The sequence below is a fragment of the Streptomyces sp. NPDC020731 genome (assembly GCF_044334705.1).
In the GTDB taxonomy this organism is placed as follows: Bacteria; Actinomycetota; Actinomycetes; order Streptomycetales; family Streptomycetaceae; genus Streptomyces.
This window is the reverse complement of record NZ_JBIRTN010000002.1, coordinates 374,534-430,364: the sequence shown is the minus strand read 5'-3', so window position 1 is coordinate 430,364 and position 55,831 is coordinate 374,534. Positions and strand designations below refer to the sequence as shown.

The following is a 55,831-nucleotide window of genomic DNA, read 5'->3' as shown; positions in this document are numbered from 1 at the left end:
ACGACGATGCAGGTCTTGCCGACCGACTCGGCGAACTCCCGCGCCCTGGCGAGGGTTTCGTCGCTGGTCTTGTAGCCGCGGACCAGTTCGCACAACTGCATCATCGGGACCGGCGAGAAGAAGTGGGTGCCGACGACCCGCTCCGGGCGCTCCGTCACGGCCGCGATCTTGGTGATCGGGATGGCGGAGGTGTTGGAGGCGAGGACGGCGTCCGGTTTCACGATCTTGTCGAGCGCCCGGAAGATCTCGTGCTTGACCTCGAGCTTCTCGAACACGGCCTCGACCACGACGTCCGCGTCCGCGCAGGCCTCCAGGTCGGTGGTGGCGGTGATCCGGGCGAGGGCGGCGTCGGCGTCGTGCGCCTCCAGTTTGCCCTTGCTCACGAACTTGTCGTACGACGCCTTGATCCCGTCGGTGCCGCGCGTGAGTGCCTCGTCGGTGACGTCCCGCAGGACGACGTCCCAGCCCGCCTGGGCGGAGACCTGGGCGATGCCGGACCCCATGAGACCGGCCCCGATGACGGCGAGCTTGCGTGCCACTGTGCGACTCCCCTGATACGCGCTGTCTTGTTCTCTACGGGCGGACATTAGCGTTCGCGAGGCGCCGTGTGACCGGTAAGTAATGCGCGTCACGTCTCACATGACGGACATCACACCGGCGGCAGGCGCCGACTGATCCGACGGACCGTCAGGAGCCGCCCCGCGATGCGAGGGTAGGGGACCGGTGTCCGATCGACGGAGGAGAACCTCGGCATGGCCCTGATCCACCGCACCACCCTCGAGCCGACCAAGCTGGAACTGCTGGCCGCCTGGCTGCCCTCGCGCCCCTGGTACCACGGGGGCGCGGACGGTCCGCGACCGACCAGGGCCGGCGGTTTCCGGCTCGACGACCCGAAGGGGGAGGTCGGCATCGAGTTCATGGTCGTCACCGACACCTCCGGCTCCGGGCCGGCCTCCTACCTGGTGCCGCTCACCTACCGGGGCGCTCCGCTCGACGGGGCGGAACACGCCCTCGTCGGAACCACGGAACACGGTGTCCTCGGGCGGCGCTGGGTCTACGACGGCTGCCACGACCCGGTGGCCGTCGCCGAGTTGGCGGCGCTGATCGAGGGCCGCGCGCAGGCCCAGGCCCAGAGCGTCAGCGACACCCCGGACAAGGAGGTCACCCGCGCCTACGCGGGTGAGAGCCCGGTCCCGGCGCACTTCACCGCCGTCGACGACACCCGGGAGCACACCGCGCTGTCCACGCCGGACGGCACGGTCCTGCGCGTCCTGCGCACCCTGCGGCCCGCCCCGGACGGCTCGCCCCTCCCCGGCCCGGGATCGGCGGGTCATGTCGCCGGTGCCTGGGAGCTGCCCGACGGCACCCGCGCGCAGGGCCTCCTGGCCGTTCTGCACACGACCCCTGCGGCGTAGGACGGTTCAGCCGCGCACCGCGTAGCCGAGCACCCGGTCACTCAGCAGTTCCTCGATGTCGTCGACCAGTCCGAGCGCCTCGCGCGACACCTCGGCCGGTGCGCGGCCCTTCATCATCTCCCGGCCGATCGTGACGAACACCGTGCCATGGATCCAGCAGATCTGACCGGCCACCAGGCCCGGCAGCGGGTCGTCCGGGGCGGCGCCCGTCTCCTCTCGGAGCGCCGCCTCGAGGTTGTCCTGGATCTCCTGCTGCAGGCTCCACAGCCGGGAGCGCAGCTGCGGGGAGTCGTGGATGACGCGCATGAAGCGGTCGTAGCCCTCCATCAGGCCCACCCGGGGTGACACCGCCTCGATGTCGGCGCGCAGTTCGCGCAGTACGGCACGGGCGGCCGACTCCCCCGCGTCCCGGCCCCGGACCCAGCGGGCGAGCTGGTCCACGACGCCCTTGGAGCGGTCGAAGAAGAGGTCCTCCTTGGCGGGGAAGTAGTTGTAGACCGTGTTCACGGAGACGTCGGCGGCCTCCGCCACCTCCGCCATCGTCACGGTCACGAAGCCGTGCTCCAGGAAGAGCCCGGTGGCGATGTCCGAGATCCGCTGCCTGGTCTCGCGCTTCTTCCGCTCCCTGAGCCCCTCTGCCATGCCCTCATCGTAGGTCGGCCCGAAGATCTCTGGGCTTCCTGAAAGTTTGGCGTCATTGCAAAGTTACAGTGACTCTGTTTTTCTGGGGGCATGGCAATCATCAGTACGGCCGGACTGGCCCGTACCTTCCAGACCAAGCGCGGCCCGGTGGAGGCCGTGCGCGGTATCGACCTCACCGTCCGCGAGGGCGAGATCCTCGGCCTCCTCGGCCCCAACGGCGCCGGCAAGACCACCACCCTGCGGATGCTCACCACCCTGCTCGCCCCCACCGGCGGCGCGGCCACCGTCGCCGGCCACGACCTGACGACCGACCCGGCCGGCGTACGGCGGGCCTGCGGCTACGTGGCGCAGTCCGGCGGGGTCGATCCGCAGATCACGGTGCGGGAGGAGCTGGTCACCCAGGGCCGCCTGTACCGGCTCGACAAGGCGCGGGCCGCCGAGCGCGCCGGGGAACTGGCCCGCGACCTGGACCTCACCGAGCTGCTCGACCGCAAGTGCGCCGCGCTCTCCGGTGGCCAGCGGCGCCGTCTGGACATCGCGATGGCGCTCACCCACCGCCCGGCGGTGCTGTTCCTGGACGAGCCGACGACCGGTCTCGACCCCGGCAGCCGCGCCGGTCTCTGGGACCTGGTGCGGCGGCTGCGCGACGAGCACGGCACCACCGTGCTCCTGACCACCCACTACCTCGACGAGGCGGACGCGCTCGCGGACCGGCTGGTCGTCGTCGACCGGGGCGTGGTGGCCGCCGAGGGCACACCGGGCGCCCTGAAGCTGGAGTACGGCGGCTCGATCGACGCCTCGCTCCAGGACACGTTCCTCGCCATCACGGGCCGCGGTACAACGCCGGCCGACGCCACCCCCGTAGCCGTATAGGACTCCCACGATGCTGCTCCACGACACCGCGCTCGTCTACGGGCGCTATCTGCGCCAGTCCCTGCGCTCCCGCTTCGCACTGCTCTTCGGCGTGCTGATGCCGCTGCTGTACCTGCTGTTCTTCGGCCCGCTGCTGACCGGTCTGCCGCTCGGTGGGCCGGGCAGCTCCTGGCAGCTGCTGGTCCCGGGGCTGCTGCTGCAACTCGGCCTGTTCGGGGCTTCTTTCGCCGGCTTCACGATCATCATCGAGAAGGGCCAGGGGGTGCTCGAGCGGATGCGGGTCACGCCGGTCAGCCGGCTCGCCCTGCTGCTGGGCCGGGTGCTGCGGGACGCCACGCTGTTCGTCTTCCAGGCGGTGCTGCTGGTCCTGGCCGCGCTCGTGATGGGGCTGCGGGCTCCGCTGCCCGGGGTGCTCATCGGCTTCGCCTTCGTCGCCCTGCTGACCGTGTCCCTGGCCGCGCTGTCCTACGCGCTCGCCATGCGGATGGACACCCCGCAGACGTTCGGGCCGACGATCAACGCCCTGACCATGCCGTCGATGCTGCTGTCGGGCCTCATGCTCCCGATGACCCTGGGCCCCGCCTGGCTGGACGTCCTGTCCCACCTGATGCCGTTCCGCTACCTGGTCGACGCGGTACGGGACGCCTACGTCGGCGCCTACGCGACCGCCCACATGCTGTACGGCGTCGTCGTCGCCGTCGGGTTCGCGGTCCTCGCCGTGACAGTGGGCACACGCGTGTTCCGGACGGCCGGAGCGTAACTAGGCTGGTCCCATGGTCAACCTGACGCGTATCTACACGAGGACCGGCGACAAGGGCACCACCGCTCTCGGTGACATGAGCCGGGTCGCCAAGACCGACCTGCGGATCTCCGCCTACGCCGACGCCAACGAGGCGAACGCGGTGATCGGCACGGCGATCGCACTGGGCGGTCTGGAGGCGGAGGTCGTCGAGGTCCTCACCCGCGTCCAGAACGACCTGTTCGACGTGGGCGCCGACCTGTCGACGCCGGTGGTGGAGAACCCCGAGTACCCGCCGCTGCGGGTCGAGCAGTTCTACGTCGACCGGCTGGAGGCGGACTGCGACCGCTTCAACGAGCGACTGGAGAAGCTCCGCTCCTTCATCCTGCCCGGCGGTACGGCGGGCGCGGCCCTGCTCCACCAGGCCTGCACGGTCGTACGGCGGGCCGAGCGCTCCACCTGGGCGGCGCTGGAGGTCCACGGCGACACCATGAACCCCCTCACCGCCACCTACCTCAACCGCCTCTCCGACCTCCTGTTCATCCTGGCCCGCATCGCCAACAAGGAGACCGGGGACGTGCTGTGGGTGCCGGGCGGGGAGCGCTGAGCCCTACCGGGACCCCGCCGGGCCGCGTGCGGCCCGGTGGAGGCCCAGCAGGACCTCGGCGCCGCCGACGCACGTCATCACCACCCCCACCTTGGTGGGGGTGACCACCGGCAGGTCCACTCCCCCGGCGAACAGCCACAGTCCCAGACCGACGACCAGCGTGACGGATCCGGTGAGAAGGTTCCTGGACGCCCGCCTCACCGGCCCACACGCTCCCTGTCCGCGCCGCCGGCCCCCGGTGCGTCCGCCGGGGCCTTCTTCGGCCAGATCCAGTAGGCCAGGGCCACCAGGCCGTGGATTCCGGTGATCCGCCACGCGGTGAAGCGCCAGGCCTCCAGGGACGTGACGCGGCCCGGGTCGTCGACGTACCAGATGGCGAGCTGGAGCAGCGCGGTCGCCACGGCGGCACCGATCAGCGTGCCCAGCCACACCTTGGTCTCGTGCCGGGCGCGGGCCGTGCCGTGGCGTGGCGGGCCCAGCGGCCTGGGCGCGCCGGCCAGCCGGTGGGCGGCGTGGCCGTCGAGCCACTTCACGGTGCGGTGGCCGTGGCCGACGGTGTAGCCGATGTAGAGGGCGGCCAGGCCGTGGGTCCAGTTCGGTTCGGCACCGTTCTTCAGGTCCAGCGCGGTGGCGACCAGCAGGACGACCTCCAGCAGCGGCTCGCACAGCAGCAGCGCGAGGCCGGTGCGCGGCATCCTCAGCAGATAGCGGCAGGCCAGTCCGGCGGCCAGCAGCACCCAGAAGCCGATCTCACAGGCGGCGATCAAGGCGACGATCACGGTTCGCTCCCTTCGGTCACCCTTTCAGGCTCCCGTGCGGACCGGCCCGTTTCGTCGTCACCGCCGACGAACTCCCGGTACATCGAAGGATGCAGTCCAGAACCGTCCCCGGGGATCGGGCGCCGGGTGCGCGCACCGTGTTGGATGGTGCCATGGCCGTACGACTGTCCCGCCCCCGCCGCTTCGACGTGTGGGTCGCGCTCGCCGGACTGCTCGGCGGACTGCTGCTGTGGGGCATAGGGCTGGGCACCCGGCCGGCCGACGAGCCGATCGTGCTGTTCGACGGCCGCTGGCCGATCCTGCTGCCGCTGTTCGTGATGGCCTGCTGCGAGTTGCTGCGCAGGGCCGCCCCGCGCACCGCCGTGCTGACCGGCACGGCCGCCCTGACCGCGGACACCCTCACCCAGGGCAGCATCGCCACCCTCCTGATGTACACCGACCTGATGTACGCCGCCGTCCTGTACGGCACGCCCGCCTCTGCCCGTCGCATCCCGTGGATCACCGGGTTGATCAGCATCGTCGCATCGCTGGTGCCGTACGTCGTGTGGCGTGCGCCCGAGGCGCTGCTGATCGGGGTGGCGGTCGGCGTCGTGTCGTTCGCGCCCGCGTCGACCGGCCTCATCGTGCGCAACCACCGCGACGCCGCCGAGGCCGCGAGGCTGCGCGCCGAACAGACCGCGCTGCTGGCGGAGATGGACCGCACCCAGGCGGTGACGGCGGAACGCGCCCGGATGGCACGGGAGTTGCACGACATGGTCGCCAACCACCTCTCCGCCATCGCCATCCACTCCACGGCCGCCCTCTCCCTGGAGGACGAGAAGACCTCCCACGACGCCCTCCTCGTGATCCGGGAGAACAGCGTCCAGGGACTGTCCGAAATGCGACGGCTCATCGGCATCCTGCGCGACGGGGCCGGCGACCGGGAACCGGCGGTGACCCCCACTCTCGACAGCCTCGGCACGCTGGTCGGGGGCGCCTGCGCCAACGGACTGGACGTCACCCTCGACGCCGCCTACGACTCCGTGCCCGCACCGGTCGAGCTCGCCGCGTACAGGATCGTGCAGGAGTCGCTGACGAACGCGCTGAAGCATGCCGCGCCGGGGAAGGTCACCGTGCGGCTGCGCCACCTCGACGGCGGCCTCGACATCCGGGTGAGCAGCCCGTACGGCGGCCGGGGCACCCCGCGCGCGCCGGGGTCCGGGGCCGGGCTCGTCGGTATGCGGGAGCGGGCGGCCCTGCTGGACGGCACGTTCGAGGCAGCACCGGAGAACGGCCCCGAGGGCAGGCTGTGGGTCGTACGTGCCTCCCTTCCCGTCACCGACATCGCCCAAGGAGAGATGAAATGATCCGGGTCCTGGTCGCCGAGGACCAGTCCGCCGTCCGCGCCGGACTGGTGCTGATCCTGCGCAGCACGCCCGACATCGAGGTGGTCGGCGAGGCGGGGGACGGCGAGCAGGCGGTGGCGCTCGCCCGTGAACTCCGTCCCGACCTGGTGCTGATGGACGTGCAGATGCCACGCCTGGACGGGGTGTCGGCGACCCGGCAGGTGGTCGGGGAAGGGCTCGCCGATGTGCTGGTGCTGACCACCTTCGACCTCGACGAGTACGTGTTCGGGGCGCTCCGGGCCGGGGCCGCCGGGTTCCTGCTGAAGAACACGGACGCGAAGGACCTCATCGCGTCGGTGCGCACGGTGGCACGCGGGGAGGGCATCGTCGCCCCGGCCGTCACCCGGCGGCTGATCGCGGAGTTCGCCGCGAAGCCGGCCCGTCGGGTGACCGCCGACCCGGCGGTGCTGGACGCCCTCACCCGGCGCGAGCGCGAGGTGTTGTCCTGTCTGGGCGAGGGGTTGTCCAACGCCGACATCGCGGGACGCCTCGACATGGCGGAGGCGACGGTGAAGACGCACGTCAGCCGTCTGCTGGGCAAGCTGGAGCTGCGCAGCCGGGTGCAAGCGGCGGTTCTGGCTCAGGAGTTGGGGATCTAACGGGCGTCCGGGGCGAACAGCGAGGACAGTGGTCCAGACCTATTGACCCGTGGTCCAGACCTTTCTATTCTCGCGGACACTGCGGGCGTGATGGCTCAGTCACGCCCACAACGGCTTCTCCCCGAAGGAGGCGCAGCATGCGCTTCAGACACAGAGCCGCCGCAGGGTTCACGACCCTGCTGCTCCCCTTCGCCGGCCTCGTCGGCCTCGCGAGCCCCGCCCAGGCCGCAACCTCGGCGACCGCCACCTACGCCAAGACCCAGGACTGGGGCTCCGGCTTCGAGGGCAAGTGGACGGTGAAGAACACCGGCACCACGGCCCTCAGCTCCTGGGCCGTCGAATGGGACTTCCCCTCCGGCACCAAGGTCACTTCCGCCTGGGACGCCACCGTCACCAACTCGGGTGACCACTGGACCGCCAAGAACCTCGGCTGGAACGGCACCCTCGCCCCCGGGGCGTCGGTCTCCTTCGGCTTCAACGGCAGCGGCTCCGGCGCCCCTGCCGGCTGCAAGCTCAACGGCGGCAGCTGCGACGGCACCTCCGTCCCCGGTGACAAGGCCCCGTCCGCGCCCGGCACCCCCACCGCCTCCAACGTCACCGACACCTCGGTGAAGCTGTCCTGGTCGGCGGCGACCGACGACAAGGGCGTCAAGAACTACGACGTCCTGCGCGACGGCGCCAAGGTCGCCACCGTGACCGGCACCTCGTACACGGACACCGGTCTCAGCAAGGGCACCGACTACTCGTACACCGTGCAGGCCCGTGACACCGGCGACCAGACCGGCCCGGCCAGCGGCGCGGTGAAGGTCCGCACCACCGGCAACACCGAGGAGCCGCCGCCCACCGGCGACAAGGTCAAGCTCGGCTACTTCACCGAGTGGGGTGTCTACGGCCGCAACTACCACGTCAAGAACCTGGTGACGTCCGGCACGGCCGCCAAGATCACCCACATCAACTACGCGTTCGGCAACGTCAAGAACGGGCAGTGCACCGTCGACGACACCTACGCCGCCTACGACAAGGCCTACACCGCCGACCAGTCCGTCAGCGGCACCGCCGACACCTGGGACCAGCCGCTGCGCGGCAACTTCAATCAGCTGCGCCAGCTGAAGGCGAAGTACCCGCACATCAAGGTGCTGTACTCGTTCGGCGGCTGGACCTACTCCGGCGGCTTCGGCCAGGCCGCGGCCAACCCCGCCGCGTTCGCCAAGTCCTGCAAGCAGGTCGTGGAGGACCCGCGCTGGGCCGATGTCTTCGACGGCATCGACATCGACTGGGAGTACCCGAACGCCTGCGGTCTGACCTGTGACACCAGCGGCCCGGCGGCCTTCAAGAACCTCTCCCAGGCCCTGCGCACCGAGTTCGGCAAGGACTACCTGGTCACCGCCGCCATCACCGCCGACGGCTCGAACGGCGGCAAGATCGACGCGGCCGACTACGGCGGCGCCTCGCAGTACCTCGACTGGTACAACGTGATGACGTACGACTACTTCGGCGCCTTCAACGCACAGGGTCCGACGGCCCCGCACTCGCCGCTCACCTCGTACTCCGGCATCCCGCAGGCCGGCTTCAACTCCGCCGACGCGATCGCCAAGCTGAAGGCCAAGGGCGTCCCGTCCGCCAAGCTGCTGCTCGGCATCGGCTTCTACGGCCGCGGCTGGACCGGCGTCACCCAGTCCGCCCCCGGCGGCTCGGCGACCGGCGCGGCCCCCGGCACCTACGAGGCGGGCATCGAGGACTACAAGATCCTCAAGAACAGCTGCCCGGCCACCGGCACCATCGCCGGCACGGCGTACGCCCACTGCGGCAACAACTGGTGGTCCTACGACACCCCGGCCACCATCAACACGAAGATGGCCTGGGCCAAGAACCAGGGCCTGGGCGGTGCCTTCTTCTGGGAGTTCAGCGGCGACACCGCGAACGGTGAGCTGGCGACGGCCATCGACAGCGGCCTGAAGTAACTCTCAAGCAGTACTGGGCGACATTCACCCTTCTCCGGACATCGTCCGGGGGAGGGTGAACGCGGCTACGCGACGTTCACCCTCCCCCAGCAGCTCCGCTGCCGGGGGCACCCCCACCCAGCGGGACCCTGAACGTCGCTCTACGCGACGTTCACCCGCTGTCCGGGCGGGGCTGCCTCGAGCCACGCGAGGAAACCGGTCAGCGCGTCTTCGCTCATGGCGAGCTCCAGACGCGTGCCCCGGTGCAGACAGGCGAGGATCACCGAGTCCGACAGCAGCGCCAGCTCCTCCTCGCCCTCGGGGAGGCGGCGCCCCGCCACCTCGATCGAGGAACGCTCCAGAACGCGACGCGGGCGGGGAGCGTACGAGAACACCCGGAACCACTCGACCCGGTCACCGTTGTAACGTGCCACCCCGTACGCCCAGCCCTTGCCGCCGGAGTCGCCCGACTCGGGCGCGTCCCAGCGCAGGCTGCAGTCGAACGTTCCGCCGGAACGCTGGATGAGGCGGCGGCGCAGGCCGAAGACGAAGAGCCCCACCAGTAGGAGGGCCACCACGATTCCGCACACAGTCAGAGCGAGGACCATCGACACCGACCTCCTCGTCTCCTAGGTAACGGAACGGAAAAATCATCCAGATCTGCCTCAGCCGCGACCGGCTCCGGATCGCTCCGGTGCCGGCCGCGGCTGAGTGACGTCATCCCACCGCGCCGGTATCAGCGCCCTGCCGACGCCGCCCGCAGACGGACGTCCGCGCGGCGCTCGGCCTCCGCGTCGTCCTCCGCCTTCGCGCGGGCGAGCTCCCGCTCCGCGCTCTGGACGTCGATCTCGTCCGACAGCTCGGCGGTCTCGGCCAGCAGCGACAGCTTGTCGTCCGCGAACGAGATGAAACCGCCGTGCACGGCGGCGACGACCGTCCCGCCCTCACGCGTACGAATGGTCACCGGGCCCGACTCCAGCACACCGAGCAGCGGCTGGTGACCGGGCATGACGCCGATGTCGCCGGACGTGGTGCGCGCGACGACCAGGGTGGCCTCGCCGGACCAGACCTCTCGGTCGGCCGCGACCAGCGCGACGTGCAGCTCAGCAGCCAAGGTGGCTCCTCGGGTCACCACCCGGCGGTTGTGCCGGGTGTTGGTTACAAGTCTAAGGGGCGTGGATGAGGGGGCGGGACGTGCCCGCCCCCTCCGGTGTGAACCTCAGGGGTTCACGGTGAGCCTGATGCTCAGGAGACGCCCAGCTCCTTGGCGTTGTTCTTCAGGTCCTCGATGCCACCGCACATGAAGAACGCCTGCTCCGGGAAGTGGTCGTACTCACCGTCGCAGATCGAGTTGAACGCGGCGATCGACTCGTCCAGCGGCACGTCCGAACCGTCCACACCGGTGAACTGCTTGGCGACGTGGGTGTTCTGGGACAGGAAGCGCTCCACGCGACGGGCACGGTGGACGACGAGCTTGTCCTCCTCGCCGAGCTCGTCGATACCGAGGATCGCGATGATGTCCTGCAGGTCCTTGTACTTCTGCAGGATGTTCTTCACGCGCATCGCGGCGTTGTAGTGGTCCGCCGCGATGTACCGCGGGTCGAGGATGCGGGACGTCGAGTCCAGCGGGTCCACGGCCGGGTAGATGCCCTTCTCCGAGATCGGACGGGAGAGCACCGTCGTCGCGTCGAGGTGGGCGAAGGTGGTGGCCGGGGCCGGGTCGGTCAGGTCGTCCGCGGGGACGTAGATCGCCTGCATCGAGGTGATCGAGTGACCACGGGTCGAGGTGATGCGCTCCTGGAGGAGACCCATCTCGTCGGCCAGGTTCGGCTGGTAGCCCACCGCGGAGGGCATACGGCCGAGCAGGGTCGACACCTCGGAACCGGCCTGGGTGAAGCGGAAGATGTTGTCGATGAAGAACAGCACGTCCTGCTTCTGCACATCGCGGAAGTACTCCGCCATGGTCAGACCGGCGAGGGCCACGCGCAGACGGGTGCCCGGGGGCTCGTCCATCTGGCCGAAGACCAGGGCGGTCTTGTCGATGACGCCCGACTCGCTCATCTCGTCGATGAGGTCGTTGCCCTCACGGGTGCGCTCACCGACACCGGCGAACACCGACACACCGTCGTGGTTGTTGGCGACGCGGTAGATCATCTCCTGGATGAGCACCGTCTTGCCGACGCCGGCACCACCGAACAGACCGATCTTTCCACCCTTGACGTACGGGGTGAGAAGGTCGATGACCTTGACGCCGGTCTCGAACATCTCGGTCTTCGACTCGAGCTCGTCGAAGTTGGGCGCCTTGCGGTGGATCGGCCAGCGCTCACCCGTGTACTGCTCGTCGCTGTTCAGCACCTCACCGAGGGTGTTGAACACCTTGCCCGTGGTGAAGTCGCCGACCGGCACCGAGATGGAGGAGCCCGTGTCGGTCACCGGGGCCTGGCGGACCAGACCGTCGGTGGGCTGCATGGAGATGGTGCGGACCAGGCCGTCACCCAGGTGCTGGGCGACCTCGAGGGTCAGCGTCTTGAGCTCACCCTCCTTCGCCGGGTCGGCGACCTCGACGTGCAGGGCGTTGTAGATCTCCGGCATCGCGTCGACGGGGAACTCCACGTCGACGACCGGACCGATGACCCGGGCGACGCGGCCCGTGGCCGTCGCGGTCTCAACAGTGGTGGTCATTAGTTGTCACTCCCCGCGTTCGCGTCGGCCAGGGCACTGGCGCCACCGACGATCTCGCTGATTTCCTGGGTGATTTCGGCCTGGCGGGCCGCGTTGGCAAGACGGGAGAGCGTGTTGATCAGCTCGCCCGCGTTGTCGGTGGCCGACTTCATCGCACGCCGCGTGGCGGCGTGCTTCGAAGCGGCCGACTGGAGCAGCGCGTTGTAGATCCGGCTCTCGACGTACCGCGGCAGCAGCGCGTCGAGGACGTCCTCCGCCGAGGGCTCGAAGTCGTACAGCGGAAGGATCTCGTCCTTCGTCGCCGTCTCCTTCGCGACCTCTTCGAGGCGCAGCGGAAGCAGCCGGAAATCGACCGCCGTCTGCGTCATCATCGACACGAACTCGGTGTAGACGATGTGGAGTTCGTCCACGCCGCCGTCCGCCGTCTCCGTCTCGATGGCCTCGATCAGCGGAACCGCGACCTTCTTGGCATCCGCGTACGAGGGCTCGTCGGTGAAGCCCGTGAACGACTCCGCGACCTTGCGCTCGCGGAAGTTGTAGTGGGCCAGACCGCGCCGGCCGACGATGTACGTCTCGACCTGCTTGCCCTCGCGCTCCAGGCGCTCGGTCAGCTGCTCCGCCGCCTTGATGGCGTTGGAGTTGAAGGCGCCGGCCAGACCGCGGTCGCTCGTGAGGAGCAGGACCGCGGCACGGGTCGGGTTCTCCGCCTCCGTGGTCAGCGGGTGCTTGGTGTTCGACCCGGTTCCGACCGCCGTGACCGCGCGGGTCAGTTCCCGCGCGTACGGCGTGGAGGCCGCCACCTTGCGCTGCGCCTTGACGACGCGCGAGGCGGCGATCATCTCCATCGCCTTGGTGATCTTCTTGGTCGCGGTGACGGATCGGATGCGACGCTTGTAGACCCGGAGCTGGGCTCCCATGAGTCAGGTCCCTTCCTTACGTCACTTGGCGGCGGACGGGGCGTCCTCGCCGAGCAGCTTGCCGTCGCTGGTCTCGAACTGCTTCTTGAACTCCGCCACGGCGTCGGCGATCGCCTGGATCGTGTCGTCGGACATCTTGGCGCCCTCGCGGATGGAGGTCATGAGGCCCTGCTCCTTGCGGTGCAGGTGCTCCAGCAGCTCCTTCTCGAAGCGGCGGATGTCCGCGACCGGCACATCGTCCATCCGGCCGGTGGTCCCGGCCCAGACGGAGACGACCTGGTCCTCGGTGGCCATCGGCTCGTACTGGTTCTGCTTCAGCAGCTCGACCATGCGCTGACCGCGCTCCAGCTGCGCCTTCGACGCGGCGTCCAGGTCGGAACCGAAGGCGGCGAACGCCTCCAGCTCACGGAACTGGGCGAGGTCCACGCGCAGACGGCCGGAGACCTGGCGCATCGCCTTGTGCTGCGCGGAACCGCCGACTCGGGAGACGGAGATACCGACGTTCAGCGCGGGGCGCTGACCGGCGTTGAACAGGTCCGACTCCAGGAAGCACTGGCCGTCGGTGATGGAGATGACGTTGGTCGGGATGAACGCCGACACGTCGTTGGCCTTGGTCTCGACGATCGGCAGACCGGTCATCGAGCCGGCGCCCTCGGCGTCGGAGAGCTTCGCGCAGCGCTCCAGCAGACGGGAGTGCAGGTAGAAGACGTCACCGGGGTAGGCCTCGCGGCCCGGCGGGCGGCGCAGCAGCAGCGACACGGCGCGGTAGGCGTCGGCCTGCTTCGACAGGTCGTCGAAGATGATCAGGACGTGCTTGCCCTCGTACATCCACTGCTGGCCGATGGCCGAGCCGGTGTACGGCGCCAGGTACTTGAAGCCGGCCGGGTCGGACGCCGGGGCGGCCACGATGGTCGTGTACTCCAGCGCGCCGTTCTCCTCCAGCGCGCCGCGCACGGACGCGATGGTGGAGCCCTTCTGGCCGATGGCGACGTAGATGCAGCGGACCTGCTTCTTCGGGTCGCCGGAACGCCAGTTGTCACGCTGGTTGATGATCGTGTCGACGGCCAGGGCGGTCTTGCCGGTCTGGCGGTCGCCGATGATCAGCTGACGCTGGCCACGGCCGATCGGGGTCATGGCGTCGACGGCCTTGTAGCCCGTCTCCATCGGCTCGTGCACCGACTTGCGCTGCATGACCGTGGGGGCCTGCAGTTCGAGGGCGCGGCGGCCCTCGGTCTCGATCTCGCCGAGGCCGTCGATCGGGTTGCCGAGCGGGTCGACCACACGGCCGAGGTAGCCCTCGCCCACGGCGACGGACAGGACCTCGCCGGTGCGGGTGACCGGCTGGCCCTCCTCGATGCCGCTGAACTCACCGAGGACGACGGCACCGATCTCGCGCTCCTCGAGGTTGAGGGCGAGGCCGAGGGTGCCGTCCTCGAACTTCAGCAGCTCGTTGGCCATGGCCGAGGGAAGACCCTCGACCTTCGCGATGCCGTCGCCGGCAACGGTGACCGTACCGACTTCCTCGCGCGAGGCCGCGTCCGGCTTGTACGACTGGACGAAGTTCTCCAGCGCGTCCCGGATCTCCTCCGGCCGGATCGTGAGCTCCGCCATCTGAGTTCCCTGCTCTCCTTGTTGGGCCCGAAGTTTCACTTGGGGGGTATGGGGACTCCCCCCGATACGAGGTGAATCCTCTGCACGGCCCAACCAGGGCCGTAAGTACGTACTGCTATGAAGAAATGTGCTGCTCAGCCGGCCAGCCGACGGCTCGCGTCCTCGAGCCGGTCCGCCAGGGAGCCGTTGATGACCTCGTCACCGACCTGCACCCGGATCCCGCCGAGGACCCCGGGGTCGACGTCGAGGTTGAGGTGCATCCGGCGGCCGTAGAGCTTCGCGAGGGCGTTGCCCAGGCGCTGCTTCTGCTGGTCGCTCAGCGGCACCGCGGAGGTGACGACGGCGACCATGCGGTCACGGCGTTCGGCGGCGAGCCGGGACAGGGACTCCAGTCCCGACTCCAGGCTACGTCCCCGCGGCGCGGTCACAAGACGCGTGACCAGACGCTCGGTGGCCGCGTTCGCCCGACCGCCGAGCAGGCTGCGCAGCAGCTCGCCCTTGGCGGAGGCGGTGGCGCTCCGGTTGGTCAGCGCGGCGCGCAGCTCGGTGTTGGAGGAGACGATCCGGCCGAACCGGAACAGCTCGTCCTCGACGTCGTCGAGCGCGCCGGCCTTCTGAGCGGCGGTGAGGTCGGCCACGTCGGCCAGCTCCTCCAGCGCGTCCACCAGGTCGCGGGACTGCGACCAGCGGGAACGCACCATGCCGGACACCAGGTCCGCGGTCGGGCCACCGACCTGCGAGCCGAGCAGGCGCCGGGCCAGGTCGGCCTTGGCCTCACCGGCCTGCGCCGGGTCGGTGAGGACCCGACGCAGCGACACCTCGCGGTGGAGCAGCGCGGTGACGGCGGCCAGCTCGTCGGCGAGCGAGCCGGCGTCCACGGACGTGGAGTCCGTCAGCGCGTCGAGACGCTCACGTGCGGCTGCCAGGGCCTCGCGGCTCGCTCCGTTCATCGCGCGGCCTCGGCCTTCTGGTCGAGCTCGTCGAGGAAGCGGTCGATCACACGGCTCTGCCGGGCGTGGTCCTCGAGGGACTCGCCGACGAGCTTGCCGGCCAGGGTGGTGGCGAGCGTGCCGACGTCCTGGCGCAGCGCGGACGCGGCGGCCTTGCGGTCGGCCTCGATCTGCGCGTGACCGGCGGCGATGATCTCCTCGCGCTGACGCTGGCCCTCGGCCCGCATCTCGGCGATGAGCGTCGCGCCCTGCTCCTGCGCCTCCTGGCGCAGACGCGCGGCCTCGTGCCGGGCTTCGGCGAGCTGAGCCTTGTACTGCTCAAGCACGCTCTGGGCCTCGGTCTGCGCGGCCTCGGCCTTCTCGATACCGCCCTCGATGGCCTCGCGACGCTCTTCCAGGACCTTGTTGATGGTCGGGAGGAGCTTCTTGGCGAGGAAACCGAAGACGATGACGAAAGCGATGAGGCCGATGACAACTTCCGGCCACGGCGGAACGAGGGGATTCTCCTTCTCACCCTCGGCCGCCAGGAAAACCAGGGCGGATGTCACATCAGTGCCTTTCGTCGAAAGGGTCGGTCGTCAGGGCTCGTCCTAGTAGACGAACGGCATGACGAGACCGATCAGGGCGAGCGCCTCACAGAAGGCGAAGCCCAGGATCTGGTTGGCGCGGATCAGGCCGGCGGCCTCGGGCTGACGGGCGAGAGCCTGGGTGCCGTTACCGAAGATGATGCCGATACCGACGCCCGGGCCGATGGCCGCGAGACCGTAACCGATGGAGCCGATGTGGCCTTCGACAGCAGCGAGGGTCTGGGACATGCCAGTTCTTCCTTCTCTTTACGGACCGGTGGGGGTTGGCCACCGGACGATTGCGGGAGCGGGTCGGGTGCTCAGTGGTGTTCGGCGAGCGCACCCTGGATGTAGCTGCAGGTCAGAAGCACGAACACGTACGCCTGGACAGCCTGGATGAAGAGCTCGAAGGTGGTCATGATGATGACCATCACGAACGAGACACCGGAGTAGGCGATGCCGATGCCGTTCAGCATGTACCAGCTGGCGATCGTGAAGAGCAGCAGCAGCGTGTGGCCGGCGAACATGTTCGCGAAGAGCCGGACGGCGTGCGTGAACGGGCGGACCAGCAGGTTCGAGAAGAACTCGATGGTCATCGACAGCGGCAGCACCGCACCGAGCGACTTGTCGTAGCCCGTCACGTTCTTGAAGAAGCCGACGAAGCCGTGCCGCTTGAAGGTGAGCGAGACCCAGGTGATGTAGACGATCAGGGCCAGCACCAGCGGGTAGGCGATGATCGACGTCACCGGGAAGGCGGCGACCGGGACGATCGACCAGAGGTTCATCATCCAGATGAAGAAGAACAGGGAGACGGCGAGCGGGACGTACTTCTCGCCCTCCTTCTTGCCGATCGTCTCGTAGACGATGCCGCGGCGGACGAAGTCGTAGCCGGCCTCCGCGACCATCTGGAGCTTGCCCGGGACGAGCTTGGGCCGGGCGAACGCCGCCCAGAAGAAGCCCACGATGATGACGGAACCGAGCAGCGCGAGCAGCATCGGCTTGTTGAAGTACAGGCCGTTGCCGTCTGCGTCGCCCCAGAGCGGCTCGAAGAGGAACGAGTGCAGGCCCGGAGCCGGGAAGCCACAACCGTCGAACAGGTGGCAGTCGGTCTCGAAGGCGAGCACCTGCGTCGGGTCAGCACTCACCGCGGGCTCCTTCATCGTGGCGCATAGGTACGGCAACCTCGTTGTGTCGGCGCGGCACACGGCCGCAGTTCGGCACGGGACTGGTGTTACGGATGTGAGGGCGGCTGGGGGGCATCTCGCCTCGCGATTGAGCAGGCGTCAGCTCGGATGCCCGCGCCCGCGATGCCGCAGTTGGCACCGGACGATAGCAGGAGTTCCGAGGCCTCTTTATCCCGGGCCTACCCCTCACGACGAGTGCCCCGAGTTTCCGGGCTTTCCGCCCGTCGTCGATTCGGGTTCGACGTAGAGGATCTTGGATTTCATGTGCGCGCGCGTCTGTGCGGCGATCCACACGAGCGTGGTGCCGACAAGCGTGAGAGCGAAAGCCTTGGGGTGGAACAGTGTGGTGTCCCGGAACACGGCGACGAAGATGAACAGCAACAGGATCTGCGCCGAGTACAGCATCAGCCCCATGGCCTGGAACAGGTGCGGGAGCGTTTTGGCGGTGCGCTGCAGTACGTAGAGGCCGATCCCCATGAAGAGAACCACCAGCACGGTCGCGACGAGCGCCCCGATCGCACCCTTGCCACCGGCGACCACTGCGCTGACGACGGCGGCGACACCGCCGGCGGCAGCCGTGGGCACGGCGGCCTGGGCCAGGATCCGGACGTCATTGGACGGCATGGCGGCAACTCCGCTTTTCACAGGGGGGCAGGGTGTCGTCATGGACGAGCGTAAACCCCTGGGTCGAGTGTGAATTCCTCGCACCGGTGAACCGTCGCACTGCGGTCCTTCGGCTCTATCCGGGGTTCTCGTGAACGGTATCACAAACTATTTGATGCAGTCTTTACCTGCTTGGTGTGCTCACCGTCACACATGAGAGTGAACCTGCGCGTCTGAGCGAGAATCCGGCCTCTTTGTCTGGTATTAGGGCGATTCATACACCCAACGGGGACCCATCGGAACCCAACGACTTGGCAATGCTCTAGTCGGATTCTTACCTTGACCGTGATCGGTCGGCCAGGCGTGCGCGGGAGCCGACGGCGGTCGCGCCGTTGACACCGGAGACGCCCGCGGCGACCGGGGTGCGGTGTTCGTCGGTGGGCTCGGGGTCCGCCGGGGTCGACGCGTCCGGGGCCGCGTCCGGGGCCGCCCGGCGACGGCGGTAGCGCGGAGGCACGAAGGCCTCCGCCCAACGCGGGGCGCGCGGCGTGAAGCGGGGCAGCAGAAGCAGCAACAGGCCGATCGTGGAGAGGATGACGACGCTCAGCACGATCCACATCGACGCCGAGTTCACGGAGTAGGTCAGCGCGCCAAAGGCGATCAGCGCCGACCAGAAGTACATGATCATCACCGCCCGGCTGTGCGAGTGGCCGATCTCCAGCAGCCGGTGATGCAGATGACCCCGGTCCGCCGCGAACGGCGACTGGCCGCGCCAGGTGCGCCGTACGATCGCCAGGATCAGGTCGGCGGCCGGCACCGCGATGATGGTCAGCGGCAGCAGCAGCGGGATGTAGACCGGCACCGTCTGGTGCACGGCCGCCTTCTCCGAACCGGCGAACAGCTTCAGCGCGTCCGGGTCGACCTGCCCGGTGACGGAGATCGCGCCGGCGGCGAGAACGAGCCCGATGAGCATCGAGCCGGAGTCGCCCATGAAGATCCGCGCCGGGTGCATGTTGTGCGGCAGGAAGCCCAGGCACATGCCCATCAGGATCGCCGAGAACAGCGTCGCCGGGGCGGCCGCCTCGATGCCGTACGAGTACCAGATGCGGTAGGCGTACAGGAAGAACGCCGCCGCCGCGATGCACACCATGCCGGCCGCGAGACCGTCCAGGCCGTCCACGAAGTTGACCGCGTTGATGGTGATGACGACCAGCGCCACCGTGAGCAGCGTGCCCTGCCACTGGGTGAGCGCCACCGAGCCGACGCCCGGGATCGGCAGCCACAGGATCGTCAGACCCTGCATGACCATCACACCCGCGGCGATCATCTGGCCGCCCAGCTTGATCAGCGCGTCGATCTCGAACTTGTCGTCCAGCACACCGATCAGCCAGATCAGCGCCGCCCCGGAGAGCAGCGCCCGCGGCTCGTTGGACTTCTCGAAGAGCTGGTTGAGGTTGGTGAGGTGGTCGGCGGTCAGCAGGCCCGCGCACAGCCCGAAGAACATGGCGATACCGCCGAGCCGCGGAGTGGGTTCCCGGTGCACGTCACGTGCCCGGATCTCCGGCATCGCCCCGGCCACGATCGCGAATTTCCGTACCGGCCCTGTCAGCAGATACGTCACCGCGGCCGTGATGCAGAGCGTCAGCAGGTATTCACGCACGGGCTTCCCCACAGGTCTCGCTGGCCATCACAGCCCCACACCCTAGCGAGGCGCGCATACGAGTGGGGACTTCCGGATAGTGCCGATGGTTGCACGCGTGACGGTGCGTCCGTGGCGCCCGCCCCGGAACCGGCCCGCTCAGTGGGGGTACGGCGGGAACGCCGCGGCCAGTTCCCGTACGTCCTCCCGGGCCCTCGCGGGCTCGGTGCCGCCCCGCAGGACGCTCGCCAGCAGCCCCGCGACGAACGTCATCTCCCTCGCCCCCATGCCCTGCGTGGTCACCGCCGCCGTGCCCATGCGCAGCCCGCGGTCGTCGTGCGGAAGCGCACAGCAGTCCAGGACGATCCCGGCCGCCGCGAGCCGGCCGCGCGCGGTGCGTCCGTCGACGCCGAGCGGCGCCGGGTCGGCGGTGATCAGGTGGGTGTCCGTGCCGCCGGTGGTGACGACCAGCCCCTCGGCGGCCAGCGCGGCGGCCAGCGCCCGCGCGTTGGCGACCACCTGGTGCGCGTACGCGGCGAACGCCGGTGTCGCCGCCTCCCCGAACGCGACGGCCTTGGCCGCGACGGTGTTCATCTGGGCGCCGCCCTGGGTGAAGGGGAAGACGGCACGGTCGACGCGCTCGGCCAGCTCGCCGCCGCACAGGATCATCCCGCCGCGCGGACCCCGCAGCACCTTGTGCGTCGTCGCGCACACGATGTCCGCGTACGGCACCGGACTGGGCGCCACTCCCCCGGCGACCAGGCCGATGGGGTGCGCGGCGTCCGCGATGAGATAGGCGCCGACCTCGTCGGCGACCTCGCGGAAGAAGGCGTGGTCGAGGTGGCGCGGGTAGGCGATGGAGCCGCAGACGATCGCCTTGGGGCGGTGCGTACGGGCCAGCGCGCGGACCTGGTCGTGGTCGATGAGCCCGCTCTCCGCGTCCACGCCGTAGCCGACGAAGTCGAACCAGCGGCCGGAGAAGTTGGCGGGCGAGCCGTGGGTGAGATGGCCGCCGTACGGCAGGCCGAGGGCGAGGACGGTGTCGCCGGGGCGCAGCAGGGCGGCGTACGCGGCGAGCACGGCGGACGAGCCGGAATGCGCCTGCACGTTGGCGTGTTCGGCACCGAACAGCGCCGTGGCCCGCTGCACGGCGAGGCGCTCGGCGACGTCGACGGCCTCGCAGCCGCCGTGGTACCGGTTGCCGGGATATCCCTCGGCGTACTTGTTGGCCAGCGGTGAGCCGAGCGCGGCCAGCACGGCCGGCGACATGAAGTTCTCGGCGGCGATCAGCTGCAGCGTGCTCGACTGCCGCTCACGCTCCGCGAGCAGCACATCGGCAAGCTCAGGATCCTGCCGCCGCACGACATCGACCTCAAGGGCATGCCCGACCGTCATAACGCCCAATGTAGGCCGCACACCCCGAAAACGCCCCCGCTGCCACACCTCGCCGTGGGCAGTCGTTCCGCAGGGCGGTGGGGGAGGGTGGGCACGGCGGAACAACGCCGGAGGCCCTGTGAACCCACCCCGGCAGCCGGACGCCTATGCCCGAGCAGGAACCCCGGTCAACGCCGTCACCACAGGATCCAGCGCCTCGAATATCTCGTCCCCGATGGACCGGAAGAACGTCAGCGGCGCCCCGTACGGGTCGTACACCTCGTCCGCCTCGGCCGTCGGCGCCAACAGCCACCCGCGTAGAGCCGCGGCAGCCCGCACCAACGCACGCGCCCGCATCACCAGCCCCTCGTCCAGAGGCGGCAGGGTCGCCGGATCGATGGCGTCGACCAGCCGCGTGAACTCCTTCAGCGTGAACGTCCGCAGCCCCGCCGAATGCCCCATGGAAATGACCTGCGCCCGGTGGTCCCGCGTGGCCGTCAGCACCAGATCCGCCCGGATCACATGCTCGTCCAGCAGCTCACGCCCCACGAACCCCGACGCATCCGCCCCGAACTCCGCCAGCACGGTCTCCGCATGGGCCTCCATGGACGCGCCCTCGTGTCCCCAGGTCCCCGCGCTCTCCACGATCAGCCCGCCACCCAGGATCCCCAGCCGCTGGCTCACGAAATGCCGGGTCAGCCGCTCGGTGATGGGCGAGCGGCACACGTTTCCGGTACTGACGTGGAGGATGCGGAAGGTGTCGCGCGGAAACCCGAAGGTCGTCGTGATCTCCGCACTGGATTCCCCGTTGCCTATGCCACGCCCCGACTCAGGGGCCGTCAATTCGCCACCTCGAGGTCGGGTACCACCTTGCGCAGTTCCTCCGGCGAGATCGCTCCCTCGCGCAGCAGCACGGGCACGGGCCGGGTGACGTCGACGATCGAGGAGGGCACGTTGCCGGGCGTCGGACCGCCGTCCAGGTACACGGAGACGGAGTCACCGAGCATCTCCTGCGCGGCGTCACAGTTCTCCGGCGCCGGGTGACCGGTGAGGTTGGCGGACGAGACGGCCATGGGCCCGACCTCGGTGAGCAGCTCGATGGCGACCGGGTGCAGCGGCATCCGTACGGCGACCGTGCCCCGGGTGTCCCCGAGGTCCCACTGGAGCGACGGCTGGTGCCTGGCGACCAGCGTCAGCGCGCCCGGCCAGAAGGCGTCGACCAGTTCCCAGGCCATCTCGGAGAAGTCCGTGACCAGGCCGTGCAGGGTGTTCGGGGAGCCGATGAGGACGGGCGTGGGCATGTTGCGGCCCCGGCCCTTGGCATCCAGCAGATCGGCGACGGCCTCCGAGGTGAACGCGTCGGCGCCGATCCCGTACACGGTGTCCGTCGGCAGCACCACGAGCTCGCCCCGGCGGACGGCGGAGGCGGCCTCACGCAGACCGGTCGTGCGGTCGGTCGCGTCGTTGGTGTCGTATCGCCGAGCCATCTAGCGGGCCTCCTCGTACGGGTGCTGCTGGGGGGATGAAGTATGCGGGACGCTCACGGCAGCGCCTTGCGGGCGGTGGCGAACCGGGGGCGGTTGTTCAGGTCGGGGTGGTCGGCCGCGTCGGTCCAGCCGCGGTTCTCGGCGAAGATCCACGGCACCTGCCCGCCCTGGGTGTCGGCGTGCTCGACGACGACCACCCCGCCGGGCCGCAGCAGCCGGTGCGCGGTGCGTTCCAGGCCGCGGATCAGGTCGAGTCCGTCCTCACCGGAGAACAGGGCCAGGTCGGGGTCGTAGTCGCGGGCCTCCGGTGCGACGTACTCCCACTCGGTGAGCGGGATGTACGGCGGATTGGAGACGACCAGGTCGACCTGGCCGTCGAGGTCCGGGAAGGCCGCCAGGGCGTCTCCCTGGCGCAGCTCGACCCTGGACCCCTCCATGTTCTTGCGGGTCCACGTCAGGGCGTCCTCGGACAGCTCCACGGCGTACACGCGCGAGCGCGGGACCTCCTGGGCCAGTGCCAGCGCGATGGCGCCGGAGCCGGTGCAAAGATCGACGATGCAGGGCTCGACGACGTCCATCGCGCGGACGGCGTCTATCGCCCAGCCGACCACCGACTCGGTCTCGGGGCGCGGCACGAACACCCCGGGACCGACCTGGAGCTCCAGGTAGCGGAAGTACGCCCGCCCGGTGATGTGCTGGAGCGGCTCGCGGGCCTCACGGCGGGCGATGACCTCCCAGTACCGGGCGTCGAAGTCGGAGTCCTTCACACCGTGCAGCTGTCCGCGCTTGACGCCGTGCACGAACGCGGCGAGTTCCTCCGCGTCGGTGCGCGGCGAGGGTACGCCGGCGTCGGCGAGCCGCTGGGTGGCCTGGGCCACCTCGGCGAGCAGCAGGTTCACGACGGTCCTCCGGGCTGTCTACGGGATTTACGCGGCGGCGAGCTTGGCGGCCGAGTCCGCGTCGACGCAGGCCTGGATCACCGCGGCGAGGTCGCCGTCCAGGACCTGGTCCAGGTTGTACGCCTTGAAGCCGACGCGGTGGTCCGAGATGCGGTTCTCCGGGAAGTTGTACGTACGGATCTTCTCGGAGCGGTCGACGGTACGGACCTGGCTGCGACGGGCGTCGGCGGCCTCCCGCTCCGCCTCCTCCTGCGCCGCCGCGAGGAGCCTGGAGCGCAGGATACGCAGTGCCTGCTCCTTGTTCTGCAGCTGGCTCTTCTCGTTCTGGCAGGAAGCGACGACTCCGGTCGGAAGGTGCGTGATGCGCACGGCGGAGTCGGTGGTGTTGACGGACTGGCCGCCCGGTCCGGAGGACCGGTAGACGTCGATGCGCAGGTCGTTCGGGTTGATCTCGACGTCGACCTCCTCCGCCTCGGGGGTCACCAGGACACCCGCCGCGGAGGTGTGGATACGGCCCTGCGACTCGGTGGCCGGCACCCGCTGCACGCGGTGCACGCCGCCCTCGTACTTCAGCCGCGCCCACACGCCCTGGCCGGGCTCGGTGGCGCCCTGGCCACCCTTGGTCTTCACGGCGACCTGGACGTCCTTGTAGCCGCCGAGCTCGGACTCGGTGGCGTCGATGATCTCGGTCTTCCAGCCGACGCGCTCGGCGTAGCGCAGGTACATGCGCAGCAGGTCGCCGGCGAACAGGGCGGACTCGTCGCCGCCCGCGCCCGCCTTGATCTCGAGGATGACGTCCTTGTCGTCGCTGGGGTCGCGCGGGACCAGCAGCAGGCGGAGCTTCTCGGTGAGCTCCTCGCGCTGCCGCTCCAGGTCCTTGACCTCGGCGACGAAGTCGGGGTCGTCGGCGGCCAGTTCGCGCGCGGCCCCGATGTCGTCGCCCGTCTGCTTCCAGGAGCGGTACGTGGCGATGATCGGGGTGAGCTCGGCGTAGCGCTTGTTCAGCTTGCGCGCGTTGGCCTGGTCGGCGTGGACCGACGGGTCGGCGAGCTTCTTCTCCAGGTCGGCGTGCTCGGCGACGAGTTCCTCGACTGCCTCGAACATCTTGGGCTCCTGCTGATACGTGGGTGAAGGGACGGGCGACCAAAAACGCCGGTCCCGGCCTGCCCCGGGCGGGGGCAGGGCCGTGGACCGGCGAAATGGGGCTCGCTACTTCTTGGAGCCGGCGGCCTTGCCGAAGCGGGCCTCGAAGCGGGCCACACGGCCGCCGGTGTCGAGGATCTTCTGCTTGCCCGTGTAGAACGGGTGGCACTCGGAGCAGACCTCGGCGCGGATGTTGCCGCCGGAGATCGTGCTGCGGGTGGTGAACGACGCACCGCAGGTGCAGCTGACCTGCGTCTCGACGTACTCGGGGTGGATGTCGCGCTTCAAGGTGTCTCCTAGGTTCGGGAGGGCGCCGGGTCGCATCCGCGGGATGCGGGAGCGTGAACCGGGGCCGACGTACCAGTCTGCCAGGACTGGGGCCATCCCCCAAAACGGGGGGTTGTCGTCATCTATTCCCTGCGGGCCGGCGGGGGCCGGTCGCGCCCACGCGGCGGAGCCGCACACCGGTACCGCCCCCCGCCCCTCACCCGGCGTCGATCACGCCCTTCGCTTCTCCGGCAGCCGTGTCCCGCGTGGCGCTCTCCGGGATCGGCCTGTCGTTCTTCAGGGCGTCCCACACCAGCTCGGACCTCTCCTCCAGGGGGAGGACCCGGTTGCCGTCGGCCGGGTCGTACCGGACCGGCATGGTGATCATGTGCATGTTGGTGGGGGTGATGTTCTCCAGGCCGGCCGCGAAGGACATCAGGGAGTTGACCGAGCCCAGGTCGGAGTCGGTGGTGACGGCCTTGGTGGCGGTGTCGGCGAGGTTGTACAGCTTCTTGGGGTGGGTGAGGACACCGACCTCCTCGACCTGCCGCACCAGGGCCTTCACGAAGGCCTGCTGGAGCTGGATGCGGCCGAGGTCGGAGCCGTCGCCGACGCCGTGCCGGGTGCGCACCAGGCCGAGGGCCTGTTCGCCGTCGAGCCGGTGGGTGCCGGCCTCGAGTTCCAGATGGCTGTCGGGGTCGTCGATGTCCTCGCCGGTGGTGACCTCGACGCCGCCGAGTTCGTCGATGAGCTTCTGGAAGCCGGTGAAGTCGACCTCCAGGTAGTGGTCCACGCGCAGGTCGGTGATCGACTCGACGGTCTTCACCGCGCAGGCCGCCCCGCCCGTGGCGTAGGCGGAGTTGAGCATCACGCCGCTCGCCGCGGGGTGGGTGCCGCCGTCGGTGTCGGTGCACTCGGGACGGTCGACGACGGTGTCGCGCGGGAGGGAGACCACGCTCGCCTTCCTGTGGCCCTCGTGGACGTGCACGACCATCGCGGTGTCGGAGCGGGCGCTTCCGTCGTCGGCGCCGCCGCCGAGCTTCTCGTTGCCCCCGGAGCGGGTGTCGGAGCCGAGGACGAGGATGTTCTCGGAGCCGTTGTCGACCCTCTCGGGCCGGTCGGTGCCGAGGGCCTGGTCGATGTCGAGGCTCTCGATGTTGCCGTTGAGCTTGAAGTACACGTATCCGGCGCCGGTGCCGCCGAGGACGACGATGCCGGCGACGGTCCAGGCCGCGGCCTTCAGGCCCCGGTGCCGCTTGTCACGCGTTGCGCGCCGGCGCCCCTTGCCCCGGTGGCCCGGTGTGCTCTCGGCAGACATGTGCTCCTCGGATCGTCTTCGGTCGATCGCCCCTGTGCCCGGTGTCGGACCTGGCCTTCGCAGCCGTACGACACCCATCGTCCCGCCTTCGGGGCGGACTGGGAAACGCGGGACAGGGTCGCACGGCGAGCTGTGCCGGGCCTGGGCGCGACCGGGTGCGAGGGGGTCCGTGCGGAACCGGCGGACGCCCCGCCGACCTGCGGGTCGGCCGAAGGGGGCGTACCGCGCGATCGCGGTCTCGACGGGCATCGTCGTGGCGAGGCTCTCGCCGCACGCGAAAGGGCCGCTCCCTCGCGGGAGCGGCCCTTTCGGCGGAAGGCCCGACGTCAGTCGCCGTTGCCCGGCGTCGGCGTCGTCTTCTGGATCTGCATCAGGAACTCGGCGTTCGACTTGGTCTGCTTCATCTTGTCGAGGAGCAGTTCGACCGCCTGCTGCTGGTCGAGGGCGTGCAGCACCCGGCGCAGCTTCCAGACGATGGCGAGCTCGTCGGGGGCGAGCAGGATCTCTTCCTTGCGCGTGCCGGACGCGTCGACGTCCACCGCGGGGAAGATGCGCTTGTCGGCGAGCTTCCGGTCGAGCTTGAGCTCCGCGTTGCCGGTGCCCTTGAACTCCTCGAAGATGACCTCGTCCATGCGGGACCCGGTGTCCACCAGGGCGGTGGCGAGGATGGTCAGCGAGCCGCCGTCCTCGATGTTGCGGGCCGCACCGAAGAAGCGCTTCGGCGGGTACAGGGCGGTCGAGTCGACACCACCGGACAGGATGCGGCCGGAGGCCGGGGCGGCGAGGTTGTACGCACGGCCCAGACGCGTGATCGAGTCGAGCAGCACGACGACGTCGTGACCCAGCTCCACCAGGCGCTTGGCGCGCTCGATGGCGAGCTCGGCGACCGTGGTGTGGTCCTCGGCCGGGCGGTCGAAGGTCGAGGAGATGACCTCGCCCTTGACCGACCGCTGCATGTCGGTGACCTCTTCCGGACGCTCGTCGACCAGGACGACCATCAGGTGGCACTCGGGGTTGTTGTGGGTGATCGCGTTGGCGATCGCCTGCATGATCATGGTCTTGCCGGTCTTCGGCGGGGCCACGATCAGACCGCGCTGGCCCTTGCCGATGGGTGCGACGAGGTCGATGATGCGGGTGGTGAGGACGCCGGGGTCCGTCTCCAGGCGGAGGCGGTCCTGCGGGTACAGCGGCGTCAGCTTGTTGAACTCCGGCCGTCCACGGCCGTGTTCGGGCGCCATGCCGTTGACGGAGTCGAGACGCACCAGCGCGTTGAACTTCTCGCGGCGCTCGCCCTCCTTGGGCTGGCGCACGGCACCGGTGAGGTGGTCGCCCTTGCGCAGGCCGTTCTTGCGGACCTGGGCGAGGGAGACGTACACGTCGTTCGGACCGGGCAGGTAGCCGGAGGTCCGGATGAACGCGTAGTTGTCGAGAATGTCGAGGATGCCGGCGACCGGGATCAGGACGTCGTCATCGGTGATCTGCGGCTCGGGGGCCACCTCGTCGCGGCCACGACGGCCACGGCGGTCGCGGTAGCGCCCGCGACGGCCACGACGGCCGCCGTCGTCGTCGTAACCGTCGTCCTGACGGCCGCCGCCACCCTGCTGGTTCTGCTGACGGCCCTGGCCGCCCTGGTTCTGCTGCTGGTCGTCGCCCTTGCTGCGACGGTCACCGCGATCCCCACGATCCCCGCGGTCACCGCGATCACCACGATCACCGCGGTCGCCACGGTCACGGCCGCGCTCACGGCGGTCGCGGCGGCGGCCCTCGCCGCCCTCGTGGTCACCCTTGGCGTCGCCCTGCTGCGGCTGCTGCTGGGCCGGGGTCTCGGCCTTGGGCTCGGCCTTCGCCTCGGCGGCGACCGTCTCGGTCGCGGCGGCGGCCGGAGCACCCGCGTCGGCGGTGGCGCGACGGCGGCGGCGCTCGGGGGCGGCCTCCTCGGCCGGCTCGGCCGAGGCCTTCGGGGAGGGCTGGCCCGGGATCTCGATCTGCTGCTGGGCCGTGGCCTTCTCGGCCTTCGCGTCGGCCTTCTTCTCGGCGGCCTCGCCCGTACGGGTCCGGGAGGTGGCGCGGCGCTTGGGCTTGGTCTCGGCGGCGGACTCGGCCTTGGCCGGGGCGGCTCCCCCGGAGGGGGTACCCCCACCGGCGGCCTGCGCCTCCTTGATGACCTCGATCAGCTGGCTCTTGCGCATGCGCGCGGTGCCCCTGATTCCGAGACCGGATGCGACCTGCTGCAGCTCGGCCAGCACCATGCCCTCGAGGCCGGTACCGCGGCGCCGCCGGGAGCCGGCACCGGTGGCAGGCGCGGAAGCGTCCGTGGCGGGCGCGGCAGCGGTCTCCTCGACACGTGCGCCCATCAGATCGGTGGTGTCGCTCACGAAGGGTCCTTCCCTGGAGCGGACGTCGGCCTGTCTGGCTCGGCGACCGGTTGTGCTGTCCGGCATCGGTCCTTGCTGTGTGAACCGTGCCGAGGCGGTTGTCCGCCTGAGCGGCGGAAGAGATATCTGGTGATGGCGCTTCCTCGAGCCGTGACACCGAGTGTCACGTGGCGTGGTCGCACCGGTTCCGGAGCTCCCCCAGAGGGGATGCCCCCACCGTCGGGCCGTTCAGTGTCCGCGTACGACGTACTGCCCGCATACGAAGCAGAGAACAGAGTGCGGCTTGGGGAACTCCCGGAAGAATGTCTGTCCCGGACGGGGACACGAGGCACCTCGCCATGGTGGGGTCGGGTGCAGACTTGAGATTAACACTACCGGATCCAACAAACATTCCCCCTCTCCAAATCCGGCAACCGTGTGTCAGGTGGCGAGCGGAAGCACGCTCGCGCCCTGCACATCGAGGCTGAGCCGATTGGCGGCCCAGTCGTTGCCGGCCAATGCTTCGACCTTGTCGGCCGTTTCCGCGTCCGCCAGCGCCATGACCGTGGGTCCGGCGCCGGAGATCACCGCGGGGACGCCGTCCCCGCGCAGCCGCTCCACCAGGGCGGCGCTCTCGGGCATGGCCGGGGCGCGGTACTCCTGGTGCAGTCGGTCCTCGGTGGCGGGCAGCAGCAGCTCGGGGCGCCTGGTCAGGGCCTCGACGAGCAGGGCGGCACGGCCCGCGTTGGTGGCGGCGTCGACATGCGGCACGGTGCGCGGGAGCAGGCCGCGCGCGGTCTCGGTGAGAACCGGCTTCCCGGGCACGAAAACCACCGGAACGATGGAATCGGCGGGCTCCATCCTGATCGCCCGGGCCGCGCCGCCCTCCATCCAGGACAGGGTGAAACCGCCCAGCAGACAGGCCGCGACGTTGTCGGGGTGACCCTCGATCTCGGTGGCGAGTTCGAGGAGCGCGGTGTCGTCGAGCCTGGCCTCGGCGCCTATGGTCACGGCGCGGGCGGCGACGATCCCGGCGCAGATGGCGGCGGAGGAGGAGCCCAGGCCGCGACCGTGCGGAATGCGGTTGGCGCAGACGATCTCCAGGCCGCGCGGCTGTCCGCCGAGCAGGTCGAAGGCGGTGCGCAGGGAGCGTACGAGGAGATGGCGCTCGTCGCGCGGCAGGGTCTCGCCGCCCTCACCGGCGATGTCGATGTGCAGCCCGGATTCGGCCACCCGGACGACCACGTCGTCGTAGAGACCCAGCGCGAGGCCGAGGGCGTCGAATCCCGGGCCGAGGTTGGCGCTGGTGGCGGGGACGCGCACCCGGACGGCGGCGGCGCGGAAGGCGGGACCGGCCATCGCTCGAAGACTCTCCTTGAGCTGCGTGACTGTCGAATGACATTCGATGGACATTCGAGGGCGTACGAAAACCCCCTGGGATCGCCGCCGACCGGGGTGGCCGGCCGCTTCCCGGACCGCTCCGGGCCGCTTTCCGGACCACGGAGACGCCGCGATACCGCGGCATACGCGGTGGGCGGGTTCGGTACAGCCTATCGAAGGAAGGTTCAGTGGCGACATAGGGCGCACAGGAGGCGCACGATGCGTGTCGCAAGCCCCCTGTGCACCCCCTGTAGGGAACTTCCCCAGGTGGACGCGCCCTTACGCCGGTTCTGCGGACGACGTCGCGTGCCGCCGCCGGCGTCAGGCGAGGCCGAGCCGCTCGGCGGCGGTCGCGGCGTCCACGGGGACGGTGACCGGCTGCGGGGCGCCGGCGACGGCCCAGTCCGGGTCCTTCAGGCCGTTGCCGGTGACGGTGCACACGATCTTCTGCCCCGGGTCGACCTTGCCCTGCTCGGCGGCCTTCAGTAGACCGGCGACCGACGCGGCGGACGCGGGCTCGACGAAGACGCCCTCCTGCGAGGCCAACAGCCGGTAGGCGCGCAGGATCTCACGGTCCGTCACCTCGTCGATGGCGCCGCCCGACTCGTCCCGCGCGGCGAGCGCGAAGTCCCACGAGGCCGGGTTGCCGATGCGGATGGCGGTGGCGATGGTCGACGGGTCCTTGACGACCTCGCCGCGCACGATCGGCGCACTGCCGGAGGCCTGGAACCCCCACATGCGCGGCGTCCTCGTGCTGATCCCGTCGGCGGCGTACTCCTTGTACCCCTTCCAGTACGCGGTGATGTTGCCCGCGTTGCCCACCGGCAGGACGTGGATGTCGGGTGCGTCGCCCAGCATGTCCACGATCTCGAAGGCGGCGGTCTTCTGCCCCTCTATCCGTACCGGATTGACCGAATTGACCAGCGCCACCGGGTAGTTGTCGCTCAGTGCGCGGGCCAGCGTGAGGCAGTCGTCGAAGTTGCCGTCGACCTGGAGGATCTTCGCCCCGTGGACCAGCGCCTGGCCCATCTTGCCGAGCGCGATCTTGCCCTGCGGCACGAGGACGGCGGACACCATCCCGGCGCGCACGCCGTACGCGGCGGCGGAGGCGGAGGTGTTGCCGGTGGAGGCGCAGATGACGGCCTGCGCGCCCTCCTCCTTGGCCTTGCTGATGGCCATGGTCATACCGCGGTCCTTGAAGGACCCGGTCGGGTTCGCGCCCTCGACCTTGAGGTGCACCTCGCAGCCCGTGCGCTCGGAGAGCACCTGCGCGGGCACGAGCGGCGTGCCGCCCTCACGGAGCGTCACGACCGGCGTGGTGTCGGATACCGGCAGCCGGTCCCGGTACTCCTCGATGATTCCGCGCCACTGGTGGGTCATTGCTGGTTACTCTCCTTCAACCCGCATGATGCTGGCGACACCGCGCACGGTGTCGAGCTTGCGCAACGCCTCGACGGTCCCGCCGAGGGCCGCGTCGGACGCACGGTGCGTGACGACGACGAGGGAGGCCTCACCGTCCTTGCCCTGCTGGCGAACCGTGTCGATCGAGACACCGTGCTCGGCGAACACGGTCGCGACCTGGGCGAGAACACCCGGTTTGTCGGCCACGTCGAGGCTGATGTGGTAGCGCGTGACGACCTCGCCCATCGACGAGACGGGCAGCGCGGCGTACGCGGACTCACCGGGCCCGGTGGTCCCGCTGATCCGGTTGCGCCCCACGGCGACGAGGTCCCCGAGCACCGCGGAGGCGGTCGGCGCACCACCGGCACCGGGCCCGTAGAACATCAGCTGCCCGGAGGCGTCCGACTCGACGAACACGGCGTTGTAGGCGCCGCGCACGGAGGCCAGCGGATGACTGAGCGGAATCATCGCCGGATGAACCCGCGCGGTGACCGACGCACCGTCCTCGGCCCGCTCGCAGATGGCGAGCAGCTTGATGGTGCAGCCCATCTCCCTCGCGGAGGCGAAGTCGGCGGCGGTGACCTCGGTCATGCCCTCGCGGTGGACGTCGTCGAGGCGCACCCGCGTGTGGAAGGCGATCCCGGCGAGGATGGCGGCCTTGGCGGCGGCGTCGAAGCCCTCGACGTCGGCGGTGGGGTCGGCCTCGGCGTACCCGAGCGCGGTGGCCTCGTCGAGCGCCTCCTGATACCCCGCACCGGTGCTGTCCATCTTGTCGAGGATGAAGTTGGTCGTGCCGTTGACGATGCCGAGCACCCGGTTGACCTTGTCCCCGGCGAGCGACTCGCGCAGCGGGCGGATCAGCGGGATGGCGCCGGCGACGGCGGCCTCGTAGTAGAGGTCCTTGCCGTGCTCCTCGGCGACGGCGTGCAGCGCGGCACCGTCCTGGGCGAGCAGCGCCTTGTTCGCGGAGACGACGGACGCGCCGTGCTCGAAGGCGGTGGTGATGAGCGTGCGGGCGGGCTCGATCCCGCCGATGACCTCCACGACGATGTCGAGGTCGCCGCGCTTGACGAGCGCGGTGGCGTCGGTGGTGACCAGGGCCGGGTCGATGCCCTCGCGCACCTTGTCGGGGCGGCGCACGGCGACCCCGGCGAGCTCCACCGGGGCCCCGATGCGGGCGGCGAGGTCGTCGGCGTGCGTCGTCATGATGCGCGCCACCTCTGAGCCGACCACTCCACAGCCCAGCAGCGCCACCTTCAGCGGACGCGTACGCATCATCCGACCTCGATTCCTGATTACCGTCTCGGTTGCACCAGTCTCACTCACCGGACGGGACTTTCTTCCCTTGGTCCGGATCGTGAGACATCTATTTCATTTTCATGACCGACGAGACAGAAGATCTTCCGTCACCCGATCACGGTCTTTGTCGTCGCTCATCCGACATCGAGACGGAGGAGGTCCTCCTCCGTCTCCCGTCGGACGATCACGCGCGCCTCGCCGTCCCTGACGGCGACGACGGGCGGACGCAGGACGTGGTTGTAGTTGCTGGCCATGGACCGGCAGTACGCCCCGGTCGCCGGTACGGCGATGAGGTCGCCCGGCGCCAGGTCCCCCGGCAGGAAGGCGTCCTTCACCACGATGTCCCCGCTCTCGCAGTGCTTGCCGACGATCCGGCACAGCATCGGCTCGGCGTCGGAGACCCGGGAGGCCAGGGCGACGCTGTACTCGGCGTCGTACAGCGCGGTGCGGATGTTGTCCGACATCCCGCCGTCCACGGAGACGTACGTCCGCAGCCCGTCCAGCGGCTTGATGGTGCCGACCTCGTAGAGCGTGAAGGCGGTGGGCCCGACGACGGCCCGCCCGGGCTCCACGGAGATCCGGGGGGTCGTCAGCCGCGCGGCCTCGCACTCCCGGGTGACGATCTCGGTCAGCGCCTTGGCGATCTCGTGCGGCTCGCGCGGGTCGTCGTCGCTGGTGTACGCGATCCCGAGGCCGCCCCCGAGGTCGATCTCGGGCAGCTCGACCCCGTGCTCGTCGCGAATGTCCTTGAGCAGCCCCACCACCCGGTGCGCGGCCACCTCGAACCCGGACATGTCGAAGATCTGCGACCCGATGTGGGAGTGGATCCCGATGAGTTCGATCCCGTCCAGCCGCAGGGCCCGCCGTACGGCCTCCGCCGCCTGCCCCCCGGCCAGCGGGATGCCGAACTTCTGGTCCTCGTGGGCGGTGGCGATGAACTCGTGCGTGTGCGCCTCGACGCCCACGGTGACACGGATCTGCACCCGCTGCCGCCTGCCGAGCTCCTGCGCGATGTGCGCGACCCGGACGATCTCCTGGAACGAGTCGAGCACGATCCGCCCGACCCCGGCCTCGACGGCCCGCCGGATCTCGGCCACGGACTTGTTGTTGCCGTGGAAGGCGATCCGCTCGGCGGGCATCCCGGCGGACAGGGCGGTGGCGAGTTCGCCCCCGGAACAGACGTCGAGGTTCAGCCCCTCCTCGTCCAGCCACCGCACGACGGCCCGGGAGAGGAACGCCTTGCCGGCGTAGAACACGTCGGCGTCGCCGCCGAAGGCGGTACGCCAGGCCCGCGCCCGGGCCCGGAAGTCCTCCTCGTCGAGGAAGTAGGCGGGGGTGCCGAACTCCTCGGCGAGCCGCTTGACGTCGATCCCGCCGACGGTGAGCACACCGTCCTCGTCACGCGTGACGGTCTCGGCCCACACCTTGGAGTCGAGGGCGTTGAGGTCGGTGGGCGGTGCGGAGTAGTGCCCCTCGGGGAGGACGTCGGCGTGACGGGGCCCGGCGGGATGTGCGGAACGGCTCATTCTTCGCGTGTCTCTCTCAGAGATGGTCGGGTGCGTCGATACCGAGCAGGGACAGGCCGCCGGCCAGCACCGTCCCGGCGGCGTCGGCGAGCGCGAGCCGGGCACGGTGGGCGGCCGAGGGTTTCTCGTCGCCGAGGGGCAGCACGGCGGTAAGCAGGGGCGGCACGGCGTCGGCGACGGCGACGAGCTGCCGGGCGAGCCGGTCGGGCGCACGGTGGGTGGCGGCGGCCGCGAGGACACGGGGGTGGTCGGCGAGGACCTGGAACAACGACTGCGCTTCCGCCACGGGACCGGGCTCGGACCCGAACCCGAGATCGGCGGCGTTGCGCAGGAGCGCCCGGGTGCGGGCGTGGGCGTACCGCACCCGGAAGAGGGGATTGCTCTCCCGCTGCACCAGATGCTCGTCACCGACCCGGGGCCGATCGTGCGGGGCGGGGTACAGCAAGGCCCAGCGGGCGGCGTCGGGGCCGAGCGGGAGGGGATCGGCGGGCGCCGGGACGGGCCGGACGACGACATCACGGTGGTCGTCATCGACATGAACGACGGCGCCCTGCGACCGAAGAATACGGACGAGAGCCTCGACCTGAACGACGGCACGCACCTCACGGGCCGGTCGCAGCCGGACGGTGTGACCGCCCAGGGCGTCACCGTGCCCGTACCGGGAACCGCACCTCAGAATCTCGCGAACGAGCCCGACGGGCCCTTCTGCGTCGGCGAGGCTGATGTTGATGAACCCGGGCCCGGTGACGACGACGTCACTGATGCCAGGGGTGCGCAGAAGACGAGGCCGGAGAATCTCGGCGACCCGCTGGGGCGGCTGCCCGGCCGGCCGCGCGAGCTGAAGGGCGACATTGGTCGCGTAGTCCCCGCACCCTCCGGGCCCGGGAGGCGCGACGAGGACCTTCTCCGGCAGCACCACCCTCAGCTCCCCCTCGTCGACGGCACGGCGCACCGCGTGCAGCACGGTGCGGGAGAGTTCGACGGGGGTCACGGGACAAGCGTAGGGGAGGAGGGGGGTGGGCAGACGAATGAGTTCGGCCGCGATCCCGGGATGTGGACGGCCACCGGTTTCACCCTCCGGCGTGCCCGGCGGCAGGCTCGGCGTCCCCGGGCCCGTGAACGCGCCCGAGGGGCCCGTCGATCAACCGCTGAACGAGTCGGACGAGTTCCCCGGGCTCGAAGGGCTTGGCGAGGAAGGCGTCCACGCCGACATCGAGCCCGCTCTCGACCTCGTACCGAGTGCAGGCACTGACGATGACGAGCGGAAGATGACTGGTGCGGGGATCGCTACGCAGCCGGGCGGCCGTCCGGAGCCCGTCGAGCCGCGGCATGACGACATCGAGGGTGACGAGATCGGGCCGCACCTGATGGACGACTTCCAGACACTCGACACCATCGGCCGCGGTCACGACCTCGATGCCCTCCAGCTCGAGGTTGACCCTGATCAACTGCCGGATGACCTTGTTGTCGTCCACAACAAGAACCCGGCCCGACGCGCCTGGCACGACTCGAGAGTAGGTCGCCCCCGGCCACCGCGTCCGGCGTTTCCCCCATTCCACCCCGCACGGGCGACCTCCCGCGCTCCGGACCGCCCCCGGCCGGCTGCCGCCTGCTGCGAAAACGGGTTCATGACCACCCTCCGGGAACTGATAGTGTTCTACCCGTCGCCGCGATCACCGCGCGGGTGACACGCCCCCGTAGCTCAGGGGATAGAGCAACGGCCTCCGGAGCCGTGTGCGCAGGTTCGAATCCTGCCGGGGGCACCTTGCATGAGGTGCCCGAAGACCCCGTCACCAGCGGAAACGCTGGGTGCGGGGTCTTCGCGTATGTGCAGGCGTGTGCCACTCGGAGCGGCCGTATGTCAGGTGCTGTGGACTATGCGTGGACTGGCCGCGGAACAGAAAACCGCAGGTCGAACCGAGAAAGCGCCGCGGTATGGCTACGTGGGCGGGAGCGGGCGACACGAGTCCGCGCAGCAGTGGGCGACGGCACCCACGCATACGTCCCGAGGCTGATGCGGCGACGCTGCGGTTACGTCCTGTGGTGGAGGCGGTGCATACCCTGGCCGGACGAAAGCGGTAGGGGACCGCGGAAGCATCAAGGGCACCGCACTACATCTCTGATCGAGGAGCGTGCCGCATGCCCGCCATTGCCTCCCTCTCCGCCAATGGCCCCGTGAACAAGGGGCACTTACCCGGCCGCGCTCTGGGCCGGACGGTCTCCGGCGTCCCGGGCTGGGCGAGACGCGCGGCCGCAGCGGTTGTTTGGGCATCTCTGCCGTCGGCGTTGTGGCGTCTCGCCGCGGTGCTGGGCATACCGCTCGGCCTGGGACAGTCCGAGTACGACGCGATGCTCATACCCGGCTGGGGCCTGCTGGTGCTGCCCTTGCTGTCGCTGGCCCAAGAGGGCTTGGCCTGGCTGACACTCGGGCTGGTGCGTCCGTGGGGTGAGGTGTGGCCGCGTTGGCTGCCGTACCTCGGAGGCCGTCCGGTCCCGATCCTCGCCGCGGTTGTGCCGGCCGCATTCGGCGCAGTCGCCTGCAGCGTCTACGGCGTGCTTCTCATCTGGACGACCCTGCACGCTGAAATGGACATCACGCCGTGGGGGAACTGGCTCATGACCGCCTGCTATCTACCCATGGCAGCCTGGGGGCCGCTGCTCGGCGCGGTAACCGTGCACTATTACAGGCGCCGCGCCCACGGGTGAAGGGCGCAAGCAACTCATCCACAGCTGCCGTCCGCGAAACCGAAGATCCCCGGACCGGGGTCCGGGGGCCGTCATGCCTGTGAGTGCAACGCAGGCAGGTCGAGATCAGGTCTCGCCCGGGTGCCCGTCCTCCTGGCCGTCGTCGTCGCCGAGGAGTTCGGCGATCCTGCGGCTGGCGACGTCCTGGCGACCGTCCTCGGAGGAGTTGACCGGCACACCCTTGACCTCAAGTCCAGTTGAGCTTCTACGGTCGATCTCGAACCGACTCGGACAGCGGCAGGAGACCCGGCCATGGAGTATTCGCACAGCGACACCGACCTGATCAAGCAGCCCATCGGCTATTGGAGTTGGGCGGCCTACAGGGCCGTCGTCACCCGCACCCGGGCCGCCCTCGCCGGGATCGGCATCACCCAACCGCAGTGGTGGGTCCTCGCGCAGGTCGCGCGCGCCGACACCGTCAAGACCCGTGACGAAGTGTCCCGTCTGCTTCTGAACTACCTCGACGCCGGCCGGGAAACCATGGAGTCAGAGATCGACGCGATCATCGCCCAGGGCTGGATCACCGAGGATGCCGAGGGACGCCTGGGCATCACGGCTGAGGGCAGGCCGTTCTACGACAAGGCCGCGGCCCTTCAGGAAGAGCTCTGGGCGGAACGGCACGCGGGTATCTCCGACGAGGAGTACCTGACCACCCTCAAGGTGTTGCAGCGGTTCATCCACAACACGGGCGGGCGGGCTTGGCACCACTAGTGCGACGGCTGGTGGTTTCACGGCGAGTGAGCGCGTGCGACTCGGGCACGGCAGTGGCTGGTCCGGTCCTGGATCCGGTGCCGGCGCACGGATGTCACCCTCGCCCGGCTCGCCAGTTCCAACCGTCTCCGGTGGCAGAGCCAGTCCCGCGAACGGCCCGACGAACCGGTCGCCATCACGTCACGTGAACCGCCGACCGCAGAACCGGGTCTAGGACACTTTCTGTCCTAGAAGGTGCCTAGCGTGTGGGGTACGACCTCGATTCCGAGGGACCCGAAAACCCGAAGAAGGCGGTACCACCATGGCGGGCACACCGACATCCGGCCCTGCGGGCGAAGCGGGCACGGAGCCGCTGGTCTTCGCGTGTGCCGAGGATCTCGAATCCTGGCTCGAAGGCCAGCACGGGGTGCGGCCGGACCTCTGGCTGAAGCTCGCGAAGAAGAGCTCGGGCATCGAGTCGGTCACGGCCGCCGAGGTCGTCGACGTCGCCCTCTGCTACGGGTGGATCGACGGCCGGCGCGAGTCCTTCGACGCGGTGTACTACCTGCAGAGGATCTCGCCCCGCCGCCGGGGCAGCGACTGGTCCCAGGTCAACGTGCGCAAGATCGAGGCGCTGACGGCGGCCGGGCGAATGCGGGAGCCCGGCCTCGCCGAGGTGCGGGCCGCGCAGGCGGACGGACGGTGGGCGGCGGCGTACCCCTCGCAGAAGGAAGCGACCGTGCCCGACGACCTCGCCGCCGCGCTGGCCCCCGGCTCCCGGGCGGCGCGACGCTTCGAGCAGCTGGGCAGGACGGACCGGTACCTCGTGATCCTCCAACTCCTGCGCGCGAGGACGCCCGAACTCAGGGCCACGCGGCTGGCCCGGGCGGTGGCGAAGCTGGAGTCCGAGCAGGGGACCGGCTGAGCCGCACCGCTGTCCGGGCGGCCCGGGCACAGGCCGCCGCGGCCTTCCCGTCCTCCTGCGCCGGGAAAGGGCAGCCCCACACAGGACACCGCAAGGCACCGGTCACCCGTCGGCACCCGCCCCGGTCCCAGAGGGCTTCCGGTACGGGGACCGGTTCCCGGCCCCTCTCCAGGGTCCGCCGTATGGCCGACGGCGCCCCGGCCTGTCCCGAGTGCAGCCGGCCCCCGGAGCCGGGCGGTCTCGTAGCGCCCCGTGCGAGTGCGAGCACCGTCACCGTGAAGCCCTCGGAGAGGGCGCGGACCACGGAGTGTTCCGTCCGGCAGTGCCAGGTGACCAGGGCGCGCACGAACCCGGCGTACGCGGCCGGATCGGCCTCGAGCGTGTCCGGGTCGCCCCGGTGTCCGCCCCGGCCGATTCCGAGGCCAGTGTGAACTCCGCCTCGAAGGCCTCGATCTGTCGCCGGAAGAGGCGGCGGTCGCCGTTCGACGGGTTCCACAGCGTCTCGTGGCCGCTGTCGAGGTACATGCTCACCACGGATTTTCCCCCGCCCCGCGCAGCCGTCCCGGCACAGGCTGGAAGCCCGGGTGGTCGGCGGGCACCCGGCCAACAGGGGCCCTGACGCGGCCCGGATCCGCCGATCCCGAGGGGCATCTTCGACTCCGACCTCCGCGGCAGGCGCATACTGGTGACAATGACAAAGTCTTCTGCACCCAAACGCCATCTGCCCACCAGCCCCTTCAAGGCCCCGGTCGCGCTGCCTCCCAAGCAGTTCGCCGTGGGCGACCAGGTCACACATGACATGTACGGCCTCGGTCGGGTCGTCAGCATCGAGGAGGGGATCGCCGTGGTCGTGAATTTCGGCTCGTCGGAACTGCGGATCCTGAGCCCGTACTCCAAGATGACCAAGCTGTAGGACCGCTGTGCCCGGTCACAGCGCGCCGGGTCCCGCACGAACCTGTAACGAATGGGAGCCCCTCATCGACCTGACCTCGCAGTTCTCCGCCCCGGAAGGGGCCCCTCGCCCTGTTTCCGTCGCAGCACCGCCTCCCGCGACACGTCCCTTCCACGCCCCGGACTTCGGCGACGACGAGTTCTTCGCGTCGCAGGACGAGCCGGGGTCGGCCCCGGGTGCGGGCGCCGCGTAAACCGAGGCGGCCGGCCACCGTCCGGGACGGTGGTTCGGTGTACCCCACGTCGCGCAGTCGCAGCAGGTTCGCCTGCTGCGAGAGCAACTGAGGCCGGCGCCCGTCGGTCGTGAAGGCGACCGGTCGGCGTGCGCTCGACCGGGCGCCGCGCAGAGACAGCGTGCCCTCGAGGGCGCCGAGGAGGACGCCTCCCGCGATCGGTGCGCGCTTGGTGCCGAGACGCCTGACGGCCTTCGGGGCCGTGACACCGCCGACGACCGTGCCGATGCCGACGACCGTGCCGATGACACCGAAGCACAGGCCGGCGACGTTGCCCCGGGCCGTGGACCGTCCGCCGGGCAGGACGAAGGAGACCGGCGGCGCGGACGACCTGCGCTCGACGGCGTGGAACACCAGTAGCGGCGCCACGCCCACCGCCAGTGACAAGCAGCGCGTCCGGCGAGCCCCCTCCCTTCTCGCCGGCCCGGGTGAGTCCGAGGACGACGGCCGGCGCCTGACCACCTGCACCGCCGAGTCCGGTTCGCCGTCGGCCGCTGCACGGCGGCCCCTGGACAGCGCGACGGCTCCGGCGGCGGGGTGCGCCGGTGGGGTCACGCGGATCCCGGGGCGCCCGGCCAGGTCGCCGTCACCAGCCAGTGGCGGGCCGTGAGGCGTACGCCGTCCTGCGTCTCGTACGGGCGGAAGGCGTCGGCGGCGGCCTGGCGGGCGCGGTCGACGTCCTCGGGGTCGGCGTCGCGCAGCCAGTGGCGCATCGGGCCCCAGCCGAAGAGGAACGCGGCGGCGTCCGTCGCGTCCCGGCCCCACCCTTGCGGCACTTCGAGGGGAGCGACGGCGACCGCGTCGAAGCCGGCGTCGCCCAGGACGTGTGTGGTGCGTGCCGGGTCGGCGAAGGCGGCGGGGCCCGTCTCCGTCTTCTCGGAGAAGTCGGGCAGGGTCACGTGCTCGGCCACCGCCGCGAAGATCACCGACTGGTCCATGCGGTCGACGGACTGCGGGCAGACGAAGGCCAGGCGTCCGCCCGGGCGCAGGGCACGTCCGATGTTCGTGAACGCGGCGACCGGGTCGGCGAAGAACATGATGCCGAAGCGGCTCAGGGCTACGTCGAAGGCCGCGGGCTCGAACGGGTGCACCTGGGCGTCGGCCCGGAGGTAGGTGACGTTGGTGAGGTGGTCCGCGGCGGTGCTCGCGCGGGCCCGTTCCAGCATGGGTGCGGACAGGTCGACTCCGACGGCGTGGTCCGCGGTGCGGGCGGCCAGCCGGGTCAGGTGTCCGTTGCCGCAGCCGATGTCGAGGACCCTGTCCGTCTGCCGGATGCGGGCGGCGGACAGGAGCGGGGCGTTGGCGGGGTCGTTGAGGTTGTCGTAGCGCGACTGGTGGTCGGCCCAGTGCCGGCCCTCGTAGCCGTTCCACGCCTCGGACTGGTGGGTGTTCACGATCCGGTTCTCGGCCATACGGCCCATGGTGCCCTGTCGGCCCATCCCTACCGCTGAATCACTTGAATCACTCACTGATGTTCACATATATAAATTCCATCTCACAGTCTAGATGTGGGGGAAGGTCTGTGCGTAGAGTCCGGTCACCTCGCCTGTACGGACCCGAACGGAGACACCCGTGTCGAAACAACTCCGTAAGCAAGAAGGAGGGCGGTGGTTCGGCGCGCTCGCCGCCGTTCTCGCCGTAGCCGCCGTCACCGCCACCGGGTGCTCCTCGGGCGGGTCGGGTCAACAGCAGGACGAGTCCGCATCGTTGGAGGTGTGGATCCGGCAGGACGCCGGCAGTCCCGCCGCGGAGTCGGCGGAGGCGCTCACCGCGGCGTTCTCCGAGGAGAGCGGCATCGAGGCGAAGCTGGTCGCCGTCGGCGTGACGGACTTCGAGACCAAGCTGCAGCAGCGCACGGCGCAGAAGGACCTGCCGGACATCGTCATCAACGACACCGGCCAGTTGGGGAACCTGGTGGCCCAGGGGCTGGTCCGTGAGGTCGACCGCGAGGGCGTCGCCGGGAGCGCCGACATCGCCGACCGGGCCTGGGAGGCGGCGCGGGGGTACGACGGCAAGTACTACGGGGTGCCCTTCAACGCGCAGGCCTTCGCGCTGCTGATACGCAAGGACTGGCGGGAGGAGGTGGGGGCGTCCGTACCGAAGTCGTGGGACGAACTCACCGAGCTGGCCGTCAAGTTCACCGAGGAGGACCCGGACGGCAACGGCGAGGACGACACCGCCGGCATGGTGGTGCCGGGGAGCACCACCCGCGGCTATCTGACCTGGTGGTTCTCCACCATGCTGTGGTCGGAGGGCGGCGAGTTCGTCAAGAAGCAGGGCGACGGCTACGCGCCCGCGATCGACGGGGCCGCGTCCGTCGGGGCCGTGGAGAAGCTGCAGGCGATGTTCTGCGACTCCGAGGTCGTCCAGCCGGGGGCCAGTACCGCCGACTCCTCCACCACGCACACCGTCTTCGAGAGCGGCAAGGGCGGCATCTACCTGACCGGCCCGTACATGCTGCCGCGCTTCGACGGGTCGCTGGGCAAGGACAAGTACGAGGTCGTCGCGGCACCGCCGGGCGCCGGCGGCGAGGCCGCCCTGGCCGAGGGCGAGAACGTCTACATGATGGCCGGCTCGGCCAACGAGAAGGGTCAGCAGGAGTTCGCCGAGTTCGCCGCCTCCCCCGCCGGCCAGAAGATCGGCCTCGGGGTCGACAACGGCGGCATCATCGTCCGGCTGCCGGTCAACACCCAGGTGGACGGGGCCGCCGAGCGCGGCGACCCGCGCTGGGACGTCTTCCAGCAGGTCTACGACACGTCCGGCCGCAACGCGCCGGCCCTGCCCAACTGGTCCACCGTCCGGCAGATCTCCTCCGAGGGCCTCAACGGCGTCGTCTCCGACTGCTCGCGCGACGTGGCCGGGGCGATGAAGAAGCTGGCCGGCGAGATCGACGACGAGCTCGAGAAGCAGGGGGCCAAGGGCTGATGGCGGTGACCGAGGCGCGGACGTCGCGCGGACCGGTCGCCCGAGGTCCGCTCCGCACGGCCCCGCCGGTGAGGACGCGGTTGCGGCGGGCCGCGACGCCCTGGCTCTTCCTGGCGCCGGCCCTGCTGCTGTTCCTGTACTTCAAGTTCATTCCCATGGCTCAGGCCGTGCGGATGAGCTTCGAGGAGGTCCGGCCGTTCCTCGGCAACACCTATGTCGGCGGCGCGAACTACTCCGAGATCGCGGGCAGCGCCGACTTCGGCGCGGCGGTGTGGCACACGGTGGTCCTGGCCGTGGCCACGACCGCCGGTTCGGTCGTGCTCGGGCTGGCGCTGGCCCTGTTGCTGGAGGGCCAGACCCGGTCGCTGTGGTTCATCCGGTCGGCGATCTTCCTGCCGGTGGTCACGGCCATGGCGGTGGTGGCCGAGGTGTGGCGGGTCATGTACTACCCGGCCGAGGGCGGTGCGCTGAACTCGGTGCTGTCCGTTTTTGGCATGGGGCCCAGCGAGTTCCTCAACTCGCCGGACAGTTCGCTGGCGTCCATCGCCTTCGTCGGCGTCTGGCGGGGTGCCCCGTACGACATGATGATCTTCCTGGCGGGGCTGGCCGGCGTGGACCGGGTGCTCTACGAGGCGTCGGCGGTCGACGGGGCCTCGCGCTTCCGCCGGATCTGGCACGTCACACTGCCCGGACTGCGGCCGGTGTTCGCGATCCTGCTGACCCTGGCCGCGATCCGGGGCCTGCGGATCTTCACCGAGGTGTTCCTGCTCACCAACGGCGGGCCCGACGGCTCGACGGAGGTGCTGCTGACACTGACGTACAAGCTCGGTCTGGAACGCAACGAGCTGGGGGTCGCGGCGGCCGGGACCGTCCTGCTGTTCCTGATCCTGCTGGTGCTGACCGTCGCCTCGCGCCTGCGCCGTAAGGGGGTCCGATGAGGAACGACACCGCGCTCGGCCTGCAGGAGGCGCGCGGGCCGTGGGCCCGGGTGCTGCGGTTCGTCCTGTACACCGTCCTCTTCGCGGTCTTCGCGGGGCCGCTGCTGGCGCTGATGGTCGGCGCCTTCACGCCGACCGTGGACCCGACGCAGTTCACCCTGTTCCCGGACCGGCTGTCCCTGGACAACCTGGAACGGGCGATCGACCGGAACGTCCTCGACTACCTCCTCAACTCCTTCCTCGTGGTGGGCGGCGGGCTGGCCCTGCAGGTGCTGGTCAGTGTCTTCGCCGGGTACGCGCTGGCCCGCAAGCGGTTCCGCGGCTCGGCGGTGGTGCTGGTGCTCATCCTGGCCACGATGATGCTGCCGGAGGAGGTGCTGGCCGTTCCGCTGTCGGTGCTGCTGGCGGATCTGCCGGTGCTGCACATCAGTCTGGTCGGTTCGCTGGTCGGCATGATCGTGCCGGTGGCGGCGTGGGGCTTCTCGATCCTGGTGATGACCGAGTTCATGAAGGAGATCCCCAAGGAGCTGGAGGAGTCGGCGCGGCTGGACGGCGCGGGCGAGCTGCGCGTCTTCTGGCAGGTCGTCCTGCCGCTCTGCCGCCCCGCCCTGGGCGTGATCGGCATCTTCGGGTTCACCATGATCTGGGACCAGTACATGCTGCCGCTGCTGGTCGCCACCGATCCGGCGCAGTACACCCTGCCGCTAGCGCTGCGCTCCCTGCGCTCGGACGACCAGGTGGGCATCGGGGTGCTGCTGGTGGGCGCCTTCCTGGCGATGCTGCCGTCGGTGCTCGCCTTCCTGGCGCTGCAACGGTCGTTCGTCCGGGGGCTCACGTCGGGGGCGGTCAAGGGGTAGGGAGCCGAACGCCCGGGACCTAGGGTGTTCCTCGAGTGTGAGGCGCATCGGTTCACGGCGGGGTTCGGGCTCCGCGGTGGTTGGGGGGGGTGGCATGGCCCTGGTCATGTGTCCGCTGTGCAGTGACGACGAGGACATCGAGGTGGTCCGGAGCCTGGAGGGCGGGGGCCGGGTCGTCAGGCACCGGTGCGGCTACGAATGGGAGCACGCGGCGCCCGCGGCTCCGAAGAAGGAACGGGCGCCCTGCTCCTTCGACGAGCTCGCGGCGCGCTTCCCGAAGGCCGGGGACGTCGAACCCGGCAGGCTGGAGCACGTGGCCCGGCTCAAGGAGCGGTACCTCGCCGTGCGGCCGGACTTCGATCCCCGGGTCGCGGCCTACTGGGCGGAGTACCAGGAGATCCTCTCCCCCGACGGGTTGCGCGCGTGCGATCCGAGGCGTCTGAAGGACTTCGCCAACTCCGAGGTCGGCGCCCGCCCCGGCAACCAGGCCACGTTCAACTCCGCCTGGAACGCCATGGGTGACGCCGCAGCCGGGGAGGCGACCCGCGAGACGATCGCGTACCTCCTGTACGGGCCCGACGACACACCGCTCGGGGACCGGCTGCACCATCTGTTGGCCGGGACCGAGCCGTTCGCCATGACCGGGTTCAAGGAGGCCCTGCTCACGCGGGTGTTGTGCGTGATGGAGCCCGAGCGGTTCCTGACGATCCTCAAGTACACGACGGAGGCGGGCGGCAAGCGCGAGATCGCGCGGAAGGTCTACGGGCTGGAGCTGCCGGCGCCGGAGTCGGTGAACTGGACGCTCGGGCGGCTCATCCTCTGGAGCAACGACCTGCTGCGTTCCCTGGTCGGCGAGGGGTTCGCCAATCAGCAGCACGCCGCCGCGTTCCTGTGGTGGGCGAAGGACCAGCCCTCCGCCGCGCCCTCCCGGTGAGGGGCCGAGGTCAGCCGCCCGTTCCGCCCGCGGTCCCAGAGGCCCGGGATCCGGCCGCCGGCTCCGTCCTCGTCGGCGCGGTGGTCGTCGCCTCCGCGCCCGGGGTCCGGCCGTTCCGGGCGGGTTCCCGGTGTGCGGGGTGAACGCGACGGCCGTCAGCACGCGGGCCGCCGCGCCCGCGCGGGCGTCGGGTGATTCGTGACGTTTTGCACATACGGGCTACGGCCGGGTAACTCGTCGGCCCCGCTCGCGCGTTACCGGATGTGTCTCCCGTCACCCGCCTGGTAGAACATGGCAAAACGGACATGCCCGCGATTCAACAATGGTCCGTTCGCATGTCGTACAGAACACTCGTAATCGCCCCCAGTACGACAGTTCGGATCAAAGAGAGCATGCGCGGCCATGACCCACTTCCCCGAAACGCCTGAAGTACCCATACGCCCGTACGCGGTTACCGCCGCCGAGGTCGTTCCCGGTGACCTGTTCGCCCTGTCCCACGAGGACGCGGTGCGGCACCGGTGGCATGTCGTGACGCACACACTGCCCGAGGGCCCGGAGGTGATCCGGGTCACGCTGCGACCGCCGCTCGGCGGGGTGGACCACGAGGAGGCGCTGCGCCGCGAACAGCGGGTGACCGTCGCCGGGCGGCGGATGGACGTGGCCGCGGTCCCGCGGGTGAGCTCTCCGGCCCTCGAGGGCGTGGAGTTCCGGGACGGGGACCGGGTGCGCACCCTGCGCGCCGTCGACCCGCGGGCCCAGGAGGTGACGTACGTCCGCCGCTGGGGCGGCTGGTACGCCGACGGTGGGAGCCCGTCCGAGCCGGTGTCCGACGCCGATGTGCGCCGGTGGGCCGCCGGGGCCGATCGGGAGGGTGACGTCGTGCGGCACGAACCGCGCCCCGTGCGGGCGGCGGAGGCGGCCGGGGCACGGCGGGTCGTCGTCACCGGGCTCGGTGCCGTCACCCCGCTGGGCGTCGGTGCGGGCGAGTTGTGGCAGGGGCTGATCGAAGGGCGGCACGGCATACGGGAGTTGGTGGGCACGGAGTTCGACGGGCTGCCGGTGCGGATCGCCGGGACCGTGCCGGTGGACCCGGCCGGGCTGCTGCCCCGGCAGACGGCGCGGCGGATGAACCGGGCCGCGCAGTTCGCCGTGCTGGCGGCGCGGGAGGCATGGACCGACGCGGGGTACGCGGAGGGCGGTACGCGCGGGAGCGGGCTCGATCCGGAACGGGTCGGGGTGAGTCTCGGCGCCATCCTCGGGGACGCGTCGGTGCTGGTCGGCGGGGACCGGAAGCTGCGGGAGAAGGGGCCGCGCGGTGTCCCACCGCTCACCACGCCCATGACGGTGCCCTCGCAGGCGGCCTCGCAGGTCTCGCTCGACCTGCACATCACCGGTGAGGCGCGCACCGTGACCAGCGCGTGCGCCTCCGGGACCGAGGCGATCGGGCAGGCGGTCGACCGCATCCGGTACGGGCGGGTCGACGTCGCCCTCGCGGGCGGTGCCGAGGCGGTCGTGACGCCGGCGATCATGGCGTCCTTCGCGGCGATGCGGGCGCTGGCCGAGGGCGACCCGTCCGAGGGCTCGCCGTCGCGCCCGTTCGCCAGGGACCGTGACGGGTTCGTCAACGGGGAGGGGGCGGGGGTGCTCGTCCTGGAGTCCGAGGAGCACGCGCGCGCCCGTGGGGCCCGTATCTACTGCGAAGCCGCCGGATGGGGGCTGTCCGCCGACGCCCATCATGTCGCGGCGCCGGATCCGACCGGCGACGGCATCGCGCTCGCGCTGCGGCGGGCCGTGCGGGACGCGGGGGGCCGGGTGGCGGACGTGGTCCACGTCAACGCGCACGCCACCGCGACGGTCGACGGTGATCTCGCGGAGGCTCGGGCGCTACGGGGTGTGCTCGGGCGGCGGAATGTGCCGGTCACGGCCTTGAAGGGGCACCTGGGGCATCTCCAGGGGGCCGCGGGCGGGGTGGAGGCGGTCGCCGCGGTGCTCACGCTGCACCACGGGATGGTGCCGGCGACGGTGGGCTGCGGGGAGGTCGACGACGCGATCGATCTGGACGTGGTGCGGGGGGAACCGCGGGTGCTGCCGGATGCCGGTGATCTGGTGCTGAGCAACTCGTTCGGGTTCGGTGGGCACAACGCGGTGCTGGCGCTGAGGCGGGTGGCGTAGGCGGAGCCGGTGGCCCGCACGCCGCCCTCGTGGCGCCGGCGCGCGGGCGGCCCCTCCGCGGCGGGTCAGGCCGAGCGTTTACGGGACGCCGCCTTCTTCGCCGGAGTCTTCTTCGAGGGTGCCTTCCCCGCCGTGCCCCCGGCCGTGCTCTTCGCCGTCGTCTTCTTCTCGGCCTGGCTCGTCTTCGACGTCGTCTTCCGTGCCGAGGACGCCGGCTTCTTCTCCGCCGCCGACGTGGACTTCCTGCCGCCGGCCCCCTTGGGGGACGAGCGGGACGTCCTGCGCTGCGGCAACCGCTCGACCTCGGCCTCCTCCGGCTCACCGCGGACCGCGCGGACGCTCCGCTCCAGGGCCGTCGTCAGGTCCAGGACCTCGACGCCGCGCTCCGGCTCGGGCACCTCGGGCAGTGCCTCGCCGGAGATCTTGGCGGCGACGACCTCCTCCACCGCCTCGCGGTACTCGTCGCGCAGGTCCTCCAGGCCGACCTCGCCGAGGGCGTCCATCAGGGCGTCCGCGAGGTTCAGCTCCTTGTCATGGAGGGTGACGTCCGCGTCGGGGGCGATCCCTTCGGGGGCGCGGACCTCGTCCGGCCAGAGCAGACCGTGCAGGGCGATCGCCTCACCGACCACGCGGAGCATGCCCAGGCGCTCCCTGCCCCGCAGCGCGAACTTCGCGATGGCCACCCTGTTGCCGCGCTTCAGGGCCTCCCGCAGGAGCGTGTACGGCCTGGCGGCCGGCGCCCTGCCCGCCGCCAGGTAGTACGCGGCGCCCAGTTGGAGCGGGTCGATGCTGTCCTCGGGGACGAAGGTGACGATCTCGATCGTCCTGGCGGTGGGGATCGGCAGGTGGGCCAGGTCCTCGTCGGTGATCGGGATGATCGTGCCGTCCGCCTCCTCGTAGCCCCTGCTGATCTCCTGAGCGGTGACCTCGCGGTCCTCCAGCTCGCAGAACTTGCGGTGGCGGATCCGGCCACCGTCCTCCGTGTGGATCTCGCGGAAGGGCACCGCGTGGCTCTCGGTGGCGTTCACGAGCTTGATCGGGATTCTGACCAGGCCGAACGAGATCACGCCGTTCCAGATGGATCTCATGTGCGGCACCTTTCCGGTCACTCGCCGGTCACATTCATGGCAGTTGTCACATTTTGCGCGAGATTCCCATCTTATGATGCTTGTCGCCGGGACGGGGGCGACGGCTCGCGCTCGGCGATCCGGAGAAAGTGCCGCACCGGCCGGTCACAGCCGGGTCCAGGTGTTCCGGTCCCGGGCCATCGCGTGCAGGGCCTCCGTGTCGGCCGGTTTCAGGACTCCGCCCGCGCGGGCCAGGATCTCCACGTCGGCGTCCGTCAGGACGCGCACCCCGCGGGGCGGGGCCGGGACCGTCACGGCCGACGCGCCGACCAGGACGAGCACCGGGCGGACCTCGGCCGTCAGGGCGCAGGAGGCGCGGTCGGCGTCGGCCCGGACCCGGCGCAGCAGAGGCCGCGGTTCGTGACGGCCCAGGCCGACCCGGGGGTCGGCGACCGTCACCCGCTGCCGGTGGGCGTACAGGGCGTGGACGGCGTACAGACCTCCGGGGCCGATCAGCAGGTGGTGGATGCGGTCACCGCCGGGGAGCGGGATCGAGTGCAGGGTGTGCCAGCCGGCGCCGTCCATGCGGTCCAGGGCCTCGCCCACCGTCCGCTCCGCGGTGAGCGCCCTGCGGCGCGGGTCGGGGCGGAGGCGGTGGGCCGGTCCGGGATCGCGGTCGAGGTCGATCAGCAGCGCCTCGCCGGGGCGGTTCGGCGCGAGGTCGTCGTCGGGGTGCAGGGACAGACGTGCCAGCTCGGCGGGGGTGGGGACCGGGGGCGGGCCGACCGAGACCGGGCCGGTGAGGAAGGGCCCCAATGCGGCGAGCACGTCCTCCTCGCGGTCCCCGCCGAGCAGGTTCACCCTGGCGGTCCCACGGTCGTACCAGGCGAGGTCCCTGCCGTCCGGGAGGCAGACGTACAGCCTTTCCCGGCCGTGCCGCCAGGTCGGTATGACGCGCAGTCCGGTCATGCATCATCACCTCACGTCCATGGGAACAGGCGGGTGCTCCGGGGGCAAGGAGCCGGTTACCTTGGAGAGGAGTTGGGCGGTGGGGGTGGGGAGGCGCCGTTGCGTACCCGCAGGAAGCAACCCGACGTACCGCCTCCGGACAGTCCGTGGAACGAGATCGTGCCCGGTCCGTGGATGGGCGGGCACGAGTTCCGGGGCCTTTCCGGCCGGCTGGAGTTCGCCGTGGTGAACCGGCAGTTCGATCTTGTGCAGACGTTGTTGCGGCTGCCCGGGCACGGGCCGGGTCCCGGGGTCGAGCACCATGTGTGGCCGATCCCCGACGGGCCGCTGGACGGAACGCAGCTCGCGGGCGTGATCCGGCCGGCCGAGGCGGCGTGCGAGGCGCTGGACGCCGGCCGTACGGTCCTCGTGCGCTGTTACCACGGGTACAACCGCTCGGGCCTGATGGTCACGCACGCGCTGATACGGCAGGGCCGGACCGCCGAGGCGGCGATCCGGCTGGTCCGCTCCCGCCGTTCGTCCTGGGCCCTGCACAACGACCTGTTCGTCGACTACCTCCGCGCCGGACTGTCCACGGCGCGGCTGCTGGAGGAGCTGACGGAGTAGGCGACGCGGATGGCGCCGTCCCCGATGGCGCAGCAGGGCGGGCGGGTGCGGAGGGCCGCTCCTAGTGTGGCGATAAGTCTCCTTCGACCCGTTTCCCCGCATGTGGAGGTACTGCCATGTCCCTGCGTCCCCCGCTCACCCGCCGTCTGCCCATAGCTCTCGCCGCCGGGGCCCTCGCGGTCGCGACCGCCGTCACCCCCGCCGTCGCCGCCGACGACCCGAACCAGGGCGGCGGCCAGGGGAACTGGAGCCAGCAGGGCGGCAACGGCAACCAGCAAGGTGGTAACGGCCACCAGCAGGACGGCAACGGTGGCGGCAACCAGCAGGGTGGCGGCAACCAGCAGGGTGGCAACGGTGGCGGCAACCAACAAGGCGGCAACGGTGGCGGCAACCAACAAGGCGGCAACGGCCACCAGCAGGACGGCAACGGCAACGGCAACCAGCAGGGTGGCGGCAACCAGCAGGGTGGCAACGGTGGCGGCAACCAACAAGGCGGCAACGGTGGCGGCAACCAGCAGGGCGGCAACGGCAACGGCAACCAGCAGGGCGGCAACGGCCACCAGCAGGACGGCAACGGCAACGGCAACCAGCAGGGTGGCGGCAACCAGCAAGGCGGTAACGGCCACCAGCAAGGCAACGCCGACCAGCAAGGCGGCAACGGCAACCAGCAGGGCGGCAACGGCGACTTCAACAACCAGGCCGGCGGCAACCACGGCGACCAGGGTGAGTACAAGGGTGTCGTCACGGCGAGGTCCCTGGCCCTGCGCAGCGCCCCGAACCGGGGTTCGCAGGTCATCCGGTACGCCCACAAGGGCGACGTCGTCTCGATCTTCTGCAAGGTCCCCGGCGACAAGGTGGACGGCAATCCCCTCTGGTACCTCCTCACGGACGGCACCTGGGCGTGGGGTCCGGCCGCCCACATCGACAACATCGGCCCCGCGCCACGCTGGTGCTGACGAGCGAAGCACGCAAGGCGCCCTATTTGGGTAAGTTCCGGACATGAGCAAGGCCGGTATCACCCTGGCGACGGCGGATCCGCCCACGCCCGCCGTCCGCCTCACCGGGCGCCGCGGTGTCGAGCTCGCCCTGATCGTCCTGGCCGTCCTGCTGTCGGTGTACGGCTACTGCGCCGTCGGCCTCGCCAGGAACGGCACCGTCCCGCCCGGCGCCGCCGGTTACGGCGCCGGGCTCGGCGTGCTCGCGCTGGTCGCCCATCTGGCGGTGCGCTGGCGCGCCCCGGGCGCCGACCCGGTGCTGCTCCCCATCGGGGTGCTGCTCAACGGCCTCGGTCTGGTGCTGATCTACCGGCTCGACCTGGAGACGCCGGGCGATCCGGCGGCCCCGACCCAGCTGGTCTGGTCGACACTGGGCGTGGCGCTGTTCATCATGGTCGTCCTGGTGCTCCGCGACCACCGGGTGCTCCAGAACTACACCTACGTCTGTGTCACCACCGCGCTGGTCCTGCTGACGGTCCCGATCCTCTTCCCGGCGGTGAACGGGGCCCGGATCTGGATCCGGGTCGCCGGATTCTCCATCCAGCCCGGAGAGTTCGCGAAGGTGCTGCTGGCGGTCTTCTTCGCCGCGTACCTCGCCGCGAACCGGGGCGCCCTCACCTACGCCGGCCGCCGCCTCCAACTGCCCACCGGGCGGGTGCTCGGCCCGATCGTCGCCGTCTGGCTGGTCAGTGTGGGCGTGCTGGTGCTGGAGCGGGACCTCGGTACCTCGCTGCTGTTCTTCGGTCTGTTCGTGGTCCTGCTGTACGTCGCCACCGGCCGCACGGGCTGGATCGCGGTGGGGCTGCTGCTGGCCTCGCTGGGGGCGGTGGCGGTGGGCCGGCTGGAGCCGCACGTGCACCACAGGATCGAGACCTGGCTGCGTCCGTTCGGCTCGATCGAGGCGGGCGAGGGCCCGAACCAGATCGCCCAGTCCCTGTTCGCCTTCGCGGAGGGCGGGATGCTCGGCACCGGGCTCGGGCTCGGGCACTCGGTGCTCATCGGCTTCGCGGTCAAGTCCGACTTCATCCTGGCGACGGCCGGTGAGGAGCTGGGCCTGGCCGGGCTGTCCGCGATCTTCCTGCTCTACGGACTGCTGGTGGAGCGCGGCTACCGGGCGGGGCTGGCCCTGCGCGACCCCTTCGGGCGGCTGCTCGCCGTGGGCCTCGCCTCGCTCGTGGCGCTCCAGGTGTTCGTGATCGCGGGCGGGGTGACCGGGCTGATCCCGCTGACCGGGATGGCGATGCCGTTCCTGGCGCAGGGCGGCTCGTCGGTGGTGACCAACTGGGCGATCGTGGCGCTGCTGGTCCGGCTGAGCGACTGCGCGCGGCGGCAGGACGACGGGGGTGCGCTCCGGTGAGCCGTCGCGTCCGGCGCAGCGGCGGGGGTGCGCTCCGGTGACCCGGCACATCCGGCACGCCGCGCTGTTCTGCGCCCTGCTGCTGGTGGCGCTGCTGGTGAACGCCGCCCGCGTCCAGGTCCTGCGGGCAGACGCCTACGACAGCAACCCGGCCAACCGCCGGGAGGCCATCGCCCGCTACCGGCAGCCGCGCGGCGACATCCTGGCCGGCGGGCGGCCGGTCACCGGATCACGGGACACCGGGGAGCATCTGCGCTACGAACGGACGTACCGTGACGGGCCGTTGTACGCCCCGGTGACCGGCTTCGCCTCGCAGGAGTACGGGACGACGCTGCTGGAGCACACGGAGGACGGGCTGCTGTCCGGGGCCGCCCCGGTGCTCGCGCCGCTGCCGCTGTGGAACGAGTTCACGCGCTCCCGCAGCGCGGGCGGCCATGTGGTGACGACGATCGATCCGGCGGCGCAGCGGGCGGCGTACGAGGGGCTGCGCTCGCGGAAGGGCGCGGTGGCGGCGGTGGAGCCGTCGACCGGCCGGATTCTGGCGCTGGTGTCGGTCCCGTCGTACGATCCCGCGCTGCTGTCCGGGAACGGCGCGGCGGCGCGGGACGCCTGGGCGCGACTGAACGCCGATCCGGACCGGCCGATGCTGAACCGGGCGGTGCAGCGGACGTATCCACCGGGTTCGACGTTCAAGGTGGTCACCGCGGCGGCGGCGCTGGACGCGGGCGTGGTCAAGAACCTGGACAAGCCGACCGACTCCCCCGACCCGTACACCCTGCCGGGGACCAGGACCCGGCTGACCAACGGGTCCAAGGGCTGCGAGGACGCCTCGGTGCGGGAGGCGTTCGTCTGGTCCTGCAACACGGTGTTCGCCAGACTGGGGGTGACCACGGGGGTGGCGAAGATGGAGACGACGGCCGAGAACTTCGGTTTCAACGACCCGGACGTACGCATTCCGTTCCGGGTGGCGCGCAGCACCTTCGACACCACGGTGGACCGGGCGCAGCTCGCGCTGTCGTCGATCGGGCAGTACAACACCCGGGCGACACCACTGCAGATGGCGATGGTCGCGGCGGCCGTGGCGGGCGGCGGGCAGGTGCGGGAGCCGTATCTGGTGGAGCGGACCACGCGGGCGAGCGGCGGCACGGTGTCGACGACGGGTTCGCGTCCGGTACGGCGGGCCATGCATCCGGCGACGGCGATGCGGATGCGGGAGCTGATGCGGGGCGTGGTGGAGGACGGTACCGGCACGAAGGCCGCGATCCCCGGCGCGATCGTCGGCGGCAAGACCGGCACCGCCCAGCACGGCCTGGGCAACTCCGGTACGCCGTACGCCTGGTTCATCTCCTGGGCGCAGGGCGGCGAGGACATGGAGGCGAGGGTGGCGGTCGCGGTGGTGGTCGAGGACGCGGCGGCGAACCGGCGGGAGATCAGCGGCGGCGGGACGGCGGCGCCGATCGCGCGGGCGGTGATGCGGGCGGTGCTGAAGTCGTAGCCCGGGCCGACCACTTGCTGAGACGGGGGTGCCGGAGCGTCCCATTCCCGACCTAACGTTCGGTACATGACCGAGACCGCGTACGAACTCGCCCAGGTGAACATCGCCCGCCTCAAGTCCCCATTGGACTCACCGCAGTTGAAGGACTTCGTCGACAGTCTCGACCCGGTGAACGCGGACGCCGAGGCCGCCGACGGCTTCGTCTGGCGCCTCCGGAGCGAGGAGGGCGACGCGACGGACATCGCCGTCTTCGGCGACTCCTGGCTGATCATCAACATGTCGGTGTGGCGGGACACCGACACCCTGACGGCGTTCATGTACCAGGGCCGCCACCGGGAGATGCTGGCCCGCCGCAGGGTGGGGGTCCCCCCACGCCTTTGAGGCAGTGGGGGAGGTTCGAGCGTGTCGAGGAGGCGATGGTGACCCTGTGGTGGGTCCCGGCAGGCCACCGCCCGACGGTCACGGAGGCGGAGTCCCGCCTCCTCCACCTGCGCACCAACGGCCCGACCCCGTACGCCTTCACCCTGCGGACGTCGTTCCCGCCGGGAGGCGCGGAGCCGCTGATCGGGGAGGTACCGGAAGGGCTGGACTGCTCGGTCTAACGGCGGCGGTCGACGGCGGTGAGGTCGATGTCGACGGGGAACGGAACGGCCAGCTTGAGGCGGTTGTGGAAGATGCCCATCGGTACGTACGACTTGGTCATCGGGTCCAGTTCGTAGACGTGGACCACGGGGAGTCCGTCGTTCTGCTCGACGCGCCAGTAGTGCGGGATGCCCGCGGTCGCATACTTCCGCGGCTTCGCTTCACGGTCCCGCTCCTCCGAGTCCTTGGAAACGACCTCGACGGCGAGCACGACGTCCTCCGGCCGGTACCAGGTCTGGCCCGGGCCGGTATCGGCGTCCGCCTTGAACACCAGAACATCGGGCTCCGGACGGTTGCGCTTGTCGAGCTTGATGGTCATCTCACGCTGGACGTCAAGCCCGTCCGGCACTTGAGCCAGCAGGGCGTTGTCCAGGAGGCGGATGACGCGCGAGTGGAAGTTGGTCTGCGGACTCACGAAGACGAGGCTCCCGTCGATCAGCTCCGTGTGCGGAGGCAGGTTGGGAAGCTTGTCCAGGTCGTCCGCCGTCCAGCCACCGACCGGCGGACGAGGCCACTCGTAGTCGTCGTCCAGCCCGTAGTCGTGTGCGGCGCTCATGATCGCTCCCATGTGCTGCAGTGTGACCGGCAGTGCCAGCGTACCCAGGGCGAACGGCGGGACGGCACTTCATGAGGCGAACGGCAAGGCGCGCCGTTGACGCCGCCGCCGGGTGGATCACCCCTCAACAAGTCCCGCTCAAGGGATTGACGGGCTTGCTGACAGGCAGTCTCATAAGTGGGTGACCCGCCGGTAACCCGAGACGCCTCCGAGGTGGAACCGTCATGACGACCCTGTCGGAAACCGAAGCACTCGACGGCCTGCGGGACGCGCTCGGGCTGCTCAAGGACCGGGAGCAGGTGGCTCAGCGGTTGCTCGACTCGTCCGCCAGGCACTCCTTCGACCCGGACAAGGAGCTGGACTGGGACGCGCCCTTCGAGGAGGGCAAGTGGTTCTGGCCGCCGGAGCTGGTGTCGCTGTACGGCACCCCGATGTGGCGGCGGATGAGCGAGGAGCAGCGCCTCCTGCTCTCCCGGCACGAGGCGGCGGCACTCGCCTCGCTGGGCATCTGGTTCGAGCTGATCCTGATGCAGCTGCTGGTCCGGCACATCTACGACAAGGCCGCCACGAGCGCGCACGTGCGGTACGCGCTCACCGAGATCGAGGACGAGTGCCGGCACTCGAAGATGTTCGCCCGGCTGATCACCCGCGGCGGCACCCCCTGGTACCCGGTGAGCCGGGTCCACCAGAATCTCGGCCGGCTGTTCAAGACGATCTCCACCACTCCCGGCTCCTTCACGGCCACCCTGCTCGGCGAGGAGGTCCTGGACTGGATGCAGCGGCTGACCTTCCCGGACGAGCGGGTCCAGCCGCTGATCCGGGGCGTCACGCGCATCCACGTCGTCGAGGAGGCACGGCACGTGCGCTACGCCCGTGAGGAGCTGCGGCGCCAGATGGTGACCGCTCCGAAGTGGTCGCAGGAGTTCACCCGGGTCACCTCGGGCGAGTTCGCCCGGGTGTTCTCCGTGGCCTTCGTGAACCCGGAGGTGTACACCGACGTCGGCCTGGACAGGCGCGCGGCCGTCGCCCAGGTCAGGGCGAGTGCCCACCGCCGGGACGTGATGCAGCAGGGGGCGAAGAAGCTCACCGACTTCCTCGACGACATCGGCGTGCTGCGTGGCGTCGGAAGGAAGTTGTGGCAGTCGTCCGGGCTGCTGGCCTAGGCAGGCACGCCAACGAAACCGATCACACCAGA

Annotated in this window: 55 protein-coding genes, 1 tRNA gene and 1 pseudogene (1 of these 57 only partly in view); 23 read left to right on the top strand and 34 right to left on the bottom strand. The window is 70.4% G+C overall.

What is annotated here, in order from left to right:
• Positions 1-539 carry the 5' portion of a 3-hydroxyacyl-CoA dehydrogenase family protein gene (locus tag ACH4VX_RS04720; RefSeq protein ID WP_398365876.1) on the bottom strand. 310 nt of this gene lie to the left of the window's left edge, so only the first 539 of its 849 coding nucleotides appear in the window; the start codon lies at positions 537-539; its stop codon lies beyond the left edge, outside the window.
• A 213-nt stretch (positions 540-752) separates the two neighbouring features.
• Here ACH4VX_RS04720 and ACH4VX_RS04715 point away from each other — a divergent pair, with 213 nt between their 5' ends.
• Entirely contained in the window at positions 753-1,415 is a 663-nt protein-coding gene (locus tag ACH4VX_RS04715; RefSeq protein ID WP_398365875.1) for a 1,4-alpha-glucan branching protein, read from the top strand.
• A 6-nt stretch (positions 1,416-1,421) separates the two neighbouring features.
• On the opposite strand, the gene ACH4VX_RS04710 is transcribed toward ACH4VX_RS04715, so the two are convergent.
• Positions 1,422-2,057, bottom strand: a complete 636-nt coding sequence (locus ACH4VX_RS04710) for a TetR/AcrR family transcriptional regulator (protein WP_398365874.1) — start codon at positions 2,055-2,057, stop codon at positions 1,422-1,424.
• 90 nt (positions 2,058-2,147) lie between these two features.
• On the opposite strand from ACH4VX_RS04710, the gene ACH4VX_RS04705 reads away from it, so the two are divergent.
• The 3 genes from ACH4VX_RS04705 to ACH4VX_RS04695 are packed head-to-tail and all read left to right on the top strand — an operon-like array spanning position 2,148 to position 4,276.
• Positions 2,148-2,930, top strand: coding sequence for an ABC transporter ATP-binding protein (locus ACH4VX_RS04705; RefSeq protein ID WP_398365873.1), 783 nt, complete (start codon positions 2,148-2,150; stop codon positions 2,928-2,930).
• A 10-nt stretch (positions 2,931-2,940) separates the two neighbouring features.
• Positions 2,941-3,690 (top strand): ABC transporter permease, encoded by a 750-nt coding sequence (locus ACH4VX_RS04700; RefSeq protein ID WP_398365872.1) that lies wholly within the window; start codon positions 2,941-2,943, stop codon positions 3,688-3,690.
• Positions 3,691-3,703: 13 nt separating this feature from the next.
• Positions 3,704-4,276, top strand: a complete 573-nt coding sequence (locus tag ACH4VX_RS04695) for a cob(I)yrinic acid a,c-diamide adenosyltransferase (RefSeq protein WP_398365871.1) — start codon at positions 3,704-3,706, stop codon at positions 4,274-4,276.
• A gap of 3 nt (positions 4,277-4,279) precedes the next feature.
• Here ACH4VX_RS04695 and ACH4VX_RS04690 read toward each other — a convergent pair whose 3' ends face one another.
• Together ACH4VX_RS04690 and ACH4VX_RS04685 are read right to left on the bottom strand one after the other, a co-directional pair.
• Complete coding sequence (locus tag ACH4VX_RS04690) at positions 4,280-4,477, bottom strand: DUF5708 family protein (RefSeq protein ID WP_398365870.1); 198 nt, start codon at positions 4,475-4,477, stop codon at positions 4,280-4,282.
• Positions 4,474-5,055 (bottom strand): hypothetical protein, encoded by a 582-nt coding sequence (locus tag ACH4VX_RS04685; protein WP_398365869.1) that lies wholly within the window; start codon positions 5,053-5,055, stop codon positions 4,474-4,476. Before ACH4VX_RS04685 ends, ACH4VX_RS04690 begins: the two co-directional genes overlap by 4 nt.
• A gap of 152 nt (positions 5,056-5,207) precedes the next feature.
• Between ACH4VX_RS04685 and ACH4VX_RS04680 the strand changes: the two genes are divergently transcribed.
• From ACH4VX_RS04680 to ACH4VX_RS04670, 3 genes are all read left to right on the top strand, one after another.
• Positions 5,208-6,401, top strand: a complete 1,194-nt coding sequence (locus ACH4VX_RS04680; protein WP_398365868.1) for a sensor histidine kinase — start codon at positions 5,208-5,210, stop codon at positions 6,399-6,401.
• On the top strand, positions 6,398-7,039 hold the full coding sequence (locus tag ACH4VX_RS04675) for a response regulator (protein WP_398365867.1): 642 nt from the start codon (positions 6,398-6,400) through the stop codon (positions 7,037-7,039). Before ACH4VX_RS04680 ends, ACH4VX_RS04675 begins: the two co-directional genes overlap by 4 nt.
• A 137-nt stretch (positions 7,040-7,176) precedes the next feature.
• Positions 7,177-9,000, top strand: a complete 1,824-nt coding sequence (locus tag ACH4VX_RS04670; RefSeq protein ID WP_398365866.1) for a glycosyl hydrolase family 18 protein — start codon at positions 7,177-7,179, stop codon at positions 8,998-9,000.
• Between the two features lie 140 nt (positions 9,001-9,140).
• On the opposite strand, the gene ACH4VX_RS04665 is transcribed toward ACH4VX_RS04670, so the two are convergent.
• The 25 genes from ACH4VX_RS04665 to ACH4VX_RS04545 all read right to left on the bottom strand — a co-directional run bounded on the left by ACH4VX_RS04665 (position 9,141) and on the right by ACH4VX_RS04545 (position 35,138).
• On the bottom strand, positions 9,141-9,587 hold the full coding sequence (locus ACH4VX_RS04665) for a DUF2550 domain-containing protein (protein ID WP_398365865.1): 447 nt from the start codon (positions 9,585-9,587) through the stop codon (positions 9,141-9,143).
• Between the two features lie 128 nt (positions 9,588-9,715).
• Complete coding sequence (locus ACH4VX_RS04660; protein WP_398365864.1) at positions 9,716-10,093, bottom strand: F0F1 ATP synthase subunit epsilon; 378 nt, start codon at positions 10,091-10,093, stop codon at positions 9,716-9,718.
• A 131-nt stretch (positions 10,094-10,224) separates the two neighbouring features.
• The gene (gene atpD, locus ACH4VX_RS04655; RefSeq protein WP_398365863.1) at positions 10,225-11,661 is read right to left on the bottom strand and encodes a F0F1 ATP synthase subunit beta; all 1,437 of its coding nucleotides are present in this window, start codon (positions 11,659-11,661) and stop codon (positions 10,225-10,227) included.
• Positions 11,661-12,578: a F0F1 ATP synthase subunit gamma gene (locus tag ACH4VX_RS04650; RefSeq protein WP_398365862.1), complete on the bottom strand. Its 918-nt coding sequence runs from the start codon at positions 12,576-12,578 to the stop codon at positions 11,661-11,663. The genes atpD and ACH4VX_RS04650 overlap by 1 nt, the downstream gene beginning before the upstream one ends.
• A 21-nt stretch (positions 12,579-12,599) precedes the next feature.
• Entirely contained in the window at positions 12,600-14,189 is a 1,590-nt protein-coding gene (atpA, locus tag ACH4VX_RS04645) for a F0F1 ATP synthase subunit alpha (protein WP_398365861.1), read from the bottom strand.
• Positions 14,190-14,323: 134 nt separating this feature from the next.
• Positions 14,324-15,139, bottom strand: a complete 816-nt coding sequence (locus ACH4VX_RS04640; RefSeq protein ID WP_398365860.1) for a F0F1 ATP synthase subunit delta — start codon at positions 15,137-15,139, stop codon at positions 14,324-14,326.
• Positions 15,136-15,687 (bottom strand): F0F1 ATP synthase subunit B, encoded by a 552-nt coding sequence (locus ACH4VX_RS04635; protein WP_398365859.1) that lies wholly within the window; start codon positions 15,685-15,687, stop codon positions 15,136-15,138. The genes ACH4VX_RS04640 and ACH4VX_RS04635 overlap by 4 nt, the downstream gene beginning before the upstream one ends.
• A gap of 42 nt (positions 15,688-15,729) precedes the next feature.
• Positions 15,730-15,954: an ATP synthase F0 subunit C gene (gene atpE, locus ACH4VX_RS04630; RefSeq protein WP_085575073.1), complete on the bottom strand. Its 225-nt coding sequence runs from the start codon at positions 15,952-15,954 to the stop codon at positions 15,730-15,732.
• Between the two features lie 71 nt (positions 15,955-16,025).
• Positions 16,026-16,865, bottom strand: coding sequence for a F0F1 ATP synthase subunit A (atpB, locus tag ACH4VX_RS04625; RefSeq protein ID WP_398365858.1), 840 nt, complete (start codon positions 16,863-16,865; stop codon positions 16,026-16,028).
• Positions 16,866-17,075: 210 nt separating this feature from the next.
• Positions 17,076-17,513: a hypothetical protein gene (locus ACH4VX_RS04620; RefSeq protein WP_398365857.1), complete on the bottom strand. Its 438-nt coding sequence runs from the start codon at positions 17,511-17,513 to the stop codon at positions 17,076-17,078.
• A 313-nt stretch (positions 17,514-17,826) separates the two neighbouring features.
• Positions 17,827-19,152 (bottom strand): MraY family glycosyltransferase, encoded by a 1,326-nt coding sequence (locus ACH4VX_RS04615; protein WP_398365856.1) that lies wholly within the window; start codon positions 19,150-19,152, stop codon positions 17,827-17,829.
• Positions 19,153-19,290: 138 nt separating this feature from the next.
• The gene (gene glyA / locus ACH4VX_RS04610; RefSeq protein ID WP_398365855.1) at positions 19,291-20,526 is read right to left on the bottom strand and encodes a serine hydroxymethyltransferase; all 1,236 of its coding nucleotides are present in this window, start codon (positions 20,524-20,526) and stop codon (positions 19,291-19,293) included.
• Between the two features lie 144 nt (positions 20,527-20,670).
• Positions 20,671-21,348: a protein-tyrosine-phosphatase gene (locus ACH4VX_RS04605; RefSeq protein WP_398365854.1), complete on the bottom strand. Its 678-nt coding sequence runs from the start codon at positions 21,346-21,348 to the stop codon at positions 20,671-20,673.
• Positions 21,345-21,992, bottom strand: coding sequence for an L-threonylcarbamoyladenylate synthase (locus tag ACH4VX_RS04600; RefSeq protein WP_398365853.1), 648 nt, complete (start codon positions 21,990-21,992; stop codon positions 21,345-21,347). Before ACH4VX_RS04600 ends, ACH4VX_RS04605 begins: the two co-directional genes overlap by 4 nt.
• Before the next feature lie 53 nt (positions 21,993-22,045).
• Complete coding sequence (gene prmC / locus ACH4VX_RS04595) at positions 22,046-22,891, bottom strand: peptide chain release factor N(5)-glutamine methyltransferase (RefSeq protein WP_398365852.1); 846 nt, start codon at positions 22,889-22,891, stop codon at positions 22,046-22,048.
• 27 nt (positions 22,892-22,918) lie between these two features.
• Positions 22,919-23,995, bottom strand: a complete 1,077-nt coding sequence (prfA, locus tag ACH4VX_RS04590) for a peptide chain release factor 1 (protein WP_398365851.1) — start codon at positions 23,993-23,995, stop codon at positions 22,919-22,921.
• Between the two features lie 105 nt (positions 23,996-24,100).
• Complete coding sequence (rpmE, locus tag ACH4VX_RS04585; protein ID WP_397637750.1) at positions 24,101-24,322, bottom strand: 50S ribosomal protein L31; 222 nt, start codon at positions 24,320-24,322, stop codon at positions 24,101-24,103.
• A 196-nt stretch (positions 24,323-24,518) separates the two neighbouring features.
• Positions 24,519-25,619, bottom strand: a complete 1,101-nt coding sequence (locus ACH4VX_RS04580; protein WP_398365850.1) for an LCP family protein — start codon at positions 25,617-25,619, stop codon at positions 24,519-24,521.
• 326 nt (positions 25,620-25,945) lie between these two features.
• Complete coding sequence (gene rho / locus ACH4VX_RS04575; RefSeq protein ID WP_398365849.1) at positions 25,946-27,994, bottom strand: transcription termination factor Rho; 2,049 nt, start codon at positions 27,992-27,994, stop codon at positions 25,946-25,948.
• Between the two features lie 420 nt (positions 27,995-28,414).
• Positions 28,415-29,332 carry a homoserine kinase gene (gene thrB, locus ACH4VX_RS04570; protein WP_398365848.1) on the bottom strand — a complete coding sequence of 306 codons (918 nt, stop codon included), beginning with the start codon at positions 29,330-29,332 and terminating at the stop codon, positions 28,415-28,417.
• Positions 29,333-29,674: 342 nt separating this feature from the next.
• Entirely contained in the window at positions 29,675-30,733 is a 1,059-nt protein-coding gene (gene thrC / locus ACH4VX_RS04565; RefSeq protein WP_398365847.1) for a threonine synthase, read from the bottom strand.
• 6 nt (positions 30,734-30,739) lie between these two features.
• Entirely contained in the window at positions 30,740-32,032 is a 1,293-nt protein-coding gene (locus ACH4VX_RS04560; RefSeq protein WP_398365846.1) for a homoserine dehydrogenase, read from the bottom strand.
• 155 nt (positions 32,033-32,187) lie between these two features.
• Positions 32,188-33,579 (bottom strand): diaminopimelate decarboxylase, encoded by a 1,392-nt coding sequence (lysA, locus tag ACH4VX_RS04555; RefSeq protein ID WP_398365845.1) that lies wholly within the window; start codon positions 33,577-33,579, stop codon positions 32,188-32,190.
• A gap of 16 nt (positions 33,580-33,595) precedes the next feature.
• Positions 33,596-34,570 carry an ArgS-related anticodon-binding protein NrtL gene (nrtL, locus tag ACH4VX_RS04550; RefSeq protein ID WP_398365844.1) on the bottom strand — a complete coding sequence of 325 codons (975 nt, stop codon included), beginning with the start codon at positions 34,568-34,570 and terminating at the stop codon, positions 33,596-33,598.
• A gap of 79 nt (positions 34,571-34,649) precedes the next feature.
• Positions 34,650-35,138, bottom strand: a complete 489-nt coding sequence (locus ACH4VX_RS04545; protein WP_398365843.1) for a response regulator — start codon at positions 35,136-35,138, stop codon at positions 34,650-34,652.
• Positions 35,139-35,270: 132 nt separating this feature from the next.
• Here ACH4VX_RS04545 and ACH4VX_RS04540 point away from each other — a divergent pair.
• The 4 genes from ACH4VX_RS04540 (at position 35,271) to ACH4VX_RS04525 (ending at position 37,939) form a co-directional block, all read left to right on the top strand.
• Positions 35,271-35,342, top strand: a tRNA-Arg gene (locus ACH4VX_RS04540).
• Between the two features lie 376 nt (positions 35,343-35,718).
• Positions 35,719-36,285 (top strand): hypothetical protein, encoded by a 567-nt coding sequence (locus ACH4VX_RS04535; RefSeq protein ID WP_398365842.1) that lies wholly within the window; start codon positions 35,719-35,721, stop codon positions 36,283-36,285.
• Positions 36,286-36,576: 291 nt separating this feature from the next.
• On the top strand, positions 36,577-37,035 hold the full coding sequence (locus ACH4VX_RS04530) for a MarR family winged helix-turn-helix transcriptional regulator (protein ID WP_398365841.1): 459 nt from the start codon (positions 36,577-36,579) through the stop codon (positions 37,033-37,035).
• A 301-nt stretch (positions 37,036-37,336) separates the two neighbouring features.
• A complete protein-coding gene (locus tag ACH4VX_RS04525) occupies positions 37,337-37,939 on the top strand; it encodes a YdeI family protein (RefSeq protein WP_398365840.1) in 603 nt (200 codons plus the stop codon).
• Here ACH4VX_RS04525 and ACH4VX_RS04520 read toward each other — a convergent pair.
• Entirely contained in the window at positions 37,878-38,660 is a 783-nt protein-coding gene (locus ACH4VX_RS04520; RefSeq protein WP_398365839.1) for a DUF6086 family protein, read from the bottom strand. The two genes, ACH4VX_RS04525 and ACH4VX_RS04520, sit on opposite strands and share 62 nt — an antisense overlap.
• Between ACH4VX_RS04520 and ACH4VX_RS04515 the strand changes: the two genes are divergently transcribed.
• The gene (locus ACH4VX_RS04515; RefSeq protein ID WP_398365838.1) at positions 38,631-38,852 is read left to right on the top strand and encodes a hypothetical protein; all 222 of its coding nucleotides are present in this window, start codon (positions 38,631-38,633) and stop codon (positions 38,850-38,852) included. The genes ACH4VX_RS04520 and ACH4VX_RS04515 overlap by 30 nt on opposite strands.
• An 822-nt stretch (positions 38,853-39,674) precedes the next feature.
• Here ACH4VX_RS04515 and ACH4VX_RS04510 read toward each other — a convergent pair.
• Positions 39,675-40,535, bottom strand: coding sequence for a class I SAM-dependent methyltransferase (locus ACH4VX_RS04510; RefSeq protein ID WP_398365837.1), 861 nt, complete (start codon positions 40,533-40,535; stop codon positions 39,675-39,677).
• A 160-nt stretch (positions 40,536-40,695) separates the two neighbouring features.
• Here ACH4VX_RS04510 and ACH4VX_RS04505 point away from each other — a divergent pair, with 160 nt between their 5' ends.
• From ACH4VX_RS04505 to ACH4VX_RS04485, 5 genes are all read left to right on the top strand, one after another.
• Positions 40,696-42,048, top strand: coding sequence for an extracellular solute-binding protein (locus ACH4VX_RS04505; RefSeq protein WP_398365836.1), 1,353 nt, complete (start codon positions 40,696-40,698; stop codon positions 42,046-42,048).
• On the top strand, positions 42,048-42,986 hold the full coding sequence (locus tag ACH4VX_RS04500; RefSeq protein WP_398365835.1) for a carbohydrate ABC transporter permease: 939 nt from the start codon (positions 42,048-42,050) through the stop codon (positions 42,984-42,986). Before ACH4VX_RS04505 ends, ACH4VX_RS04500 begins: the two co-directional genes overlap by 1 nt.
• Entirely contained in the window at positions 42,983-43,843 is an 861-nt protein-coding gene (locus tag ACH4VX_RS04495) for a carbohydrate ABC transporter permease (RefSeq protein WP_398365834.1), read from the top strand. The genes ACH4VX_RS04500 and ACH4VX_RS04495 overlap by 4 nt, the downstream gene beginning before the upstream one ends.
• 94 nt (positions 43,844-43,937) lie before the next feature.
• Positions 43,938-44,777, top strand: coding sequence for a hypothetical protein (locus ACH4VX_RS04490; protein WP_398365833.1), 840 nt, complete (start codon positions 43,938-43,940; stop codon positions 44,775-44,777).
• 402 nt (positions 44,778-45,179) lie between these two features.
• A complete protein-coding gene (locus ACH4VX_RS04485) occupies positions 45,180-46,949 on the top strand; it encodes a beta-ketoacyl-[acyl-carrier-protein] synthase family protein (RefSeq protein ID WP_398365832.1) in 1,770 nt (589 codons plus the stop codon).
• 65 nt (positions 46,950-47,014) lie between these two features.
• Here ACH4VX_RS04485 and ACH4VX_RS04480 read toward each other — a convergent pair whose 3' ends face one another.
• Together ACH4VX_RS04480 and ACH4VX_RS04475 are read right to left on the bottom strand one after the other, a co-directional pair.
• Positions 47,015-48,046, bottom strand: coding sequence for a Ku protein (locus ACH4VX_RS04480; protein WP_398365938.1), 1,032 nt, complete (start codon positions 48,044-48,046; stop codon positions 47,015-47,017).
• A gap of 135 nt (positions 48,047-48,181) precedes the next feature.
• Positions 48,182-48,985, bottom strand: a complete 804-nt coding sequence (locus ACH4VX_RS04475; protein WP_398365831.1) for a nuclease-related domain-containing protein — start codon at positions 48,983-48,985, stop codon at positions 48,182-48,184.
• A 99-nt stretch (positions 48,986-49,084) separates the two neighbouring features.
• Here ACH4VX_RS04475 and ACH4VX_RS04470 point away from each other — a divergent pair, with 99 nt between their 5' ends.
• The 5 genes and pseudogenes from ACH4VX_RS04470 (at position 49,085) to ACH4VX_RS04450 (ending at position 54,040) form a co-directional block, all read left to right on the top strand.
• Positions 49,085-49,591, top strand: coding sequence for a protein phosphatase (locus ACH4VX_RS04470; protein WP_398365830.1), 507 nt, complete (start codon positions 49,085-49,087; stop codon positions 49,589-49,591).
• Between the two features lie 116 nt (positions 49,592-49,707).
• On the top strand, positions 49,708-50,547 hold the full coding sequence (locus tag ACH4VX_RS04465) for an SH3 domain-containing protein (RefSeq protein ID WP_398365829.1): 840 nt from the start codon (positions 49,708-49,710) through the stop codon (positions 50,545-50,547).
• Positions 50,548-50,590: 43 nt separating this feature from the next.
• On the top strand, positions 50,591-51,943 hold the full coding sequence (locus tag ACH4VX_RS04460) for an FtsW/RodA/SpoVE family cell cycle protein (RefSeq protein WP_398365828.1): 1,353 nt from the start codon (positions 50,591-50,593) through the stop codon (positions 51,941-51,943).
• A 37-nt stretch (positions 51,944-51,980) separates the two neighbouring features.
• Positions 51,981-53,438: a penicillin-binding transpeptidase domain-containing protein gene (locus tag ACH4VX_RS04455; protein WP_398365827.1), complete on the top strand. Its 1,458-nt coding sequence runs from the start codon at positions 51,981-51,983 to the stop codon at positions 53,436-53,438.
• A 66-nt stretch (positions 53,439-53,504) separates the two neighbouring features.
• Positions 53,505-54,040, top strand: a pseudogene (locus ACH4VX_RS04450) (DUF3291 domain-containing protein).
• Here the strand turns inward: ACH4VX_RS04450 and ACH4VX_RS04445 are convergent.
• Positions 54,037-54,636, bottom strand: a complete 600-nt coding sequence (locus tag ACH4VX_RS04445; protein ID WP_398365826.1) for a Uma2 family endonuclease — start codon at positions 54,634-54,636, stop codon at positions 54,037-54,039. The pseudogene ACH4VX_RS04450 and the gene ACH4VX_RS04445 overlap by 4 nt on opposite strands.
• Before the next feature lie 224 nt (positions 54,637-54,860).
• On the opposite strand from ACH4VX_RS04445, the gene ACH4VX_RS04440 reads away from it, so the two are divergent.
• Positions 54,861-55,799: a diiron oxygenase gene (locus tag ACH4VX_RS04440; protein WP_398365825.1), complete on the top strand. Its 939-nt coding sequence runs from the start codon at positions 54,861-54,863 to the stop codon at positions 55,797-55,799.
• The last annotated feature ends 32 nt before the right edge of the window (positions 55,800-55,831 follow it).

Bases quoted from the DNA above. Each gene is read 5' to 3' on its own strand.
- ACH4VX_RS04715 (WP_398365875.1), top strand. From the start codon at position 753: ATGGCCCTGATCCACCGCACCACCCTCGAGCCGACCAAGCTGGAACTG.
- ACH4VX_RS04710 (WP_398365874.1), bottom strand. From the start codon at position 2,057: ATGGCAGAGGGGCTCAGGGAGCGGAAGAAGCGCGAGACCAGGCAGCGG.
- ACH4VX_RS04705 (WP_398365873.1), top strand. From the start codon at position 2,148: ATGGCAATCATCAGTACGGCCGGACTGGCCCGTACCTTCCAGACCAAG.
- ACH4VX_RS04700 (WP_398365872.1), top strand. From the start codon at position 2,941: ATGCTGCTCCACGACACCGCGCTCGTCTACGGGCGCTATCTGCGCCAG.
- ACH4VX_RS04695 (WP_398365871.1), top strand. From the start codon at position 3,704: ATGGTCAACCTGACGCGTATCTACACGAGGACCGGCGACAAGGGCACC.
- ACH4VX_RS04680 (WP_398365868.1), top strand. From the start codon at position 5,208: ATGGCCGTACGACTGTCCCGCCCCCGCCGCTTCGACGTGTGGGTCGCG.
- ACH4VX_RS04675 (WP_398365867.1), top strand. From the start codon at position 6,398: ATGATCCGGGTCCTGGTCGCCGAGGACCAGTCCGCCGTCCGCGCCGGA.
- ACH4VX_RS04670 (WP_398365866.1), top strand. From the start codon at position 7,177: ATGCGCTTCAGACACAGAGCCGCCGCAGGGTTCACGACCCTGCTGCTC.
- ACH4VX_RS04665 (WP_398365865.1), bottom strand. From the start codon at position 9,587: ATGGTCCTCGCTCTGACTGTGTGCGGAATCGTGGTGGCCCTCCTACTG.
- atpD (WP_398365863.1), bottom strand. From the start codon at position 11,661: ATGACCACCACTGTTGAGACCGCGACGGCCACGGGCCGCGTCGCCCGG.
- ACH4VX_RS04650 (WP_398365862.1), bottom strand. From the start codon at position 12,578: ATGGGAGCCCAGCTCCGGGTCTACAAGCGTCGCATCCGATCCGTCACC.
- atpA (WP_398365861.1), bottom strand. From the start codon at position 14,189: ATGGCGGAGCTCACGATCCGGCCGGAGGAGATCCGGGACGCGCTGGAG.
- ACH4VX_RS04640 (WP_398365860.1), bottom strand. From the start codon at position 15,139: ATGAACGGAGCGAGCCGCGAGGCCCTGGCAGCCGCACGTGAGCGTCTC.
- atpE (WP_085575073.1), bottom strand. From the start codon at position 15,954: ATGTCCCAGACCCTCGCTGCTGTCGAAGGCCACATCGGCTCCATCGGT.
- atpB (WP_398365858.1), bottom strand. From the start codon at position 16,865: ATGAAGGAGCCCGCGGTGAGTGCTGACCCGACGCAGGTGCTCGCCTTC.
- ACH4VX_RS04620 (WP_398365857.1), bottom strand. From the start codon at position 17,513: ATGCCGTCCAATGACGTCCGGATCCTGGCCCAGGCCGCCGTGCCCACG.
- glyA (WP_398365855.1), bottom strand. From the start codon at position 20,526: ATGACGGTCGGGCATGCCCTTGAGGTCGATGTCGTGCGGCGGCAGGAT.
- ACH4VX_RS04600 (WP_398365853.1), bottom strand. From the start codon at position 21,992: ATGGCTCGGCGATACGACACCAACGACGCGACCGACCGCACGACCGGT.
- prfA (WP_398365851.1), bottom strand. From the start codon at position 23,995: ATGTTCGAGGCAGTCGAGGAACTCGTCGCCGAGCACGCCGACCTGGAG.
- ACH4VX_RS04580 (WP_398365850.1), bottom strand. From the start codon at position 25,619: ATGTCTGCCGAGAGCACACCGGGCCACCGGGGCAAGGGGCGCCGGCGC.
- thrB (WP_398365848.1), bottom strand. From the start codon at position 29,332: ATGGCCGGTCCCGCCTTCCGCGCCGCCGCCGTCCGGGTGCGCGTCCCC.
- thrC (WP_398365847.1), bottom strand. From the start codon at position 30,733: ATGACCCACCAGTGGCGCGGAATCATCGAGGAGTACCGGGACCGGCTG.
- ACH4VX_RS04560 (WP_398365846.1), bottom strand. From the start codon at position 32,032: ATGATGCGTACGCGTCCGCTGAAGGTGGCGCTGCTGGGCTGTGGAGTG.
- lysA (WP_398365845.1), bottom strand. From the start codon at position 33,579: ATGAGCCGTTCCGCACATCCCGCCGGGCCCCGTCACGCCGACGTCCTC.
- ACH4VX_RS04535 (WP_398365842.1), top strand. From the start codon at position 35,719: ATGCCCGCCATTGCCTCCCTCTCCGCCAATGGCCCCGTGAACAAGGGG.
- ACH4VX_RS04530 (WP_398365841.1), top strand. From the start codon at position 36,577: ATGGAGTATTCGCACAGCGACACCGACCTGATCAAGCAGCCCATCGGC.
- ACH4VX_RS04525 (WP_398365840.1), top strand. From the start codon at position 37,337: ATGGCGGGCACACCGACATCCGGCCCTGCGGGCGAAGCGGGCACGGAG.
- ACH4VX_RS04515 (WP_398365838.1), top strand. From the start codon at position 38,631: ATGACAAAGTCTTCTGCACCCAAACGCCATCTGCCCACCAGCCCCTTC.
- ACH4VX_RS04520 (WP_398365839.1), bottom strand. From the start codon at position 38,660: ATGGCGTTTGGGTGCAGAAGACTTTGTCATTGTCACCAGTATGCGCCT.
- ACH4VX_RS04510 (WP_398365837.1), bottom strand. From the start codon at position 40,535: ATGGCCGAGAACCGGATCGTGAACACCCACCAGTCCGAGGCGTGGAAC.
- ACH4VX_RS04500 (WP_398365835.1), top strand. From the start codon at position 42,048: ATGGCGGTGACCGAGGCGCGGACGTCGCGCGGACCGGTCGCCCGAGGT.
- ACH4VX_RS04495 (WP_398365834.1), top strand. From the start codon at position 42,983: ATGAGGAACGACACCGCGCTCGGCCTGCAGGAGGCGCGCGGGCCGTGG.
- ACH4VX_RS04490 (WP_398365833.1), top strand. From the start codon at position 43,938: ATGGCCCTGGTCATGTGTCCGCTGTGCAGTGACGACGAGGACATCGAG.
- ACH4VX_RS04485 (WP_398365832.1), top strand. From the start codon at position 45,180: ATGACCCACTTCCCCGAAACGCCTGAAGTACCCATACGCCCGTACGCG.
- ACH4VX_RS04475 (WP_398365831.1), bottom strand. From the start codon at position 48,985: ATGACCGGACTGCGCGTCATACCGACCTGGCGGCACGGCCGGGAAAGG.
- ACH4VX_RS04465 (WP_398365829.1), top strand. From the start codon at position 49,708: ATGTCCCTGCGTCCCCCGCTCACCCGCCGTCTGCCCATAGCTCTCGCC.
- ACH4VX_RS04460 (WP_398365828.1), top strand. From the start codon at position 50,591: ATGAGCAAGGCCGGTATCACCCTGGCGACGGCGGATCCGCCCACGCCC.
- ACH4VX_RS04445 (WP_398365826.1), bottom strand. From the start codon at position 54,636: ATGAGCGCCGCACACGACTACGGGCTGGACGACGACTACGAGTGGCCT.
- ACH4VX_RS04440 (WP_398365825.1), top strand. From the start codon at position 54,861: ATGACGACCCTGTCGGAAACCGAAGCACTCGACGGCCTGCGGGACGCG.